This is a genomic window from Rubrobacter aplysinae, from assembly GCF_001029505.1.
Taxonomy (GTDB): domain Bacteria; phylum Actinomycetota; class Rubrobacteria; order Rubrobacterales; family Rubrobacteraceae; genus Rubrobacter_A; species Rubrobacter_A aplysinae.
The window spans coordinates 57,672-115,342 of the sequence record NZ_LEKH01000009.1; the positions used below are offsets into that span (position 1 = coordinate 57,672).

53 protein-coding genes (1 of these 53 only partly in view) are annotated in these 57,671 nt (G+C 63.7%); 39 read left to right on the forward strand and 14 right to left on the reverse strand.

The annotated features are described in order from the left end of the window. The first annotated feature begins 591 nt into the window (after window positions 1–591). Together ABD53_RS10310 and ABD53_RS10320 are read left to right on the forward strand one after the other, a co-directional pair. Window positions 592–1,512, forward strand: a complete 921-nt coding sequence (locus ABD53_RS10310) for a ParA family protein (protein ID WP_047865697.1) — start codon at window positions 592–594, stop codon at window positions 1,510–1,512. A gap of 571 nt (window positions 1,513–2,083) precedes the next feature. Beyond that, on the forward strand, window positions 2,084–2,362 hold the full coding sequence (locus ABD53_RS10320; protein WP_047865699.1) for a hypothetical protein: 279 nt from the start codon (window positions 2,084–2,086) through the stop codon (window positions 2,360–2,362). Between the two features lie 793 nt (window positions 2,363–3,155). Here ABD53_RS10320 and ABD53_RS10325 read toward each other — a convergent pair. Beyond that, window positions 3,156–3,884: a maleate cis-trans isomerase family protein gene (locus ABD53_RS10325; protein ID WP_047865700.1), complete on the reverse strand. Its 729-nt coding sequence runs from the start codon at window positions 3,882–3,884 to the stop codon at window positions 3,156–3,158. A gap of 205 nt (window positions 3,885–4,089) precedes the next feature. On the opposite strand from ABD53_RS10325, the gene ABD53_RS10330 reads away from it, so the two are divergent. Next, a complete protein-coding gene (locus ABD53_RS10330; protein ID WP_235401533.1) occupies window positions 4,090–4,833 on the forward strand; it encodes a maleate cis-trans isomerase family protein in 744 nt (247 codons plus the stop codon). Between the two features lie 29 nt (window positions 4,834–4,862). Here the strand turns inward: ABD53_RS10330 and ABD53_RS10335 are convergent, their stop codons facing one another. Beyond that, window positions 4,863–5,540 carry a GntR family transcriptional regulator gene (locus ABD53_RS10335; protein WP_200900359.1) on the reverse strand — a complete coding sequence of 226 codons (678 nt, stop codon included), beginning with the start codon at window positions 5,538–5,540 and terminating at the stop codon, window positions 4,863–4,865. A gap of 283 nt (window positions 5,541–5,823) precedes the next feature. Here ABD53_RS10335 and ABD53_RS10340 point away from each other — a divergent pair, with 283 nt between their 5' ends. From ABD53_RS10340 to ABD53_RS10350, 3 genes are read left to right on the forward strand one after another with little or no spacing between them, the layout of a single operon-like run. After that, window positions 5,824–6,750 carry a D-2-hydroxyacid dehydrogenase gene (locus ABD53_RS10340; RefSeq protein ID WP_084709523.1) on the forward strand — a complete coding sequence of 309 codons (927 nt, stop codon included), beginning with the start codon at window positions 5,824–5,826 and terminating at the stop codon, window positions 6,748–6,750. After that, complete coding sequence (locus ABD53_RS10345; protein ID WP_047865701.1) at window positions 6,747–8,147, forward strand: amidase; 1,401 nt, start codon at window positions 6,747–6,749, stop codon at window positions 8,145–8,147. Before ABD53_RS10340 ends, ABD53_RS10345 begins: the two co-directional genes overlap by 4 nt. Window positions 8,148–8,194: 47 nt before the next feature. Next, a complete protein-coding gene (locus ABD53_RS10350) occupies window positions 8,195–8,698 on the forward strand; it encodes a DUF3830 family protein (RefSeq protein WP_047865702.1) in 504 nt (167 codons plus the stop codon). A gap of 8 nt (window positions 8,699–8,706) precedes the next feature. Here ABD53_RS10350 and ABD53_RS10355 read toward each other — a convergent pair whose 3' ends face one another. Beyond that, window positions 8,707–9,894, reverse strand: coding sequence for a Glu/Leu/Phe/Val dehydrogenase dimerization domain-containing protein (locus tag ABD53_RS10355; protein ID WP_047865703.1), 1,188 nt, complete (start codon window positions 9,892–9,894; stop codon window positions 8,707–8,709). 426 nt (window positions 9,895–10,320) lie between these two features. Here ABD53_RS10355 and ABD53_RS10360 point away from each other — a divergent pair, with 426 nt between their 5' ends. The 5 genes from ABD53_RS10360 to ABD53_RS10380 all read left to right on the forward strand — a co-directional run bounded on the left by ABD53_RS10360 (window position 10,321) and on the right by ABD53_RS10380 (window position 19,552). Then, window positions 10,321–11,979 carry a BCCT family transporter gene (locus ABD53_RS10360; protein ID WP_053057937.1) on the forward strand — a complete coding sequence of 553 codons (1,659 nt, stop codon included), beginning with the start codon at window positions 10,321–10,323 and terminating at the stop codon, window positions 11,977–11,979. A 365-nt stretch (window positions 11,980–12,344) separates the two neighbouring features. Beyond that, window positions 12,345–13,472: an alanine dehydrogenase gene (gene ald / locus ABD53_RS10365; protein WP_047865704.1), complete on the forward strand. Its 1,128-nt coding sequence runs from the start codon at window positions 12,345–12,347 to the stop codon at window positions 13,470–13,472. Window positions 13,473–13,573: 101 nt separating this feature from the next. After that, window positions 13,574–15,034: an aspartate aminotransferase family protein gene (locus ABD53_RS10370; RefSeq protein ID WP_084709512.1), complete on the forward strand. Its 1,461-nt coding sequence runs from the start codon at window positions 13,574–13,576 to the stop codon at window positions 15,032–15,034. Window positions 15,035–15,176: 142 nt separating this feature from the next. Next, window positions 15,177–16,634: an NAD-dependent succinate-semialdehyde dehydrogenase gene (locus ABD53_RS10375; RefSeq protein WP_047865705.1), complete on the forward strand. Its 1,458-nt coding sequence runs from the start codon at window positions 15,177–15,179 to the stop codon at window positions 16,632–16,634. Next, window positions 16,634–19,552 (forward strand): FAD-binding and (Fe-S)-binding domain-containing protein, encoded by a 2,919-nt coding sequence (locus ABD53_RS10380; protein WP_053057938.1) that lies wholly within the window; start codon window positions 16,634–16,636, stop codon window positions 19,550–19,552. Before ABD53_RS10375 ends, ABD53_RS10380 begins: the two co-directional genes overlap by 1 nt. Window positions 19,553–19,947: 395 nt before the next feature. Here the strand turns inward: ABD53_RS10380 and ABD53_RS10385 are convergent, their stop codons facing one another. Genes ABD53_RS10385 through ABD53_RS10395 form a run of 3 tightly spaced genes read right to left on the reverse strand, consistent with a single transcriptional unit; the run spans window position 19,948 to window position 21,182 of the window. Beyond that, window positions 19,948–20,394: a hemerythrin domain-containing protein gene (locus tag ABD53_RS10385; protein WP_047865706.1), complete on the reverse strand. Its 447-nt coding sequence runs from the start codon at window positions 20,392–20,394 to the stop codon at window positions 19,948–19,950. Beyond that, window positions 20,391–20,717 (reverse strand): cupin domain-containing protein, encoded by a 327-nt coding sequence (locus ABD53_RS10390; protein ID WP_160309674.1) that lies wholly within the window; start codon window positions 20,715–20,717, stop codon window positions 20,391–20,393. Before ABD53_RS10390 ends, ABD53_RS10385 begins: the two co-directional genes overlap by 4 nt. A 60-nt stretch (window positions 20,718–20,777) precedes the next feature. Next, window positions 20,778–21,182 (reverse strand): cupin domain-containing protein, encoded by a 405-nt coding sequence (locus ABD53_RS10395; RefSeq protein WP_047865707.1) that lies wholly within the window; start codon window positions 21,180–21,182, stop codon window positions 20,778–20,780. 445 nt (window positions 21,183–21,627) lie between these two features. Here ABD53_RS10395 and ABD53_RS10400 point away from each other — a divergent pair, with 445 nt between their 5' ends. The 18 genes from ABD53_RS10400 (at window position 21,628) to ABD53_RS10480 (ending at window position 40,004) form a co-directional block, all read left to right on the forward strand. After that, a complete protein-coding gene (locus tag ABD53_RS10400; RefSeq protein ID WP_047865708.1) occupies window positions 21,628–21,894 on the forward strand; it encodes a hypothetical protein in 267 nt (88 codons plus the stop codon). Window positions 21,895–22,036: 142 nt separating this feature from the next. Further along, a complete protein-coding gene (locus tag ABD53_RS10405; RefSeq protein ID WP_047865709.1) occupies window positions 22,037–22,471 on the forward strand; it encodes an RrF2 family transcriptional regulator in 435 nt (144 codons plus the stop codon). Between the two features lie 724 nt (window positions 22,472–23,195). Continuing rightward, entirely contained in the window at window positions 23,196–24,512 is a 1,317-nt protein-coding gene (locus ABD53_RS10410; protein WP_047865710.1) for an MFS transporter, read from the forward strand. A gap of 32 nt (window positions 24,513–24,544) precedes the next feature. Next, a complete protein-coding gene (locus ABD53_RS10415; RefSeq protein WP_047865773.1) occupies window positions 24,545–28,186 on the forward strand; it encodes a nitrate reductase subunit alpha in 3,642 nt (1,213 codons plus the stop codon). Continuing rightward, entirely contained in the window at window positions 28,186–29,823 is a 1,638-nt protein-coding gene (gene narH / locus ABD53_RS10420) for a nitrate reductase subunit beta (RefSeq protein ID WP_047865711.1), read from the forward strand. Before ABD53_RS10415 ends, narH begins: the two co-directional genes overlap by 1 nt. After that, the gene (narJ, locus tag ABD53_RS10425; protein ID WP_053057940.1) at window positions 29,820–30,437 is read left to right on the forward strand and encodes a nitrate reductase molybdenum cofactor assembly chaperone; all 618 of its coding nucleotides are present in this window, start codon (window positions 29,820–29,822) and stop codon (window positions 30,435–30,437) included. Before narH ends, narJ begins: the two co-directional genes overlap by 4 nt. Continuing rightward, window positions 30,434–31,273 (forward strand): respiratory nitrate reductase subunit gamma, encoded by an 840-nt coding sequence (gene narI, locus ABD53_RS10430; RefSeq protein WP_235401527.1) that lies wholly within the window; start codon window positions 30,434–30,436, stop codon window positions 31,271–31,273. The genes narJ and narI overlap by 4 nt, the downstream gene beginning before the upstream one ends. Before the next feature lie 19 nt (window positions 31,274–31,292). Then, window positions 31,293–31,808 (forward strand): hypothetical protein, encoded by a 516-nt coding sequence (locus tag ABD53_RS10435; RefSeq protein WP_047865712.1) that lies wholly within the window; start codon window positions 31,293–31,295, stop codon window positions 31,806–31,808. A 3-nt stretch (window positions 31,809–31,811) separates the two neighbouring features. Next, complete coding sequence (locus tag ABD53_RS16010; protein ID WP_084709513.1) at window positions 31,812–32,453, forward strand: SDR family NAD(P)-dependent oxidoreductase; 642 nt, start codon at window positions 31,812–31,814, stop codon at window positions 32,451–32,453. Between the two features lie 488 nt (window positions 32,454–32,941). Then, window positions 32,942–34,279 (forward strand): NADP-specific glutamate dehydrogenase, encoded by a 1,338-nt coding sequence (gene gdhA, locus ABD53_RS10445; RefSeq protein ID WP_047865777.1) that lies wholly within the window; start codon window positions 32,942–32,944, stop codon window positions 34,277–34,279. A gap of 230 nt (window positions 34,280–34,509) precedes the next feature. Beyond that, the gene (locus ABD53_RS16015) at window positions 34,510–34,980 is read left to right on the forward strand and encodes a DUF4149 domain-containing protein (RefSeq protein WP_152670726.1); all 471 of its coding nucleotides are present in this window, start codon (window positions 34,510–34,512) and stop codon (window positions 34,978–34,980) included. A gap of 12 nt (window positions 34,981–34,992) precedes the next feature. Continuing rightward, entirely contained in the window at window positions 34,993–35,151 is a 159-nt protein-coding gene (locus ABD53_RS17295; protein ID WP_160309675.1) for a hypothetical protein, read from the forward strand. A 103-nt stretch (window positions 35,152–35,254) separates the two neighbouring features. Further along, entirely contained in the window at window positions 35,255–35,824 is a 570-nt protein-coding gene (locus tag ABD53_RS10455; protein ID WP_047865713.1) for a TetR/AcrR family transcriptional regulator, read from the forward strand. A gap of 37 nt (window positions 35,825–35,861) precedes the next feature. Next, window positions 35,862–36,449 (forward strand): hypothetical protein, encoded by a 588-nt coding sequence (locus tag ABD53_RS10460; protein ID WP_152670727.1) that lies wholly within the window; start codon window positions 35,862–35,864, stop codon window positions 36,447–36,449. Between the two features lie 30 nt (window positions 36,450–36,479). Beyond that, window positions 36,480–36,704 carry a hypothetical protein gene (locus ABD53_RS10465; protein WP_047865715.1) on the forward strand — a complete coding sequence of 75 codons (225 nt, stop codon included), beginning with the start codon at window positions 36,480–36,482 and terminating at the stop codon, window positions 36,702–36,704. Between the two features lie 119 nt (window positions 36,705–36,823). Next, entirely contained in the window at window positions 36,824–37,687 is an 864-nt protein-coding gene (locus ABD53_RS10470; protein ID WP_053057943.1) for a sigma-70 family RNA polymerase sigma factor, read from the forward strand. Window positions 37,688–38,495: 808 nt separating this feature from the next. Further along, the gene (locus ABD53_RS10475) at window positions 38,496–39,485 is read left to right on the forward strand and encodes a hypothetical protein (RefSeq protein WP_047865716.1); all 990 of its coding nucleotides are present in this window, start codon (window positions 38,496–38,498) and stop codon (window positions 39,483–39,485) included. Window positions 39,486–39,632: 147 nt separating this feature from the next. After that, window positions 39,633–40,004 carry a DUF488 domain-containing protein gene (locus ABD53_RS10480; RefSeq protein WP_047865717.1) on the forward strand — a complete coding sequence of 124 codons (372 nt, stop codon included), beginning with the start codon at window positions 39,633–39,635 and terminating at the stop codon, window positions 40,002–40,004. 248 nt (window positions 40,005–40,252) lie between these two features. On the opposite strand, the gene ABD53_RS18015 is transcribed toward ABD53_RS10480, so the two are convergent. The 5 genes from ABD53_RS18015 to ABD53_RS16020 all read right to left on the reverse strand — a co-directional run bounded on the left by ABD53_RS18015 (window position 40,253) and on the right by ABD53_RS16020 (window position 45,394). After that, window positions 40,253–40,387, reverse strand: coding sequence for a universal stress protein (locus tag ABD53_RS18015; protein ID WP_160309676.1), 135 nt, complete (start codon window positions 40,385–40,387; stop codon window positions 40,253–40,255). Between the two features lie 134 nt (window positions 40,388–40,521). Beyond that, complete coding sequence (locus ABD53_RS17720) at window positions 40,522–41,460, reverse strand: universal stress protein (RefSeq protein WP_047865718.1); 939 nt, start codon at window positions 41,458–41,460, stop codon at window positions 40,522–40,524. 71 nt (window positions 41,461–41,531) lie between these two features. Next, the gene (locus ABD53_RS10490; RefSeq protein WP_047865719.1) at window positions 41,532–42,515 is read right to left on the reverse strand and encodes a universal stress protein; all 984 of its coding nucleotides are present in this window, start codon (window positions 42,513–42,515) and stop codon (window positions 41,532–41,534) included. A gap of 23 nt (window positions 42,516–42,538) precedes the next feature. Beyond that, window positions 42,539–43,678, reverse strand: a complete 1,140-nt coding sequence (locus tag ABD53_RS10495; protein WP_047865720.1) for an FAD-binding oxidoreductase — start codon at window positions 43,676–43,678, stop codon at window positions 42,539–42,541. A gap of 267 nt (window positions 43,679–43,945) precedes the next feature. Then, window positions 43,946–45,394 (reverse strand): GAF domain-containing protein, encoded by a 1,449-nt coding sequence (locus ABD53_RS16020; RefSeq protein WP_053057944.1) that lies wholly within the window; start codon window positions 45,392–45,394, stop codon window positions 43,946–43,948. Between the two features lie 302 nt (window positions 45,395–45,696). Here ABD53_RS16020 and ABD53_RS10505 point away from each other — a divergent pair, with 302 nt between their 5' ends. The 5 genes from ABD53_RS10505 to ABD53_RS10525 all read left to right on the forward strand — a co-directional run bounded on the left by ABD53_RS10505 (window position 45,697) and on the right by ABD53_RS10525 (window position 49,701). After that, on the forward strand, window positions 45,697–46,011 hold the full coding sequence (locus ABD53_RS10505; protein WP_047865721.1) for a hypothetical protein: 315 nt from the start codon (window positions 45,697–45,699) through the stop codon (window positions 46,009–46,011). Window positions 46,012–46,034: 23 nt separating this feature from the next. Beyond that, complete coding sequence (locus ABD53_RS10510; RefSeq protein ID WP_047865722.1) at window positions 46,035–46,934, forward strand: universal stress protein; 900 nt, start codon at window positions 46,035–46,037, stop codon at window positions 46,932–46,934. 73 nt (window positions 46,935–47,007) lie between these two features. Further along, window positions 47,008–47,739, forward strand: coding sequence for a ZIP family metal transporter (locus ABD53_RS10515; RefSeq protein WP_047865723.1), 732 nt, complete (start codon window positions 47,008–47,010; stop codon window positions 47,737–47,739). A gap of 216 nt (window positions 47,740–47,955) precedes the next feature. Continuing rightward, on the forward strand, window positions 47,956–48,747 hold the full coding sequence (locus ABD53_RS10520) for an SDR family NAD(P)-dependent oxidoreductase (protein ID WP_047865724.1): 792 nt from the start codon (window positions 47,956–47,958) through the stop codon (window positions 48,745–48,747). Between the two features lie 15 nt (window positions 48,748–48,762). Next, window positions 48,763–49,701, forward strand: a complete 939-nt coding sequence (locus ABD53_RS10525; protein ID WP_047865725.1) for an alpha/beta fold hydrolase — start codon at window positions 48,763–48,765, stop codon at window positions 49,699–49,701. Window positions 49,702–49,728: 27 nt separating this feature from the next. Here the strand turns inward: ABD53_RS10525 and accC are convergent, their stop codons facing one another. Further along, window positions 49,729–51,081, reverse strand: coding sequence for an acetyl-CoA carboxylase biotin carboxylase subunit (gene accC, locus ABD53_RS10530; RefSeq protein WP_047865726.1), 1,353 nt, complete (start codon window positions 51,079–51,081; stop codon window positions 49,729–49,731). A 112-nt stretch (window positions 51,082–51,193) separates the two neighbouring features. Between accC and ABD53_RS10535 the strand changes: the two genes are divergently transcribed. The 5 genes from ABD53_RS10535 to ABD53_RS10555 are packed head-to-tail and all read left to right on the forward strand — an operon-like array spanning window position 51,194 to window position 56,514. Beyond that, complete coding sequence (locus tag ABD53_RS10535; protein WP_047865727.1) at window positions 51,194–52,072, forward strand: 5-oxoprolinase subunit B family protein; 879 nt, start codon at window positions 51,194–51,196, stop codon at window positions 52,070–52,072. Further along, window positions 52,062–53,036, forward strand: coding sequence for a 5-oxoprolinase subunit C family protein (locus ABD53_RS10540; RefSeq protein WP_047865728.1), 975 nt, complete (start codon window positions 52,062–52,064; stop codon window positions 53,034–53,036). The genes ABD53_RS10535 and ABD53_RS10540 overlap by 11 nt, the downstream gene beginning before the upstream one ends. A gap of 36 nt (window positions 53,037–53,072) precedes the next feature. Next, window positions 53,073–53,846 carry a LamB/YcsF family protein gene (locus ABD53_RS10545; RefSeq protein ID WP_047865729.1) on the forward strand — a complete coding sequence of 258 codons (774 nt, stop codon included), beginning with the start codon at window positions 53,073–53,075 and terminating at the stop codon, window positions 53,844–53,846. Between the two features lie 40 nt (window positions 53,847–53,886). Further along, window positions 53,887–54,135: an acetyl-CoA carboxylase gene (locus ABD53_RS10550; protein ID WP_084709516.1), complete on the forward strand. Its 249-nt coding sequence runs from the start codon at window positions 53,887–53,889 to the stop codon at window positions 54,133–54,135. 15 nt (window positions 54,136–54,150) lie between these two features. After that, complete coding sequence (locus ABD53_RS10555; RefSeq protein WP_047865730.1) at window positions 54,151–56,514, forward strand: xanthine dehydrogenase family protein molybdopterin-binding subunit; 2,364 nt, start codon at window positions 54,151–54,153, stop codon at window positions 56,512–56,514. Window positions 56,515–56,629: 115 nt separating this feature from the next. Here ABD53_RS10555 and ABD53_RS10560 read toward each other — a convergent pair whose 3' ends face one another. Next, complete coding sequence (locus tag ABD53_RS10560) at window positions 56,630–57,064, reverse strand: acyl-CoA thioesterase (RefSeq protein ID WP_047865731.1); 435 nt, start codon at window positions 57,062–57,064, stop codon at window positions 56,630–56,632. Between the two features lie 4 nt (window positions 57,065–57,068). Then, a protein-coding gene (locus ABD53_RS10565) for a GntR family transcriptional regulator (RefSeq protein ID WP_152670729.1) crosses the window boundary here: on the reverse strand, window positions 57,069–57,671 show its 3' portion. 78 nt of this gene lie beyond the right edge of the window; the window shows 603 of its 681 coding nt (coding positions 79–681); its start codon lies off the right edge, out of view; its stop codon occupies window positions 57,069–57,071.

The window sequence follows — 57,671 nt, forward strand, 5'->3', positions numbered from 1 at the left end:
CCTCTTATGTGAGCCATACGTTTCCGAGTGGAGTTGGAACCCTAATTTAATTCTGTCCACAATTTCGCTCGGACTTTTATGTGGTGTGATGTGTGCTAGCTCTTCCCTATTAATTTGCGCCTTACAATTCGTCTGTGTCTCGTACCAGCTAAATGTAAGCCACTGCAAACATTTGTCGTTAGCTAGTTTGAAGGTGAAATTTTTGAAACAGCTCCCGATCGCGCACTTCGACTGCATTCAAGCTGGTCTCGAAGCGCAGCAACTGAACTTACTGAAAAATATAATTACAGAAAAAAGTAATCACAGAAAAGTTTGCCCATCTGTAGAAACATCTGTAGAAAATACCCGAATCCGAGATCTTTCGAACTTTTACAGAAATACATAGCCACATATATACAAGTAAACGTAATATAATAAAAACATAATTATATTTTTATGTAAATTACTACCGACTACTGTTTAGAGGAAAAGACTCGCAGAATATATAATTCCGTAAAATTATATGTACGTTTTACTGTAATTACGTATTCACGTGTATCTGTTATTCTGTAAGTGGCTTGGCGGCTAGATTGTACATAGCGGAGGAGGCTTATGGCCATCACGATAGCTCTTACCAACCAGAAGGGCGGGGTGAGCAAGACCACTACGGTTCTCAACTTGGGACATGCGTTGGCCCGGAAGGGTAGAAGGGTATTGTTGGTGGATCTCGATCCCCAGGCATCCCTGACCCTGGGGCTTAACGTCTCGATAGAGGAGGCGGCCTTCTCGCTGTTTGGTGTCATCGAGGCGGGGGACAACATCCGAGAGATCGTACTCGACCTTGGAGGCGCGGATGGTGTTGCCGAAGATGAGAACGGGGGGGAGTTCCACGAGCCGGCATCAGAGAGGCTGGGGGCTGTCGATCAGGCTACGCCGGGCGGGTTGGAATCAGAGACATCTGTGGCGTCCGAGGCCGGCGGTCAAGAGGAGGAGGGCGAAGTTAAGGGGTACGTACATCTCGCTCCGGCTCACATTTCGATGTCGGCATTGGATACGAGGCTGAAGGAGGAGATGGGATATCATACCTTTCTCGCCGAGGCTCTTGAGGCCGTAGCGGAAGACTATGACTTTGTGCTAATAGACTGCCGCCCGGCGCTGGACGCCCTCGAAACGAATGCGATGTACGCGGCCGATTACCTGATAATCCCCGTGGAGACCAACAAATACTCGCTGTACGCCACGAAGGACCTCGGGGAGTTCTACCAGAAGGTCCGGGACCGGTTGAACCCCGGGCTGCGCATCCTCGGGGTGCTGTTTACCCGGGTAGAGAGCCGTACACGGCTCTCAAAAGAGGTGATAGAGCGGGTAAGCACGGTTTTCGGAGATAGCATACTAAATACACAGATACGCAAGAATGTTCGCCTGGCGGAGGTGCCGGGGAGCAGTGACTCTATCTTCGACTATGCGCCAGCCAGCCACGGCGCCCAGGATTACATGAGCCTCGCCGAGGAGGTGATCGAGCGTGTCGGATAACCCGTCAGATAAGTCCCGGAAAGCGGACGAGCTAGATTTCACGGGCCTACTCCCCGGGGACGATCAGCCCCGGCGTGCCCGCGGCTCCCGCCGGAGCCGGCAGGCGTCCGGTGTCAAAGAGGCCGCGAAGCCGGAGACCTCTACGGTAACCCGATCCACCGAAGAGGAGACCGTCGTGGATCGCGAACCTCCGGAGGCAGAAGCTCCCGAAGACGGGGGAGAGAAAGGTATCACTCGGGAAGAGACTGGAGAAGCAGAGACCTCTCCCGAAGAGGCGACCGAGGGGCAACCCTGGGAGTCGGAGCAGGCGAGCGGACGCGGGGATGCCGCCCGTACCCCGGTCTCTAGCCCGACGTACGGGTCTGTGGAGAGCGGCGCCCGAGGGGAAGGTGGGAGAGAAGAAACCCTCACGAACCTCACGAGCCTCACGTCACCGGCAACCCAGCCTCCTGGAAGTGGCAAACCTGGGACTGGACCCAGGCCCCAGGACGAGGAAGCGGGAAGCGACGGCGGGCCCTTAGACTCCGCCCCTGAAGCTTCCTCCGGTTGGGTCGCCCGTGGAGCCTTGCGGGTGGGTGACGCGCACGACCGGCAGGCTATCGTACTCGAGGGGCACGAGCTGGACACGAGGCTCCGGCAGGTGTCCCGGATGTCCCCCGAACAACGGAGTAGTTACAAGTCAACCATCCTCCTGTCAGAGGAACACTACGATCTGCTCACGGATCTGTGCCGGGACTTCCGCAAACGAGGCTTCAAGGGGCACGACGCAACGATATCCAACGTAATGTCTGTCGGACTGGAGATCATGCGTGAGGCCCTGGAGGCGGAGAAGAATCTGCCAAAACCCTGACCTCGCCAAAACCCGACCGGTAGCCGGGAAGCCCGGAGTCTATCCCCGCCACTCTGGATAACCGTGGCTCTCCCCGGCGACGAAGCCCGGCCCGAGGAGGTGGCGCTGCTGCGCCACCGCGGGTAGGCAAAGCGCTCGCGAGAACATAGCCGAACCCCGGTCCACGCTGGCTTCGCGGAGTCGTCCCAGAGAGCCGCCTCCGAGCCTAAGCCGTCCGCAGGTTTATAGAAGTCACGGCCGACACCGGCTCCGGACCTCGCCACCTTGCTGGCCCACGCCGAGGGCGGGCTAGTGGATGCTATCGCGAATAACTCGCGTAACCTCGGCGGCGTGATCGACTCCGAGTGTGACAAGGCCGCCTGCCTCCGTCAACGACATGGTGGGTGAGAGAACCTGCAAGCTTCTCGGCCTGGGCAAAAAAGTAACGTTCATCGATCTACTGAAGGCGCTCTACCGGGCCGCCTGTGAGAGCGCCACTTGACTGTGTAAAAGCCCGCTTCGGCGCCAGCGTAGGGCTCACTTTGTATCATCCTATGCAGGCGACGGACGCAGGCCGCAAATGGGGTGAATGGGGTTAGGTTGGTCTGGTGGAAGCTCGTGGACTCGGGACGTAAGCGGCCAGAGGGGAGCCGACATGCCCGTAACGAATATTTAACGATGAAGTCGTAAAGCCTGCCCGCTCTTCGGAGACACCTATCTCTTCGGAGACACCTATCTCTAGAGCAGACTTACGTCCCTAATAATCCTATTTTCGTACCTCCTCCAGGGCCAATTAGCGGATATACATCGGCGCCTATCCTCTAAAGAGCTTGCCGAGACCACTTCGTGTTTCGAGAGCACCGGCTAGCCGGAGTGCTTCCCAGAAGGTAACCTGGTTGGCCGTAAGCACCGGCTTCCCGACCGTCTCCTCTAGCTTCTGTATCCAGGCTGCGGTGTGCAATGCGGTGTCGGGGATCAACAGCGCCTCGGCCTCTGGATGATCGTTCTCTGAGGCGAGCCGCAGCACCTCCCGTTCTTCGAGCGTCCCGACCTCGGCGGCGGTAATGATTCCTCTGCTGGCGATCCGCGGCACCCCGATGCCGGCCGTCCCGAGAAACTCCGCAAACAAGCCGGCTATATCCTCGGGGTAGGTGGCGGCGACCGCGACCCGTGTAACCCTCAGGGCCCTCACGGCCTCGATGTACGCCAACGCCGTCGTGGAGGCCGGGACTCCCAGAGCTTCCGCTAACTGGCGGGCCTGATGTTCCGCGCCGTCTCGTCCGAGCACGAAGCTCGCGCTCGTCGAGCTCCACACCACGGCCCGTGGGGGCAGGTCTGCTATCTCTCTCGCGCCCTCCAAAAGCCGCGGTATGGAGCCCATCTCCGAGAGCGCCTCCACGGTGTGGGCGTCTTTCCAGATGGAGGTGTGGACCACGGCGGCCTCCACCGATGAGCCGAACTTCTCGGCCAGCCGCGGGTAGTCGTCCTCCGCGGCGTGCCCGGGATACAGAAATCCCAGCTTGGTAGCCCTTGATTCATTCATCCACAATCCCCGTCCCGCTACGCGTCTCGTGAGCCCGTGAGCCACGCCCTAAAGGGTATTAAGGGGGCACTATACCTCTCTCTAGCGGAGGCTTGCAGCAGGGGGGTTGCCGTCCCAGAATAGAGGAGCGGGACGGAGACGGCCGATACCGGGGTGCTCGTAAGCATATACCCGTGTTTTCCGGGAGCGGAGGCACTTGATCAACGTGGACCTAACCGGACAGGCTCTACTCGACCAGGAGAGGCAGACGGGTATTGGCCTGATCGTGCCGTTCGACCTCATGATCGACCGCGAGTACTGGCGTTGGGTCCCGGAGTCGACCACGCTTTATCTCACGCGTACTCCCTCACTCGAGCTGCCGATGAACGTGGATTTCGCCTCCGCAGTGGGCGACCTGGGCATGATTTCCAGAGCCACGCGCGACCTCGCGGCCGCACGTCCGGACGTTACGGTCTACGCCTGCACCTCCGGGAGCTTCGTCGACGGTCTCGTTGGCGAGGCCAGGATCAGGGAGGCCATGCGAGAGGCCGGCGCCCGGCGGGCGCTCACGACCAGTGGCGCGCTTCTCGAGGCGCTCCAGGCTCTGGGTGTACGGCGGCTCGCGGTCGGCACGCCCTATGACGCCACGGTCACCGAAAGGCTCTCACGCTTTCTGGCGGAGGCCGGGTACGAGATCGTCTCCAGCGCCTTTCTCGGCCTCACCGGGAACATATTCCGGGTCAGCCGCCGGAGCGTCCGCGCCCTCGCGCTCGCCGCCGACGGCCCGGAGGCCGACGCGATCTTTCTGTCCTGTACGAACCTCCGGACCTTCGACGTACTCGAAGGGGTCGAGGAGGAGCTAGGCAAGCCCGTGCTATCGGCGAACCAGGTAACGATGTGGGCCGCCCTGCGCGCCGCGGGGCTGGCGGAGGCATATCATCGGCCGCCGCCGTCCCCGCTCTGGCTGTAACCGGCTGGCCTTAACCGGCTCGGGAGCGTCTATGGCTCGCGGTCGCTCTTACCAGTGAGGTCGTTCATCGCGTCCCGCAGGTGGGCTTCGAGGAGCCCCAGGGCCTTTGTTTCGTCGCCCCGGCGCATGGACTGGAGTATGCTTCTGTGCTCGGTGGCGAGGCGTTGATGTACCGGATAGGCGAACTCGAGCGCCGACAGGCACATTCTCGTCTCGACGAGCAGGGTGTCGAACATCTTTCGCAGACGTTTGCTCTGCGAAGCGCGCACCAGGTGCTCGTGAAAGCACAGGTCGCAGTCCGCGATTCTGGGCCATTCGCCGCTCTCCGCGGCCTCTAGCATACCTTCCACGCATTCTTCGAGCCGGTCGAAAGGCTCGGCCTCACCCCGGCGGATAACTACCTTCGCGGCCTCACGCTCGATCGCCCTCCGGGCGAGATACACGTCTACTATATCTTCCTCGTCGAGCGAGACGACGAAGACGCCCCGGTTGCGCCGGTATACGAGCAGGCCTTCCTGTACGAGCCTCTGCAGCGCCTCACGCACGGGACCCCGGCTAACCTCTAGCTGGGATGCGAGAGACGACTCACCGAGCCGCTCGCCGGGCGAAAACGTCCCATCTTTTACCCGCTCCCTGATCTGGCTGGCTATGGCTCCGGCCGCCGTCTCCCGGCTAACGGGCTCGAGACCCTCTAAACCGTGCATCATTCGCCCCCATGCCTCCTGTAAAGCATCACCCGAGCAAGAACCAGTTTACCCGGCTCCAGAGGATTGGTACCCTCCCGACCAATGAGTCAACTGTTTACAATTATACAATAGGGACCTACCTTAGGGTGATGTTAGGGGGGAGCACGGTGCGTAACGAAGGGAGGTTAGCGTGGAGGCGAGCACTTCCAACGTGACCGGGGAGGATAGGGGAGACGGCCGTCTGCCAAGGGTCCTGGTTCTCGGTGCGGGGGCTTCAAACCCGCCCCGGGGCATCGAGCCGGTGATGGAGAATGCCCGGGTAAGCTTCGCCGGAGACGTGGAGGAGTTGAGGCGCGAGCTGCCGGGTACGGAGGCTCTCTTCGTGTGGGATTTCAGGTCCGACGAGCTACAGCAAGCCTGGGAGCGGGCGGACAGCCTGGAGTGGGCCCACGTCGCCGGCGCGGGGGTCGACGCGGTGCTTTTCCCGGCTCTGGTGGAGAGCAGCGTGACCCTCACCAACTCCCGAGGCGTCTTCGACCGCCCGATAGGGGAGTACGTGATCGGGCTGATGCTGATGTTCGCCAAGGGCTTTGCGGAGACCATGGAGCAGCAGCGGAGCAAGCGTTGGGCCCACCGTGAGACCGAGACGCTCTCCGGCAAACGTCTCCTGGTGGTCGGGGTGGGGCCGATCGGGCGCGAGGTCGCGCGTCTGGCGAAGGCCCTGGACATGCACACAGAGGGGGTGGCGCGAACTGGACGAGAGGGCGACGAGGATTTCGATCGCTTGCTCTCCGACGAGCGGCTGGACGAGGCCCTGCCGGAGGCGGACTATGTCGTGGTCGCCGCCCCGCTCACCGGGCGCACGCGCGGCATGTTCGACCGGAGCAGGTTTAGTCGGATGAAGCCCGGGGCGCGCTTCATCAACGTCGGCCGGGGTCCGATCGTGGAGGAGGGCGCGCTGCTCGAGGCGCTGCGCGAGGGCGGTATCTCCAGTGCGGCGCTCGACGTGTTCCAGAACGAGCCGTTGCCGCCGGAGAGCCCTCTGTGGGAGGCTGAGGGGATGTTCGTATCGCCGCACATGTCCGGCGACTTCACGGGCTGGCTCGACGCTCTCGGGGAGCTATTCGCGGAGAACTTCGGACGTTGGACCCGCGGGGAGCCGCTGCTGAACGTCGTGGACAAACAGAGGGGCTACGCCGGAACGGGCGCGCCTCAGGAGGGTAAGGGTTGACCGAAACCGCATTTCTTACGGCCGCGGAGCTTGGACGGCTGTACCGGGACCGGGAGCTATCCCCCGTGGAGGCGACGCGGGCGGCGCTGGATCAGATCGAAGAGCACAACCCCCGCGTGAATGCCTTCTGCCTCGTAGACGAGGAGGCGGCGCTCGCCTCGGCCCGGGAGTCGGAGAAGCGTTACTCGGACGGCGGGCCGCTCGGGAAGCTGGACGGGGTGCCGGCCTCCATAAAGGATCTCGTCCTGACCCGCGGCTGGCCTACGCTACGCGGCTCGCGGCTGGTGGACCCCGATCAAGCGTGGGAGGAAGACGCTCCCTCGACCGCCCGTCTGCGGGAGGGCGGCGCCGTCCTGCTCGGGAAGACCACCACCCCGGAGTATGGCTGGAAAGGGGTCACCGATAGCCCGCTTACCGGCGTGACGACGAACCCGTGGGATACGACCCGGACCTCGGGCGGGTCGAGCGGCGGCGCGGCGGCGGCGATAAGCCTCGGGATGGGGAGGATCGCTATCGGCACCGACGGCGGCGGCTCTGTACGCATACCGGGGGCCTTTTGCGGCATCTTCGGCTTCAAGGCGACCTTCGGCCGGGTCCCGGCCTGGCCTATCAGCCCGTTCGGCACTCTCGCTAACGTCGGCCCGATGACGAGTACGGTAGAGGACGCGGCGTTGATGATGGACGTGATCTCAGCCCCGGATTACCGGGACCCGCTTACCTTGCCGCCGGCCGGATACGACTTCGCCGACCATCTCGAAGGCGGTGTGGAGGGTCTGCGCGTGGCGTTTAGTCCGGATCTCGGCTACGCGGAGCTGCACCCGGAGGTGCGCGATGCTGTAGAGCAGGCCGCCCGGGCCTTCGAGGAGCTGGGGGCGACCGTGGTGCGCGAGGACCCGGGCTTCGACGACCCGGTGGAGTGCTTCAAGGCTCACTGGTACCCCGGCGCCGCGAAGGCGCTCGCAGCCTACGGTAGAGAGGCGCGCGCGCTCATGGACCCCGGCCTCGTGGAGATAGTCGAGGAGGGTGAGCGATACTCGGCCGTGGAGCATCTGGAGGCGGTCGCAAAGCGCGGCGAGCTGGGCATCCTGATGGGCGAGTTCCACCGCCGATACGACCTCCTGCTGACCCCCACGATGCCCATACCGGCCTTCGAGGCCGGGGTGGAGACGCCGGGTTCTCGGGGCTCGGGCGGGCGCTGGACGAGCTGGGCGTCGTTCTCACACCCGTTCAACCTGACCCAGCAACCGGCGGCCACCGTGCCGTGCGGCTTCGCGGAAGGCCTGCCGGTCGGCCTGCAGATCGTGGGCGCCAGGCACGCCGATGCGCTCGTGCTGAGGGCCGCCCGCGCCTACGAGGCGGCGCATCCGATGAGTAGCCGGCCGCCGCTGGCGGCGTAGCCTCCGTCTACGCCGGAATACGGAAATACCGAGAGAGGGAGGAAGAGTTGGCACGATACATGCAGATCAGGCTGGAGAAGCGGGACGTCTCTTGCGTGGCGCGGCTCCTGGACGACAAGGCTCCGCGCACCTGCGAGGAGGTGTGGAACGCGCTGCCGCTCACCGGTGACGCGTACCACGCCAAGTACGCGCGGAACGAGATCTACAGTCTGGTGCCCGGCTTCGCCGAGACAGAGCCCGGCCGGGAGAACCCCACGATTACGCCCATACCCGGCGACGTGGTCTACTTCTCGTTCGAGCCGTGGCAGCTTATAACGGGCTCGCACGGCTACGACGAGTCGGACGACCTCGCGGGTCTGGACCGGATCGTGGACCTCGCCCTGTTCTACGAGCGCAACAACCTGCTCTTGAACCCCGACTACGGCTTCGTGCCGGCCAACGTCTTCGCCACGATAGAGGAAGGCCTCGAAGACATCGCCGCCGCCTCCCAGGACCTCTGGAAGCGCGGCGTCGAGGGCGAACGCCTGAGCTACAGCCGTCTGGACAGATAAGTAAGTACCTAGAGGACGGTGCGGGTCGCGCTCGCCTCTCCGTAGAGGCGGGCGAACTCGTCCAGGTTGCGCTGGGAGAGCTCCCTGGCGGCCTCGCGCGGGCTGTCTGTCCCGGCCTCCCAGGCCTCCAAGATCTGGCCCACCGCCCGCCGCATCTCTACCGACAGCTTCTCGAAGGCGTCCATGGGCTCGGGGGTTATGTCCCCGAAGAGCGTCCACCACGCCCAGCCCACGGCTCCGGCGTTCGCGATAAAGTCCGGTATTACCGGAATGCCGCGTTCGAGCAGGCGCTGCTCGGCGTCGGCGGTCACGGGGACGTTTGCGGCCTCGGCTATGAGGCGGGCGTTTACCTTCTCGCAGTTGTCGGCGTCTATGGCGTAGGAGATCGCGGCCGGGACGAGCACCTCGGCCTCGACCGAGAGCCACTCCTCGACGGGGAGCTCCCGGTCTCCGGGGCCCAGCGCCGAGCGGTCGATCTCGCCGTACGCGCTGCGGGCTTTGAGCAGCCTCTCCACGTCTACGCCTCCAGGATTGAAGATAACTCCTTTGGCGTCAACCGCTCCGACCACCCGGATGCCGCCCCGGGCGAGATATCGGGCGGTGGAGCCTCCCATGGAGCCGAAGCCCTGGACCACGGCCCGGGTCTCCCCGGGCACGAGCCCGAGCCGCTCCGCCGCCGCGCCCACGGCCTCGGCGACCCCGTAGCCGCCGATCATGTCCGGCATCGGCACGCCTTCGACGTCCACGGCAAAGGCTTCCCGCACCCGCGTTAGCGTGCGGTCCGGATCCGCGCTCCGCACGAGCGCGGCGTGCAGCGACATCCCGAGCCCAGCCTCGTCGAAGACCTCATCCAAAAGGTCTTGCGGAATACCGAGATCCTCCGCCGTTACCCAGTAGTCGTCCAGGATCGGCCGCACCGCCCGCACGAACCGTTCGAGCACGCCCCGCGCCTGCGGGTCGAACGGATCGAAGTCTATGCCGCCCTTGGCCCCGCCCACGGGCAGGTTCAGCGCCCCGGTCTTGTACGACATGCCGCTCGCAAGGTCCTCGACCTCCCCGAGGGTGCACCCGGCCCGCATCCTGGTACCGCCGGTCGCTATGCCGCCGACGAGCCGATCCACGACGACGTACCCCTTCGCCCTGGTCTCGGTATCGGTCCAGTTCAGCCTCAGAAATGGCTCGCGCCAAGCGGACATACAGACTCCTCCTATTCACCGGACACCGTGAAGGCGATCCTCTAAAATACTCTAAGTTTGACGCTATATTGTCAACAGTTTACACTTTGCACGAGCTGTATGTGGCGAGGAAAGGAGCGCTCATCTACTACGCTCATCTACTAATTCCGGGGCCGGTATGATCGTGGGCTCTGCTTTTTTGAGCGTACCGGGACGCTAGTATAGTGGCGAGCTTTCTGTGTACTTCCGTGTGTATGCCCGATTTCGGCTTGAGAGTACAGGAAAGCCGATAGGGTTAGGGTCCGGGTAAGTGTCGGAGCCGGGGTATTCAGAGTTTTTAGATAGCCGCGGGAGAGTGCGGGGAAGTATGGGGAAGTGCGTACGTGCCGTGGGGATCCCGCTAAACGCGCATAGGTATGCGGGGGTGGGGAAGGAGGAAACGCAGATATGATGGAGCAGGTAGGACGTGCCTTGGGTCTTAGGACGAATCCGGTGGTGTTCTTTACTTCGGCGCTCTTTATCGTCTTGTTCGTCGCTTTTGGGGTCTTCTTTTCGGGGGCCATGACCGCGGTTTTCGGTGCCACCGCGGGGTGGCTATCTGCGAACCTCGGCTGGCTGTACATATTGACGGTGACCTTGATAGTGCTCTTCGTGCTCATACTGGGCTTTAGCCGCTACGGGAAGCTGCGGCTCGGGCCCGACGGAGCCCGGCCCCAGTTCGGGAACTATGCCTGGTTCGCGATGCTCTTTACCGCCGGGATCGGCAGCGTGCTCATGTTCTACGGCGTGGCGGGGCCGGTATCCCACTACGCGGCCAACCCGATGGAGATTGGCAACAACGCCGACAAGGCTCAGGCCGCCCTTAACTTCTCGCTGTATCACTACGGGCTCCACGCCTGGGGCGTATTCGGGCTGGCGGGGCTGTCTCTGGGCTATTTCGCCTACCGGCGCGGGATGCCCCTGAGGCTGCGCTCGGCCTTCTATCCGATTTTCGGTAACAGGATCCACGGCCCCATAGGTCACGTAATAGACATCTTCACCGTTCTGGGTACCGTGTTCGGCGTGGCCGTTACGCTCGGCCTGGCGGGATCTCAGGTCAACATCGGCGTCAGCCGGACGCTGGGCATCAGCGAGTCTACCCTGTTGCAGGTCTTGATCATCGCCGGGATCACGGCGGTCGCGGTGGTCTCGGTTGCCCTTGGTCTCGAACGCGGCATTAGCAGGCTCGGCCAGACGAACATGGCGCTGGCGATCCTGCTTTTGGCGTTCGTGATCGTGGCCGGACCCACCGTCTTCTTGTTGCAGAACTTCGTCCAGAGCATCGGCTACTATTTCCAGAACTTCGTCCAGTTCTCCTTCTGGAACCAGGCGTACAACGACGACGGTTGGCAGGGTAGCTGGACGGTCTTCATCTGGGCCTGGCAGATCTCCTGGGCCCCGTTCGTGGGCATGTTCATCGCGAGGATCTCCTACGGACGTACGATCCGGGAGTTCGTACTGGGGGTGCTATTCGCACCGCTGCTCTTCACGATCTTCTGGTTCAGCACGTTTGGCGGGACCGCGCTCAACTCCGTGCTCGGTGGTAACGGTAACCTCACGCAGGTCGTCACCGCGGAGGGCGGGATACGCGCCGCCCTCTTCGCCATGCTGGAGACCCTGCCCCTGGCCACCCTGAGCTCGATACTGGCCCTCGCTGTTATCTGCATATTCTTCGTCACCTCTGCCGACTCGGCCTCGTTGGTCCTGGACACATTGACCTCGGGCGATAGCGAGAACTCGCTAACCCGCCAACGTGTCTTCTGGGCGGTCTCTCTGGGCGCCATCGCCATCGTGCTACTGCTGGCGGGGGGCCTCGACGCCCTCTCAAACGTGGTCACCACCACCGGGCTTCCCTTCCTGGTCATCCTGGCCGTTATGTGCTTCAGCCTGCTGCGGGGCCTGCGCAGCGAGGAAGAGTCCTCCCCCGAGACGGACGGAGAGCCCGGAGCGGCGCAGCCGGCCGGCGAGACGGGAGGAGCGGCCGTGCACAGCGGTGCCCAGGAGCGGTCGCTGCTGGCAGAGGGTCAGTCGTCGCAGGCGCAAACCAGAACCAACGATCCTCGATAAACGAGGCTCCGCGGGCTCATTCGCGGGCCGGGGGAAGCTGTATCATTGGACTCTCCCGGCCCGCGAGATTCGCCCGGGCTATGCAGTATCCGCGGATCAGCAAGGTTGGACCAGCAAGGTTGGACCAGCAAGGTTAGAAGGGGTGCTTACGGGAGGTGTTTGCCGATAACGCACAAGACACCGTAGACGTAGCGCATGCGGTGGGTGTGAGTTTTTCTCCGGTAGAGGGGACACAATCGGCCAGAGTCACATCCCGGCACTCTGGCTCTTGTCAGCCCGGGCGCCACTCTTCAGTGGCCTTGTTCGGTAGTGAGACGAGATAATGGTTCACGAGTCGTAGTACCCTATTCGATAGGAGGAGAGATTTGGCCAGGGTCATAGGCATACCGTCGGAGGTAAAGGACAGCGAGCGGCGGGTCGGGCTGCAGCCCGACGGGGCCGCGGAGCTAGTCCATCAGGGCCACGAGGTACTGGTCCAGGAAGGCGCCGGGGTGGGGGCGGGCTTCTCCGACTCCGAGTACGAAAAAGCCGGGGCCAAGCTAGTCTCCACCCCCGGAGAGGTCTTCGAGGCGGCGGGCCTCATAGTAAAGGTCAAAGAGCCCGTACCTTCCGAGTACGACCTCTTCAAGGAGGGCCAGGAGCTCTTCACCTACCTGCATCTGGCCGCGGACAAGGGCCTCACCGAGTTTCTAATGCAGCGAAAGATAGCCTCAATAGCCTACGAGACTGTAGAGCTAGATGACGGCTCCCTGCCGCTACTCACCCCGATGAGCGAGGTCGCCGGGAGAATGGCCACCCAGGCCGCGGCCCACTCTTTGGAGAACACCTCCGGAGGCGCGGGGCTCCTGCTCGGAGGGGTGCCCGGCACCCCGGCGGCAAGGGTCACGATCATAGGCGGGGGCGTATCTGGTACGGAGGCGGCGAAGATAGCCGTGGGTATGCGGGCCGTGGTGAGGGTAATGGACATAAACCCAAAGAGGCTCGCCTACCTCTCTGACATCTTCGAGGGCAGGGTGGACCTCGTAACCCCGAACAGGGCCAGGACCGCCGCCTACGTCGCCGAGAGTGACGTGGTAATAGGAGCCGTGCTGGTAGCCGGAGCCAAGGCCCCTAAGCTGGTATCCAGAGAGATGGTCGCCTCGATGAGGCCCGGAAGTGTGGTGGCCGACATCGCAATAGATCAGGGCGGGTGCATAGAGACCTCCCGCCCGACCACACACTCAGAGCCGACCTACATAGAGGAAGGCGTGGTCCACTACTGCGTGGCGAACATCCCGGGAGCGGTGGCGAGGACCTCCACGCTGGCGCTAACCAGCGCGACCTTGCCGTATCTGGCCAGGGTGGCGGAGAGTGGCATAGAGGGAGCGGCGGCGGCAGACCCGGTGCTCGCAAAGGGGCTCTCCACTCTTGGAGGCGAGCTGGTCTCGGAGCCCGTGGCCGAGGCCCACGGCCTGGAGTATAGTCGGTACGAGGCTAACGAGGTCAGCGGGTAGCTTACCTAGAATCATCTAAAGTCACCCGGATGCACCTAAAATCACCTGATCCCGCTTGAACGGAACTTGAACGGAACTTGAACGGAGGTAGGAGGATTCAGATGGATACTCGGCAGACCGAAGAGGCCACCACCCAGGAGCACGGCCAGCATAACAACCAGCACAACCAACACAATCAGGAGTTGGCGGAGAAGGACCGGCGGTACGTGTGGCACGCGATGGCCCGCCACACCGAAGATGGTCCCCCGGCCCCGATGATGGTAGAGAGCGGACAGGGCGCCTGGGTCACCGACACGGCGGGAAACCGCTATCTGGACGGCATGAGCGGGCTGTGGTGCGTGAACGCCGGCTACGGCAGGGAAGAGCTCGCAAAGGCAGCCTACGATCAGCTCGTGAAGCTGCCGTACTACCCGCTCACCGGCTCGCACGAGCCGGCGGTAGAGCTCGGAGAGAAGCTGAACCGGTGGCTGGACCCTTCAGGGCAGTCTGAATACGTAATCTTCTACTCGAATTCGGGCTCCGAGGCAAACGAGACGGCGTTCAAGATAGCCCGTCAGTACCACGAGCAGAACGGACAGACGGACCGCTGGAAGTTCGTCTCTCGGTACCGGGCCTACCACGGCAACGGCTTCGGCTCTCTGGCGGCCACCGGCCAGGCCCAGCGCAAGTACCGCTACGAGCCCCTGGCGCCGGGATTCTTGCACGTACAGCCACCGGACACCTACCGCTGCGAGTACTGTGGTGGCCGGGCGGCGGGTAACGAGTGCGGTAAGGATTGCGCCGTGAGGTACGCCCGCCAGATCGAGCGCGTGATCCTCTACGAGCTGCCAGAGACCGTCGCGGCCGTGATCATGGAGCCGATCATCACCGGCGGCGGCGTCATAACCCCGCCGCAAGACTACATGGCCGAGGTAAGGCGCATCTGCGACGAGACCGGGGTGCTACTCATCTCGGACGAGGTCATCTGCGGCTTCGGCCGAACCGGCGAGAACTTCGGCTTCCAGAACTATCTAGGTTCAGGCAACAAAGAAAACGCCCCGGACATCGTGACGATGGCCAAGGGCATCACGAGCGGCTACCTCCCACTGTCGGCCACGGCGGTAAAGCGTGAGATCTACGAGGCTTTCGCCGGAACCGGCCTCTACGACAACCTCCGCCACGTAAACACCTTCGGCGGCAACCCGGCGGCCTGCGCGCTGGCCGTAAAGAACCTCGAGGTAATGGAAAAAGAAGAGCTGCCAAAACGTTCAAAGGAGATGGGCGAGAAGCTCTACGAAGAGCTAGAGGAGATAAAGGACCATCCAAACGTAGGTGACCTCCGCCACCGGGGACTCCTGTTCGGCATAGAGATGGTAGAGGACAAACAGAGCGGAGCCCCCTCCCAGGAGAAGACCGCCGCCTTGCTAGCGGCCTGCAAAAAGCGCGGGCTCATAGCCGGCAAGAACGGAGACACCGTGGCCGGCTACAACAACATCGTCGCCCTCTCACCGCCGCTGTCTTTGACCGGCGAAGACCTGGAGTTTATCTCCGGCACGCTCAAGGAGACGGTCGCGGACTTATAGGCTTCTCGTGTTTTTGAACAGGTAAGACGCGCCGGGTCCGGAGGGTGGGCGGGATCAGCGGGCTCGAGAGTGGGCCCCGGAGCCGGGACCGGGACGGCCGCACCCCGGCCCCGCTGATCCGCCAGATAAGCGAGAGGAGACGATGATACAAACCGCAGAGAAGCTGTTCGTGGGCGGCGAGTGGCATGGGGCGCGCTCCGGGCGGACCTTCGAGGTCGCCAACCCTGCAAACGGGGAGACCATAGCCACCCTGCCCGATGCGGACCGGGAGGACATGCAGCGCGCCATAGACGCCGCGGCCGCCGTACAGGCAGAGTGGTCGGAGCGACCGGCGCAAGACCGGGCCGCCATCCTCGAGCGCGCCGCGGCCCTGATGCACGAGCGCAAGGAGCACCTCGCAAGGACGATGACCCTGGAGCAGGGCAAGCCCATAGCGGAATCCCGGGGCGAGATCGTCTACGCCGCCTCCTTCCTGGAGTGGTTCGCGGGAGAGGCGCGTAGGGTCTACGGAGATACCATCCCCGCCTCCTCTTCCGGCAAGCGCATACTCGTCATAAAGCGTCCCGTGGGGGTGAGTGCTGCGATAACGCCCTGGAACTTCCCGGCGGCGATGATCACGCGCAAGCTCGCTCCGGCGATAGCCGCCGGCTGCACGATGGTCATAAAGCCCTCCGAGCTCACCCCGCTCTCCGCCCTGGAGCTGGCGAAGATCTTCGAGGAGGCCGGGCTACCCAAAGGCGTGCTCTCGGTGGCTACCGGCCTCGACGCCGCCGCCGTCACGAGCGCCATCATGGAGGAGTGGCGGGTGCGCAAGCTCTCCTTTACCGGCTCCACCCCGACCGGGAAACTTCTCATGAAGCAGGCCGCGGACACCATGAAGCGTCTCTCCCTGGAGCTCGGCGGACACGCCCCGTTCATAGTCTTCGACGATGCCGACCTCGAATCCGCCGTGCAGGGTGCCATAGCCTCCAAGATGCGCAATGCCGGCCAGACCTGTGTGTGCGCCAACCGCATCTACGTCCAGAGCGGTATCGTGGAAGAGTTCACCTGCAGGCTCACCGAGGAGATGGCCGCGATGAAGGTCGGCAACGGCCTCGAAGAAGGCGTCGGCGTTGGGCCCCTGATCGGTCCCGGAGCGGTAGAGAAGGTCGAGCGTCACGTCGCCGACGCCAAGGAGAAGGGCGCCCGGGTAATACTGGGAGGCGAGCGGGCCGAGGTGGGTGGCGGCGGATACTTCTACGAGCCGACCGTGATCACGGGCGTGACGGACGACATGCTCGTCTCAGACGAAGAGACCTTTGGCCCTGTGGCGGCGCTGATGAGCTTTGACACCGAAGAGGAGGTCATCGGCCGCGCAAACGACACGCGGTACGGCCTCTCGGGCTACTACTACACCCGTGATGTGGGCCGCGTGATGCGCCTCGCAGAAAGCCTGGAGTACGGCATCCTCGGGGCCAACGACGGCATGCCCTCCGTCGCCCAGGCCCCGTTTGGCGGAATAAAGGAGTCCGGCTTCGGACGTGAGGGCGGCAGCCAGGGCATAGAGGAGTACCTGGACATAAAGTACGTCTCTATGGGCGGCATCGAGAGTAGTAGCTAATGACGAGCTCCGTAAACTCCGTGGTGCACGACGACCTCCAGGGCGACCTCCAGGACTTGCAAGGCCGCCTGCACGCCGCACTCGACGGCAGGCTGGACGGCGGCCTGTACACGGACGATGCCTCGCGCTCTTTGTGGTCCACGGACGCCTCTATCTACCTCCGCCGGCCCGAGGGGGTGGTCGTGGCCCGCTCGGAGGAGGACGTGCGGCTGGCGCTCGCGGCTGCTAGAGAGCTCGGGCTCGCCATCACGCCCCGGGGCACCGGCACCTCCCTGGCCGGGCAGGCGACGGCTCCGGGTCTGGCCCTGGACGTGTCGGGGATGTGCGACATCCTTGAGGTGGACGTCGAGAACCGGCGCTGCGTCGTGGAGCCCGGCGTCATACAGGGCGAGCTCAACGCCCGGGTGGCGTCCGACGGGCTCGTGTTCGGGGCGGACACCTCTACCTCGGACGTCGCGACCCTGGGGGGCATGGTCGGCAACGACTCCGCTGGGATGCGCTCGGTGGTCTACGGCACGACCGCGGACCAGATCCTCTCCCTGCGCTGCATCCTGGCGAACGGCGAGACGGCCGAGCTCCGGCCTATGGCCCGCGAGGAGGCCGAACGCAGAGCCCGGGAGAACGAGGACGCCGAAGCGGTCCTGCTCCGGGGCGCCCTGGAGATAGGAGAGCGCCACCACGAAGAGATTCGGCGCCGGTTCCCCGAGATGATCCGGCGCGTCTCCGGCTACGGCCTCGACGCCCTGGTAGAGGAAGATACCGTGGATCTCACGCGGCTCGTGTGCGGGTCTGAGGGCACCCTGGCCCTCGTTACCCGGGCCGAGCTCAGGCTGCACCCGCTGCCGGCGCATAGAGCCCTCGCCTCCTTCCAGTTCGACTCTCTGGCCCTCTCCGCCCGCGCAACCGTCGAGCTGTTAGAGGAAGAACCTTCGGCCATAGAGCTCCTGGACGAGGTGGCGATACGCGCCGCCCGCGAGGCCCCGGCCTACCGCGAGTCCACGAGCTTCGTCCGCGGCGAGCCTCGGGCGCTGCTCCTGGTGGAGTGGAGCGGAGACAAGAGGGATCTCGACCGGCGCTTCGAGGGCCTGGAGGAGCTCGGCAACCGCGTCGGGGCGACCGAGGTCGTGCCCCTCAGAGGCTCCGCCGAGATGGCCCAGACGGTCAAGCTGCGCAAGTCCACCCTGCCTCTCTTGCTCGGCACCAACAACAAGGAGAAGCCGGTCGCCTTCGTCGAGGACGCCGCCGTGCCGCCCGACAGGCTTGAGGAGTTCATTACCCGCTTCGAGGAGATAGTCCACCGTAACGGCACCTGGGCCTGCTTCTACGGCCACGCGAGCGTGGGCACCCTGCACGTCAGGCCCGCGCTGGATACCCGCGAGCCCGAGGGCGTCGCGAGGATGCGACGTATCGGGGAGGAGGTAGCCGCTCTAGTGCGGGAGCTTGGGGGTTCGATCTCCGGCGAGCACGGCGACGGCCTCTCGCGCTCGGAGTTTCTCACCATGCTCTACGGCGAGGAGATCGTCACGGCTTTCGGGGAGGTAAAGCGGCTCTTCGATCTCGGTGGCGTGCTGAACCCGGGCGTGATCGTGGACGTTCCTCCGGTCGCTAGACTCCAGAAGATGGACGAGAACCTGCGCATCGGGCCCGGGCACAAACGGCTGCCACTAAAGACCGGCCTGGACTTCTCCGCCCAGGGCGGCTTCCATCACGCCGTGGAGCTGTGTAACGGGTCCGGCTTCTGCCGCAAGAAGAGTGGCGGCACCATGTGCCCCTCCTACATGGCCACCCTTCAAGAGGAGGACACGACCCGCGCCCGGGCAAACATGCTCCGCTCCGTCCTCGACGGCACCTTGCCCCCCGAGGAGCTCACCGGGGACAGGATGAAGGAGGTGATGGACCTCTGCGTGGGCTGCAAGGCATGCAAGAGCGAGTGCCCCTCGCAGGTAGACGTCGCCTCGATGAAGACCGAGGTTCTGTACCAGACCGGCAAAGAGCACGGTTTCAGCCTCCGCCAGAAAGGCGCCGGTCACGTCCGACGCAGCCTGGCCCTGGCCTCGAAGACGCCACGCCTGTACAACGCCCTCGCCTCCACCGGCCTCGCCCGCCGCGCCGCCTCACTCGCCGGCATAGACTCCCGGCGCAACCTGCCCAAAGTCACGGAGAAGGTGTTCTCAAGGCGCTTCCCACGGCTTCCCCAGGGAGCCGGCGCCGAGGTCGCGCTGTTCAACGATACCTGGAACGAGTACCAGAGACCCGAGATCGGGGAAGGGGCCGTGCGGGTGCTCGCCGCCGCCGGTGCACGGGTCAGCCTGCCCGAGGTGGTCTGCTGCGGACGCCCGATGCTTTCGGAGGGTCTTATAGACGAGGCCCGTAAAAACGCCCGACGCAACCTGGGTCTCCTTACGCCGCTCATAGACGCCGGCACCCCGCTGGTGGGGCTGGAGCCGAGCTGTATCCTGACCATGCGCGACGACTACGCCAAGCTCCTGCCCGGCGACGAGCGGGTGGCGAAGCTAGCCGGCCTCACCCGCCTGTTCGAGGAAGCCTTACTAGAGCTGACCGACGCCGGAGCCGCCCCGGACTTCAAGGAAGGGCCGCCGGTCCTGCTACACGGCCACTGCCACCAGAAGGCCCTGGTCGGGACCGGCCCGATGGAGCGCGCCCTGGCCCTTAGCGGGGCCGAGGTTGAGACGGTGGACTCCGGATGCTGCGGCATGGCCGGGCTCTTTGGCTACGAGAAGGGCCACTACGAGGCCTCGATGCAGATGGGCGAAAGAAAGCTCCTGCCCGCGGTGCGGGAGAGTGAGGACCGCGAGGTCGTGGCCCCGGGCACCTCCTGCCGGGAGCAGATCTCCGACGGCGCCGGACGCCGGGCCCTGCACCCGGCGGAGTACCTGGGGAACAGGCTACCCCGCTAGGACCATAGGCCCTCAAAGGCTCCGTCGCCACCGGTCGCCGCGGACTGGGAGTTCTTCATGAAATGCCGCGCTCCGGGTTGGCGTGTACCTGCTTATATCGGGAAGCGCCGGTGATCGCCGCCGCAGGCTCCGTCCGGCGCAAGCCAGTACCTCGTAAGCCCGGCGCTCCCGGCTATCGGGGGCAGCCGCTACATGGCTTCCAAGACTCCGTCGTCCACTGCTTCCAAGACTCCGTCGTCCACTACGTGATCCCCATCCCGGTTTACCGGATCGTTTGCCGCCCGGGAGTTCTGGTCTCCCGGTTTTCTCCACCTCGTGCCGCCCTCACATACCGTTCTATGCTTATACGCAGCGATTCGCCGGGGATTCTCTTCCTCGGTGAGAGAGGGCAGGATCTACTCACCAGCGAGCCTGTCCGCGACCTCTTTTAGCGCCTCTTCGGTAAGGGCTTCTTCTATCATCGGGAAGACTTCACGCTCCTCGAGGCGGATGTGTTTATCGAGTAGCTCACCTAGCTCCCCGAGGGTTTCGTGCTTAACGTCTTGCCGCGTGAGATCCAACTCCAGCCGCGCCGCGAGAGTACGAATATAGTGATGCTGGACGAACATGCTCACCAGCGACTCGTTGTCGAGCCTCATACCGGAGCGTGCCAGCACCGGCAAAAGCGCGTTCTCTTCCTTGACGAAGTGGGGCTCTGTCTCTTCCTTCCAGAACTCCAGGAAGGTACCCGCAACCTGCCCCGGCTGCTCTTCTCCGGACGCAGCCTTTCTCAGTCGCCGGGCCATGACCAGCCCCTGATGATGGTCGTCCGAGAACTCCCGAAGATACGGGTGACGCTTCATTCCCCACCCCCGTCAGACTCGCCCGCCCGCACCTCTCGTACCCTCCTGTGTGCTTTATCTCCGAGCCTTATCGGGCCTCGGCGACGATGGATGCTCAGGTAGGCGAAATCTTCCGAGGCGCTCTGGATCTCCCTGCTCACACCCTTGGGCACAAAAACCAGCTCTCCCGCCGCAAGACCGTGCTTCTCACCGTCAATCACCACGCTCCCGAGACCGGATACCCCGACCAGGATTACATCCACCTCTTCATTCGTGTGTTTACCGATACCTCCCGTGGAAGAAAACCGTACGAGGTTGGCGTTGAGGTCCTCACCCTCCTCCAACGTCCAGACCGTACCCTCCCGCCTCCCGGCTGCGGCCGCGACCTCCGCTAGATCCACGCCTTACTCAGAGGACTCTGCCCCGGGGCTCCCCCCGGCGCCTGCCACGGTGAGCAGACACACCGCCTCCTCCAGGGCCTCTACCGTGTGCCGCACTTCGGCGTCGCATGTTAAGAGAGTCCCGGCGGCGGCCTCTGTAGTCTCCTCCGTAGTAGCGAAACGAATGCGCCCCTGCCGCACGCTCAGGCTGAAGGGGCCGGGCGCGGAATGCTCCTCAAGCCTGTCACCGGCCTTCATGACCAGGAGCACCACGTTCATCCCCTCGCCCTTGCGCAGGGTAATGGAGTTGCGCTTGCCCTCCCGCCAGGCTTCCTCCCTACGCAGCCGAGACGCCTCGGCCTCCAGGTCGAAACTTTGCAGCGGCCCGTGCAGGGGCCGCTCCGAGCCGGGATGTGGCCTACTCGACATATACTCTCCTCCTGTCGCTGCTCCGTGAATCAGGCGCGAGCCTACCATTACAATAATAGTGATAGTATTGGGAATGTGCAATACGAGTTTTCGCGGTGGAGTGTACGGGACGGGGCGACATCCTATGAGGGCCCTAAGGAGTCCCGGCAACTGCTTGAACGCCTGCGTGAAACGGGACTGTCGCCGCCGGTTCGGAGCCTCGCCGCGGGGGAGATGATCGAGCGGGAGGGGGGGAGGACGACGGGTCTGTGAATAAGGGCCGAGAGGATTGTAAGTCTACACGGAGTACGCCGGATACAAGGGCCGTAAACGGCCTACACCCGGACTTCCCATTCCACGGGTCATTTCGGTTGCCTGGCCTCCGCCGCGGGTCCCCGCATCCCCTGCGTGGGCGGCACGGTCACGTCCCGAGTTTTCACTTGTATTGTCTAACCTTCCGGATGAGGTGATCGGTTTCCGGGAGGAGATGGTGTGGGTCCTCTGCTCCCGCCGGACCGGAGTACGCCTGGGCCGCTCTTTGCTGGTCTCCACCGGATGTTTATGGAGGGGTGCCGGTGGAGCTTATCCGGAGACCGTGCTGGAGCTGGACCAGCAACAAACCATCAACGAACCAGCAGCATACCCGCAACACCTGGCGGACCTGATCGCGGCGTCTTGGGGTACGATGGGTCCTATATTGTGGAGGCTGGGTGAGGGCGGGTTCCGGAGGTAGGAGGCTCGTGTATCACCGTAGTAGACTCCGGGTTCTTGGTCGGTATCGTCGAGGAAACCGGACCCGTACGCATAGACACCTATAGTAGGAAGCCACGGCTAGAAGCGGGAGAGCACCAGCCCAAGCTTATAGAAGGGTAGATATGAGACTCGAACTGAGTAGTGAGGGACGCTACGCCATGCGGGCGTTGGTATATCTGGCCCGGTTCGGAGAGCGGGTCAACGCGGACACCATAGCGGCCGAGGCCAAAATACCGCGGCGGCTCTTGGCGCGCATCCTGGCCCGGCTCTCTCACGCCGGCCTCGTACAGAGCCACGCCGGACGCGGTGGCGGCTCCACACTCGCCAGGCCGCCGGAGGAGATTACGCTCCGCGACGCCGTCGAGGCCGCAGAAGGACCGTTCAAGGTTACGAGGTGCATTATGAAGGACCGCAACTGTGGCGAGGGCAGGCCGTGCGCAATGCACGACGCCTGGGAGGAGGGACAGGGTGCCATCCTGGAGTACCTGGGCTCTCAGACCCTGGATGAGTTCGTCTCCGAAACGGCAGCCGGAGCCTTCCCGCTGGAGACCAGCTAGAGACCAGCTAGAAAAACCAGGAGCCTCCGCCCATCTCTCACGAGACAGGGAATGGCTGACGTGGCTGCCGGTGCCAACCCGGATCTCCTACAAGTCCCGTTCCGCGGCGCGGATAACTCGGCCGGGCGCGGGGCGCCTCTAAGAGCCGCGGGAGCGCGGAGAATACGAGCATGGTCAGCACGGTCCTCCTGGTAGCCGCCTCGCGTCCAGAGAGCTTTTCCAGGCTGATCCCGGGCCTCCTCGGCCTACCCTCACGAGCGCGAACCCGTACATCCTGAAAGGGCATTAGCTCCTCCGCCCTACCTTGCCCGGAGGCGCCGTCCCGGCCGAGTTATCCGCGCCGCGGAACCCACCCTCTTTACATTCCCCTGATCACTCGCAAAAGAGCCCGGACGACCATCCCGCCAACAAACGCTGGAGGCCGTACCTCGCCGGCGTCGCTTCGTGCTTCCCTTCACTCGCTTCCACCGGGACCGCTAGATTTACTATTACGTTAATAGTAATATTTCAACTGGTTATACAGGCGGCGTGCGGAGGAGGCGGCATCCTTGGGTTTGGTCTTTGCGAAGGTCCATACCTCCCGCGTGATTGTTGCCGGTGAGCGTTACTCGTTACCGGGCGTCCTACCCAAGGTTGGCGTCAGGTGGGGTGTCGGAATCGGGTCGGTCCAGGAGGCGGTCCTGGAGATCAGGGACGTTGTATCCAGCTGGAGAGGAGGGCGAGGATGAGTGAGGGAGCGGAGGCTACGATACAGGGTAGTCGGCGGGGAGCACTCTGGCTGGCGACTTTGGGGTTCTTCGGCGGGTTTGCCGGAGTGGCCGTGTTCGGGCCCATGGTGCCCCGCTTCGTGGAGATACTCGGCCTGACGCCGCTACAGGCCGGTCTCATGGCCGGCATACCGAACCTCACGGGCTCCCTGCTACGAATACCCTTCGGCGCCTGGGTGGACCGGGCCGGCGGCAAGAAGCCTTTCCTGTGGCTCCTGAGCCTCACGCTCGTCGGAATGGCGGGCCTGCTAGTGGTGCTCGGGACCTCTTACCCGGACAACATGGACGGGCTGTTCCCGGTTCTCATGGGGCTGGGGGTCTTGATCGGCTGCGGTATCGCGACCTTCTCGGTTGGCATATCGCAGGTCTCCTACTGGTATCCCCAACGTCAGCAGGGCGGGCCGCTCGGGATCTACGCCGGACTCGGTAACACGGGACCCGGAATCTTCTCGTGGCTACTGCCCGCGGTCGTCGCCTCGCTCGGTATTCTCACCGCCTACGGGCTGTGGTTCGTCGGGCTCGCGATCATCGTCGTCGTGTACGCGATATTCATAAAAGACGCCCCATCGTTCCAGCTCCAGAAGCAGGGAGCCGAGGCGGGCCGGGAAGAGCTGCAGCGCCACGGGCAGGATCTCATCCCGACCGGCTCGACCTGGGCGGGGCTGAGGAGCGCCGCCGGGGTGCCCGCGACCTGGGCGCTGGTGTACTTCTACTTCATATCTTTCGGCGGATTTCTGGCCCTGACGGCCTGGCTGCCGACCTACTGGACCCAGACACACACCGTCGCGGCAACCACCGCCGGGCTTCTGACGTTGATGTTTAGCCTCATCACCGCCCTGATCCGGGTCCCTGGCGGCATGCTCTCGGATCACGTCTCGATCCGCTACGCCCTTACGGGCAACTTCCTGCTCATTATCCTCGGAGCCGGGTGGATAGCCCTCTCGGCGAGCTTCTCTGCCGCGGTGGTGGCGACCATAGTGATCGCGGCCGGCATGGGGCTCCAGAACGCAATAGTCTTCAAGCTGGTCGCGTTCTACGTCCCGAACGCCGTCGGCGGAGCGTCCGGCTGGGTCGGTGGCCTCGGTGCCCTGAGTGGTTTTCTGCTGCCTCCGATCATGGGTGCCATAGCGGGCTCTGCGGCCGGGGATCTAGCCTACGCCCGCGGCTTTCTGGTGGTCGCCGGGCTGGCCGTTATAGGCATACTCGGCGTCGGCTGGCTGACCAACTGGACCTGGCAATCCCGACCCGAACAATCGAAAGGAGACTCCCGGTGAGCGATTCTTATAACCACCCGCTGCTCCGTGGGATGCAGTACTTCCGGCGGGGTGGCGGCGACCGGGACGGCTGGAGCGAGGTCAACAACCGTGGCCGCGAGTGGGAGGACGTGTACCGCGAGCGCTGGCAGCACGACAAGGTCGTCCGCTCCACCCACGGCGTCAACTGCACCGGTTCGTGCTCGTGGAAGATCTACGTAAAAAACGGCATCATCACCTGGGAGACCCAGCAGACCGACTACCCCTCAAACGGCCCAGACACCCCCGAGTACGAGCCCCGCGGCTGTCCGCGTGGAGCCTCCTTCTCCTGGTACACGTACTCTCCGAGCCGCGTGAAGTACCCCTACGTACGCGGCGAGCTGCTAAAGATGTACCGCGAGGAGCTCTCGCGCACCGGAGACCCGGTACACGCCTGGGCCGCCGTCGTAGAGGACCCGGAGAAGGCGCGAGCGTACAAGTCCCGGCGCGGCAAAGGCGGCTTCGTGCGCGCCTCGTGGGACGAGGTCTCGGACATGATGGCCGCCGCCCACGTGCACACCATCAAGAGGTACGGTCCCGACAGGGTCGTAGGGTTTTCCCCGATACCGGCGATGAGCATGGTGTCCTACTCTAGCGGTACGCGTTTCCTTTCGCTGATCGGCGGCGTCATCCCGAGCTTCTACGACTGGTACGCCGACCTCCCGCCGTCCTCGCCCCAGGTCTGGGGGGATCAGACCGACGTGCCCGAGTCCGCCGACTGGTTCAACGCCTCCTACCTCATAATGTGGGGCTCGAACATCCCCATTACCCGCACCCCCGACGCCCACTTCATGACCGAGGCCCGCTACAAGGGCCAGAAGACCGTCGTCGTCAGCCCGGACTACTCAGACCACACCAAGTTCGCCGACCACTGGCTCCCGGCCCAGCCCGGCACCGACGGGGCACTCGCGATGGCGATGGGCCACGTCGTCCTCAAGGAGTTCTTCGTAGATAGGCAGGTGCCGTACTTCCAGAGCTACGTCCGCAAGAACACCGACCTCCCGATGCTCGTCACCCTCACCGAGCGCGACGGGGAGGGCGCCTACGTGCCGGATCGCCTCCTGCACGCAGCGGACCTCGGAGACGAGGGTGAGAACGCCGAGTGGAAGACGGTCCTCATAGACGAGAACACGGGCGAGCCCGTCGTGCCGAACGGATCTCTGGGCTTCCGCTACGGCGACGAGGGTGTTGGAAAGTGGAACCTGGAGCTCGGCGAGACCGAGCCGCGCCTGTCGCTGCTCGATGCTCACGACGAGTTGGTCGCGCTGGACCTGCCGCGCTTCGACGTCGGCGAGACGGAGGGGGGAGGTGTGATCCGTCGCGGCGTCCCCGCCCGACGCGTCGGCGAACACCTCGTAACCACCGTGTACGACCTCCTGCTGGCGCAGTATGGCGTCGGGCGCGAGGGGCTGCCGGGCGAGTGGCCGCGGGACTACGATGACCCCGAGCCATACACTCCGGCGTGGCAGGAGGAGGTCACCGGCGTGGACGCCGGGCGGGCGGCCAGGATCGGGCGCGAGTTCGCCCGCAACGCCGAGAGGACGAACGGACGGTCCATGATCGTTATGGGCGCGGGCACGAACCACTGGTATCACTCGGACCAGATCTACCGCTCGATGCTCACCCTGATCCTGCTCTGCGGCTGCCAGGGCGTGAACGGCGGCGGCTGGGCGCACTACGTCGGCCAGGAGAAGGTACGCCCCATAACCGGCTGGTCCACCGTCGCCTTCGCCTTCGACTGGAACCGCCCAACCCGCCACCAGGCCGGCACGCCACTCTGGTATCTGGCGACAGACCAGTGGCGCTACGAGTCCTTCACCGCCGACGAGCTCGCCTCGCCAACCGGCAAAGGGACGTTCCAGGGCAAACACTTCGCCGACTGCAACGCCCAGGCCGCCCGCCTCGGCTGGCTGCCCTCCTACCCGAGCTTCGACCGCAACCCCTTGCAGATCACGGCCGAGGCCGAGCAGGAGGGCCTGAGCGTTCAGGACTACGTCGTGCAGGAGCTCAAGGCGGAGCGCCTGCGCTTCGCCGCCGAGGACCCGGACGCGCCGGAGAACTTCCCGCGCGTTCTGACTCTGTGGCGCTCGAACCTGCTCGGCTCCTCCTCAAAGGGCCACGAGTTCTTCCTAAAGCACCTGCTCGGCGTCCCGGACGCGGCGGTGCGCTCCGAGGAGATGCCCGAGGGTATGCGCCCCGAGGAGCTGGAGTGGCACGAGGAGGCGCCGGAGGGCAAGCTGGATCTCCTGACCACCATAGACTTCCGCAAGAACGGCTCCTCGCTGTACTCCGACGTGGTGCTGCCGACGGCGACCTGGTACGAGAAGAACGATATCTCCTCCACCGACCTGCACCCCTTCGTCCACCCCTTCAACCCGGCGATAGCGCCGCCGTGGGAGGCGAAGAGCGACTGGGACATCTGGAACCGCGTCGCCGAAACCTTCTCCACTCTGGCGAAGAAGCACCTCGGCGTGCGGAAGGATCTCATCGCCGCGCCTTTGCAGCACGATACACCGGACGAGCTCTCCCAGCCGAACGGGCGCGTGCTCGACTGGAAAAAGGGCGAGTGCGAGCCGGTGCCCGGCAAGACCATGCCCAAGCTAATAGAGATAGAGCGCGACTACGGCCTCGTCGCCGAGAAGATGAAGGCTCTCGGCCCGGCGGTCGAGAACGTCGGCATCGGGGCGAAGGGCGTTACCTGGAAGCCCGAGGAAGAGGTCGAGCACCTAAAGCGCAAGAACGGCACAGCGCGCGGCGTCGCCGCCGACGGTCGGCCGTCGCTTGCGAGGGCGGATCAGGTCTGCGAAGCCATCCTCGCCCTCTCCGGCACCACCAACGGCCGCCTCTCGGTCGAGGGCTTCAAGCAGCTGGAGACCCGCACCGGCCGCGAGCTCGCCGACCTCGCAAAAGACCGCGAGGAGGAGCGCATCACCTTCGCCGACGTACAGTCACAGCCGCGCAAGGTCATCGTCTCGCCCGAGTGGTCTGGCACCGAGGGCCGTGAGCGCCGCTACTCGCCGTTCACCATAAACGTCGACCGCTCCATCCCGTGGCGTACCTTGTCTGGCCGGCAGAGCTTCTACGTCGACCACGAGTGGATGCTGGAGTACGGCGAGGGACTGCCGACCTACCGGCCGCCGCTCAACCTGGGCAAGCACCTGGGCGCGCTCACCGGCACCGACGCGTCGGGCGGCGCGGCGGAGGTGGTGCTCAAGTACCTCACGCCGCATTCGAAGTGGTCCATCCACTCCGAGTTCCAGGACAACCTGAGGATGCTCACGCTTTTCCGGGGCGGCCCCGTGATCTGGATCAGCGACCGCGACGCCGAAAAGATAGGTGTCTCGGACAACGACTGGCTGGAGGCGTACAACCAGAACGGCGTCGTGGCGGCGAGGGCCGTCGTCTCGCCCCGCATCCAGGAGGGGACCTCGATCATGTACCACGCCCAGGATAGGCACCTGAACGTGCCAATCAGCGAGGTCTCGGGCACCCGCGGCGGCACGGAGAACTCGCTGACCAAGATCTACGTAAAGCCCACGCACATGATCGGGGGCTACGCCCAGCTCTCGTACTTCTTCAACTACTACGGCCCGACGGGCTCCCAGCGCGACGAGCTGACCGTAATCCGCAAGCGGCAGGGAAAGGTGGAGTACTAGTGCGCGTCAAAGCCCAGATAGCGATGGTGATGAACCTGGACAAGTGTCTGGGTTGCCACACCTGCTCGGTAACCTGCAAGAACGTCTGGACCAACCGCGACGGCGCCGACTACATGTGGTGGAACGACGTCGAGACCAAGCCCGGCGTCGGCTACCCCAAGCAGTGGGAGGACCAGGACCGCTGGCGCGGCGGCTGGGAAACGAAGAACGGCAAGCTCAAGCTCAAGGCGGGCGGCAAGCTCAACAAGCTCGTCAACATCTTCTACAACCCCGACCTGCCCGCCATAGACGACTACTACGAGCCCTGGACCTACGACTACGACACGCTCACCAAGGCCGGACCCTCCAAGCACCAGCCGGTCGCCCAGCCTATCTCCAAGCTCACCGGCGACCCGCTGGAGCTGGAGTGGGGGCCGAACTGGGAGGACGACCTGGCCGGTGCGAAGGAGACCGGCCCGCTCGACCCAAACATCCGCGACGGGCTCGAAGAGAGGATCACGCACGAGTACGAGAGCGTGTTCATGATGTACCTGCCGCGCATCTGCGAGCACTGCCTCAACCCCTCCTGTGTCGCCTCCTGCCCCTCGGGCGCGATGTACAAGCGCGAGGAGGACGGCATCGTGCTGGTGGACCAGGAGCAGTGCCGCGGCTGGCGCTACTGCGTCTCCGGCTGCCCCTACAAGAAGGTCTACTTCAACCACAACACCGGCAAGGCCGAGAAGTGCACCCTCTGCTACCCGCGCATCGAGGCCGGACAGCCCACCATCTGCTCCGAGACCTGCGTCGGACGCCTGCGTTACATTGGATTGATATTTTACGACGCCGACATGGTCGAGGAGGCGGCTTCGGTCCCCGAGGACGAGCTGCTCGAAGCCCAGAAGCGGGTGTTCCTGGATCCCGAGGACTCGGAGGTTAGGGAGCAGGCCCGGTTCGACGGCATCCCTGAGGACTGGATCGAGTCCGCCCGCCGGTCCCCCATCTACCCGCTGGCGATAGAGTGGGGCGTGGCGCTGCCGCTGCACCCGGAGTTCCGCACGATGCCAATGGTGTGGTACGTGCCGCCGCTCTCGCCGGTCATGGGCCTCGTCGAGGACGGCGAGCCTGACCCCGACGACGTCTTCCCGGCCATAGACGAGATGCGCATCCCGGCCCAGTACCTGGCGAACATACTCTCCGCCGGCGACGAGGAGGTGATCCGGGACGTGCTAAAACGCCTGGCCGCGATGCGCTCCTACAAGCGGGAGGAGAACCTGACCGGCCAGCCCGACCACGCCGCCGCCGAGGCCGTCGGCATGACGCCTCAGCAGGTGGACGACATGTACCGGCTGCTCGCGATAGCCAAGTACGAGGACCGCTACGTCATCCCGCAGGCCCACAAGGAGCTCGCGGCCAAGCTGGACGAGCAGCAGGGAACCTGCGGGTTGGACTTCGAGGGCGGCCCCGGGAGCTGCGCCGAGCCCTCCGGCGGCGCCAGCCCCGGCAAGTCCGTGCGCAGCGAGGAGTTCTACGCCATGAAGGAAGAGCTTGAGCGCCGGGCCGGCGGCAACACGCAGGCCCCGAACGTGCAGCTCTTCACCAAGAAGGCCGACTTCGAGGCGTTCCACCTCAAGGGAGAGCCGGGAGGCGCGGGCGCATGATGGTCTTCAAGCTGCTCTCCATACTGCTGCGCTACCCCGACGACGTGGTCCTCGCCCACCGCGAGGAGGTGGCCGAGGCCGTGCACGAGCTGCCGGACTCCGCCGAGAAGCGGGCGATGCAAGACTTCCTGGACTACTGGCTGGGCGCAGAGACGCACCGGTTGCAGGCTGAGTACACCGCTACCTTCGACTTCCGCGGCCGCGGCAATTTGTATCTCTCCTACTACACCTACGGAGATCAGCGGCTGCGGGGTCAGGCTCTGGCGGAGATCAAGCAGGTGTACGAGGCCGCCGGATACGAGCTGGACTCTACCGAGCTGCCGGATCACCTGCCGCTCGTGCTGGAGTTCGCCGCCGCCGAGCCCGAGGCCGGCGGGCGGCTGCTCGCCGAGTTCCGGGGCGCTATAGAGCTCATACACCGCTCGCTGGGGCGTGACGAGAGCCCGTACGCGCCGCTGGTCGAGACGCTGGCCGGGATGCTGCCAGAGCTGGACGAGGAGGAGATCGGCAACCTGCGGAAGCTCATCGCGCAGGGGCCGCCGCAGGAGACCGTGGGGCTGGAGCCCTACGGCGCGGAGACCCCGCCCGGCGGGGCGCTTGGAGGTGTGAGTTGAGTGAGTTGACTCTGTGGGAGCAGTTTCTGTGGGTGATCTTCCCGTACCTCTCGTTGGTCACGTTCGTGATCGGGCATTTATATCGCTACCGCTACGACCAGTACGGCTGGACGCCGAAGTCCAGCCAGATCCTGGAGCGGCGGATGCTGATGTGGGGCGTGTTGCTGTTCCACTGGGGCCTGCTGTTCGTGATCGGTGGTCACGTCATGGGGCTGCTGGTGCCGATAGGCGTCTATCGGGCGATCGGCGTCACCGATCACAACTACCATCTGCTCGCTCTGTGGGTCGGGGTCCTAGTCGGGTTCGTGGCGCTGGTTGGCATACTAATCCTGAACCTTAGGCGCTGGTTCAACCCCCGCATCCGTCGCAGCACGGACACTATAAAGTTCGTAACAGATGCCCTGCTCTTGCTGGTCATAGTGCTCGGCATGGCCGCGACCATCGGCTACCGGGTCTACTCAGCGCAGTACGAGCTACAGTCCGAGTTCGAGTACCGGGAGACCATCGGGCCCTGGTTCAGGAGCCTGTTCATATTCCGTCCCGAGGGCGGGCTGATGCTCGGGGTGCCCGTGATCTTCCAGCTACATACCCTGGCGGCGTTCGTGTTGTTCGGGTTGTGGCCGTTCTCCAGCCTGGTCCACGCCTGGAGCGTGCCGCTGGGCTACGCCCGCCGCCGCTACGTGCAGTACCGTAGCCGCGACCCGCGGGCCGCCCTGGCCCGCGAGCGCGCCAATCGCGACGCCCGGCGTAAGGCGCCCCGCAAAACCGGGAAGGAGACCGCCTCCCCCCGGGAAGAGGAGCGGGTCGAGTCCGGGCGTGGCCGGGGGTCCGAATGAGAGTGAGGGAGGTGCGCGCGTGATCCAGAGCTTGAAGACGAGCGTGTCGTGGAAGGCCGTGCTCTTGGGGTGGGCGGCGGCGATCGTCACGGGCATAGTGCTGAACCTGACCTTCCGGGCCGCAAACTACTGGATCTTCAACGCCGGCCCGCTCGGGCTAAGGGACACCGCGGCCCTGGTGACCATATCCCTGATCGTCGGCTTCCTCGCGCACGGGGTTGGCGGCTATCTCGCCGGCAGGGTAGCCCACTACCGGGGAGGCCTGAACGGGGCAATGGTCGCGGTACTTGGTACCGTGGCCGTGATCGCCGCCATTATCCTGGTGGCCGCGATCTTGCTCGCGACCGCCGGGGCGTTATTCTCGGGCGGTGTCCCATTGACCATGCCGCGGGGCGGGATCGGCGGCATCCTGATAGCGCTCGTGTCCCTCTTTCTCGCCAACCTCCTCGGCGGCTACCTCGGCGGCAAGCTCGGAGAGTTCGAGGTCGGTCTGGGCCGTCCTTCCGGTAAACCACCGCCCGCAGAGAGAAGGTAGATCATGCAAACCTTGAACGGCAAGACGGCGATAGTCCTCGGGGCCTCTTCCGCCTACGGGGCCGCGACGGCCAGGATGCTCGCCCGCGAGGGGGCGGCCGTGGTGCTCGGCGGCCGCAGCCGCGAGACGCTAGAGGCGCTTGAAGAGGAGATAACGGGCTCCGGCGGGCGGGCGGTCTCACTCGGGGTGCATCTGGCAAAGCGCCACCACCTGGAGCATCTGGTTCAAGCGGCGACGGAGACGTTCGGCGGCCTCGACATCCTCGTGTTCGCCGCGAGGTGCTCCTCTCCGCCGCTGCAGAGCCTGGACATCGAGGCCTTCGAGCGATCCGTGGACGTAAACGTGAAGGGGCTTCTATACACTCTGACGTCCATGCTCCCGGCCATGCAGGAGAGTGGCGGCGGGCACGTGATCTACCTCGGACCCGAGGAGCCCGAGGAGGACGACCCGCTGTACGAGGCGGGGCTGGCCGCCGCGGACGTATTGCTCCAGGAGTCGTGCCGGGCCTTCGGCGAGGATCAGATCGTGGCGAGCGAGCTACTTATCCCGGCGACCATGAACGCCGGACGTTGCGCCGAGACGGTCCTCGGGGCGCTAACCGCCCCGGATAGGGAGGCCGTCAGGTTCTCGACCCTCAGGATCTGAGCCTGTGCCCCAGATAGCCGGGCCCTCCAGAACGCTCCGTGGCCCCGCTAGAGCGGAGTCCCGGAAAGAGCTCGGGGCGCTCCGTCCAGGTCTACAGAAGCACACTGCAACCAGAGACGTAGCATCCGGCTCCGGGCTGCCGGAGCCCGGAGATATTAAGCGCCCCGCTGATAAATGCTAGAGACACGCTAGAGGTACGATAATAACTTGTTCGACTCCCCGGCTATGACGAATCCTGCCGGCTGGCCGCCGCGGGCGCGGGGTTTGGCAGGCCGGCGTCTCGCGGTTAAGCTCCGTCTAGGGAGCGCTCCTCCCGGCACTGCTTCCGGGCGCTCGCCTACGACGGCCACCTACGAGAATACTTACGAGAAGATGTATCGGCCCTCACACGGTAGGATACCCCGGTGGACAAGGAGGGAGAAAGTTTTTGAGCCTTCCACGAAGCAGTTATTGCGAGCAACCGGAAGAGAGACCTTGAGTTGAGCAAGATGGGAGCGTGGGTCGAGGACATCCACGAGGAGGTGGTGGACCGGAACCCGCACGAGCCGGAGTTTCATCAAGCCGTGGGTGAGGTGCTGGCGTGCATAGGGCCGGTACTTGAGCGGTATCCCGAGCTGGTCCGGTACAAGGTCGTGCAGAGGCTGTGCGAGCCGGACCGGCAGATAATGTTCCGCGTGCCGTGGCAGGATGATCAGGGCGAGTTCCAGATCAACCGCGGCTTCAGGGTGGAGTTCAACAATGCTCTGGGACCCTACAAGGGCGGCCTGCGGTTTCATCCTTCGGTGTATCTCGGGATCGTGAAGTTCCTGGGCTTCGAGCAGATCTTCAAGAACAGCCTGACGGACCTCGGTATCGGGGGCGGCAAGGGAGGATCGGACTTCGACTCCAAGGGCAAGTCGGAGGGTGAGATCATGCGCTTTTGCCAGAGCTACATGACCGAGCTCTACCTGCATCTGGGGGAGAGGACCGACGTCCCAGCGGGCGACATCAGCGTGGGCCCGCGGGAGATCGGGTACCTGTTCGGCCAGTACAAGAGGATCACCAACCGCTACGAGACGGGCGTTATCACCGGTAAGGACGCGGCTATCGGCGGTACGCTGGGCCGCGTCGAGGCCACCGGCTACGGCTGCGTGTACTTTATCGAGGAGATGCTGGGCGCCCGCGGGCAGGTCGTGGAGGGCAAGACCTGCACGGTGTCCGGCTCGGGCAACGTCGCCATCTACGCCATAGAGAAGCTCCAGGAGCTCGGCGCGAAGGTGGTCGCCTGCTCCGACTCCAGAGGCGTTATCCACGATGAGCAGGGCATAGACGTACAGTTGCTCAAGCAGATCAAGGAGGAGAAGAGGGCCCGCATCTCCGAGTACGCGGCCGCCTTGGACCGTGCGCAGTACACCGGGAGCGGCAACATCTGGGAGACCCCCTGCGACCTGGCGCTACCCTGCGCCACCCAGAACGAGCTCCACGAGACCGACGCGAACAAGCTCGCGGAGAATGGCTGTATCGCCGTGGCCGAGGGGGCGAACATGCCAACCACCCCGGAGGCCGTGCAAGCCCTGGGCAGAGCCGGGGTGATCTTCGCGCCGGGTAAAGCGGCGAACGCCGGAGGGGTGGCGGTCTCGGCCCTCGAAATGCGCCAGAACGCCGGACGGGAGCCCTGGAGCTTCGGGGCCGTGGACAAGGCCCTCAGGGCCACCATGAAAGACATCCACCGCGTATGCCACACGACCGCCGGGGAGTACGGCCTCGCCGACGATTACGTCTACGGGGCGAACATCGCCGGGTTCCTCAAGGTCTCCAGAGCAATGGTCTCGCAGGGGCTGGTTTGAAGCCGGGCGCTAATTTCACAGGATAAATCGGCCGTCCCTCTCGCCGGCTCTTCGGCATAGCCAGGGACCGGCGAGGGCCAGGATAGTCTAACTCCGTACTTACCAAACGCGCCCCGAATTTAACAGTGGACGAGCCGGTATAAACGCGGATGTTGCAATAATATGACTAATTTAGTAATATATTGGGTGCTATAAGGCTCTGGCTGCCGAGGTTCGGGGAGGTGTTTCTTATGGAGACGCTCGTACACACGCTGCACGTGATGCTGGCCGGGGCTTGGCTCGGGGGGGTGGTCTTCACCACCTTCGTGGTCTCTCCGGCGTTCAAGGCCATGAAATGGAGCGAGCCCGAGCGGGTCGGGGTGCGCTCGATGGTAGGCCGATACTACGCCAGGGTGGCGAACGCGAACCTTGGGCTACTATTGCTCTTTGCCGTTCTGGATGGACTGGTCCTCGGGTTTGGCGTGCTCTTCGTTATCGAGTACGTACTGCTTGTGGTGTTGCTCGGTCTGGTCGGGGCCCACGGGGCGTACTTCGGGCGTAGGATCGCGGAGCTTGCCGCCGCCGAAGCGGAGGCGGGGAGCCCCGAAGAGGCCAGGTCCTTTGCCGGACAACGGAGAAAGCTGGGTGCGTTCTCCTCCCGCCTCTCCCAGGTGAACCTGCTTGTCAGCGTGGCGATCGTGGTCCTCGCGATAAACGGATAGGGGGCTGGTACCGTGCCCATCGGCGACCTGAACGTGCCCGTAATCGGCAAGAACGTGGTTATCGGCGCTCTCGTCCAGTCTCACATATTCTTTGCAACCTTCATCATCGGGGCGGTGTTTATCGCCGACACCGCGGCCAGGAAACGAGCCCGCGGCCAACTCCCGGTTTGATCTCCCTGTTCTTTGATAGTAATATACGTACAGAATGAATGTTAATGAGGAAAGCACCGGACGGCGTACACAGGCACAGAGGCGGGCGGTCACCAGGCGGGCCTTGCTGGACGCGGCCCGTTCCCTGTTCTCCGAGAGGGGTTATCACGGGACGGCCGCGGAGGAGATCGTGAGGCGCGCCGGGCTAACACGGGGTGCGCTCTACCATCACTTCGAGGACAAGCGGGACCTGTTCCGGGAGGTGGTAGACGAGATGGAAGGGGAGATAGACGAGGAGATCGAGGCGGCCGAGCACGCGGAGGGCACGCTCCCGGAGTCTGTAATGGCCGGGTACCGGGCATTCGTGGACGCCGTGTTCGATCCCGAGGTGAGGCGTACGTTCTTTCTGGACGGGCCCTCGGTGCTGGGCTGGCAGTGGCGTGAGATAGACGCGCGGCACGCGGTCGGCAAGATCGAGGCCGGGCTCGAAGCCCTTATAGCGGAGGGCTTCATGGAGCCACGGCCGGTCGGGCCGATGGCGCGACTGATCAACGGTGCATTAGTGGAAGGAGCGTTTTTCGTGGCTGCCTCGGACACGCCGGAGACGGCGAGAGACGAGGTATGCGACGGGATGGAGCGCCTTCTATACGGCCTTATGAAACGCAGTCCCGACTCTCAAGCGTCTCGAAGTTAGAGCGTGCAGGGTCCTTAGCCAAGGAGGAGGCCTCGTGATGAGCGGCCACCCGAAAACGTTCTGGCTTATAGTCAGGCCCCGGGTCTCCGTTACAGACGGTATAGAGGTTACGGAGGCGTGGAGGAGCACTCTGGCTGCGGGTAAGAAGGCGCTGGTGGTGTTTAGCCTCGAGTCCGAGGCCGGGACATTTCTCGGAGAGGCTCTGAGAGGTAATGCCGATGATACAGATGATGCCGAAGAGGTCGAGAGTGGCTGGGCGCTCAGGGAGGTCGGCGCCGGGGAGCTAGTCTCGTTGCTGCACTGCCTGTATGCAGGCACCGAGCGGGTGGTGTTGGATCCTTCGCCGCCCGAGTTGGCCGAGTTGGCCGAGTTGGCCGAGTTGTACGGGTTGGATGGCTGGAGCGAGGCCCAGAGCCTGGACCGGGAGGCGTTCGTAAGGCTCGCCCTCGAACGAGGTAGCGGCCTTCCTGCCACCTACGGCTGCGAGCCTCCCTCCACAGGACAAACGGTCAAGACCGGCAAGCCAGAGACGACCAGTCCCTTCTGCTCGGACTCCGGGAAAGGAAGGGTTCGGTCTGCGAGCCGGTACAAACCGCGGGACGGTAAGCCGGTGCGGCCACGCTAGACCGCAAGGCTGAGAGAGGAGAGGAGCATAATGCTGAACAAGTGGTTTGGTAATAGTGACCATCTGCCTCGCCAGAAGGTGGAGGCCGTCGTCAAGGTCATAGACCGCTATCTTTCCGAGGAGGCCGAGCTACACGGGCTGCAGACCGACAAGCAGACCATGCACCCGAGAGACCTCCCCCCGGAGAAACGCGAGGCGCTCATAAGCGAGGTGTTCTCCATTTTAGAAGAGGCCAGGGAGAAGCAAGAGAGGTAGTTCCCGTAGCCTGGTAATACAAGCGCCGTGGAGGTCTAAGCATGCGCCCACCAGAAGGAGCCATTCGTGTCGGCTACGATTGTGGTTACAGCGAGTGCCGGGCCCTGTAGAGGGTACGGATGAAGGAAGAGAATAGCCGGGTAGAAGAGGCCCCGGAGCTCGTGCAGGGGTATCTGGAGCGCATAGGCCAGGGTAAGCTCCTGAGTCCCCGACAGGAGGTTAACCTCGCCAGACGCGCTCACTCTGGTGATGAGCTGGCCCGCAGGACGCTCATCGAGAGGAACCTGAGGCTGGTGGTCAGCGTGGCGAAGAAGTACCGGGGCATGGGCTTGCCCTTCGCGGACCTCATCCAGGAAGGCAACCTGGGCTTGATCAGGGCCGTGGAAAGGTTCGATCCCGAAAGAGGATACCGCTTCTCCACCTACGCCACCTGGTGGATCCGGCAGTCCGTGGGCCGGGCTCTATCCGATAAGGGGCGCACCATAAGGCTACCGGTGCATGCCGGAGATAGGGTGAGGAAGGTCGGAGGCGCTGTAGCGGCTCTTTCGCTGGAGCTTGGCCGCGAGCCGACCGATGAAGAGCTGGCACGGCGGCTCGGTTGGAGCGCCGAGCAGGTGCAGGAAACAAAGAACATCACCCCCGAGCCGGGCAGCCTGGATAAGACGGTCCTTTCGCAGGACGAATCCTCCAGGCTGGGGGACTTCATAGTGGATGAGTCGTCATCCGAAGGCGTAGAGGAGGTGATGGCGCGGATGGAAAAAGAGCGGCTACGGGAAGCCATCGGTTGCCTGCCACACAAGAGCCGCTACGTGTTGGTAAGACGCTATGGCCTCGACGAGCAGGATCCGGTAACGCTCGCCGAACTCGCCAACGAGCTACAGCTATCGAGAGAGCGGGTGCGGCAGTTGCAGCGCGAAGCGGAGAAATTGCTGAGATCCGACGCCAAGCGGACGTCCAGAGGCTCCGCCCGTACCGTTGCGTAACATGCTTTTGTGAGACCCACGAGTTTAGGTTTCGTCAAGAGGACAAATAAGGTCGATATAAGAGCAACATAAGGGCAATCGACATGGGCAACAGGGAGTAGCGCAGATGGGTGGACGTACTGACCGTACTGACCGGGTCCGCGGCGGCCCGGGTCACATGGCTCGGAGAAGCCGTGCTGGCGCCGCTGCAGTCCTTCTTTTACCTTATGTCCCGGATGCAGGGTTGGCGACAAGCGTGTTGGCCGTACCGCAAGGTCCACAGGGCCTCTCCACAGCGCATAATTCGCCGCGAGGGAAATACACCAGACCGTTTGCCCGGGAGAGTTGGCCGGCGCGCCGCCGAACGCTCGTAACAGATCCTCCAGAGCCTGAGCAACCAGCCCTCCGAGATAGACGTCGAGATGTGCATCCTGGGTTACCGGGTCTGCGTGAGAGACCGGATCACACTCCGCCGTATGATCATTGCGGAACCCGCGGAACGCCCCATGCTCAGCCCGCCCCGGAGATTGGGGCTCGGGTTAGCCCGGCGCCGTTACCCGGGCTTGATAACATTATCACAATACTATGACTATAAAAGTAATAGTATTTGTGGAAGGTCAGGTTAACGGAGGGTCTATGGACCTATAAAACCTATAAAAGGGTACGAGGGTTGGTTGGAGCGGCACGGGGCGGGGTTCGGGCTCCCGGTGCCGGGACTTCTGTAGGCATTCGCGAGCATGCCCGTCGTCGTCCGCCGCCAACAAGCGTCACCAATAAGCGGTGATAGCTACAAAGCAAAAATCAGGAGGCGACAGGAGGATGCTCTGCGATGGACTGCAACTGGTTACAGTGGCGTTATTACGAGAGGCTCTGGGAAGAGTTCGAGTATAGGGGGTGGGAGCTAGGGCCGGTACGGTACGTGAACCTCCCGTCGGCCTTTGCGGAGTTTGGGCCCTACCGCATCATGTTTCGGTACCGGGAGCCGGCCACGGACGAGGGGCTGTTCGAGGTGCGCCGGATACACGAGGGCTACGAGCGGGAGGTCATACTGGTATGGGGCGTACCCACGCCGCACGAGGCGCAGAGCCTGCTCCAGCGGTACGGCGTCGAGCAGCTGGGTGAGACCTCCGAAGAGACCCTTAACGAAGCCCTGGCTTGCGGAGCATCCCGCTGCTCAGAGGGATCATGGGAGAGTCTGCTGCCACCCGTGGTCTACGCCGAGAGCTTCTCCGGGGCTCCAGGAGGCGATAGCCAAAAGATGGATGAAACAGCGGCGGACGGCGGCGGATCGCAGCGAACCGCAACGAAGCTCGGAAGAGCGCATGAAGGAGCTTATATGAGACAGGAGGTAGGGTGGGGTACACGGGACACCAGACCCCGGTCCGTGTCCGCGAAGCGTGGCCTGATCCGGACCCTGGAGCGGGGCATCGGGAAGAATATCGAGAGGGTCCGGCAGCATATCGAGCGCTCGCACCGGGCAGCCTTTGCCCGCGAGATGGCGGCGGAGACCGAGCGGGATGAAGCGTGGTTGGAGGCCGTCGAACGGGAGCGGTCGCAAGCGCGGGAGATCGAGAGCGTGCAGGGCGAGGGACTACGAAATGCCGCCGTGAGCAAGAGCGGGGCCGTCCTCGTCGCGCACTCCGGGGGCTCCGGCGAAACTCTGGAGCGGCTCGCGCGAGAGGGGGCATACCTTGCGGACGTGGTCTCGGACGGCGGTAGTGGCGGAATCGACAAGTCCTGGCTGGTCTTCAAGGAATCTACAATGGCGCCGCGGCAGAGGGTGGCCATGACGGCATCCGGAGAGCAGGCCCGGAGGTAAGTCACCCGGTCGGCCACGCCCGGATTATCCAGCTAGAGGCCCTGAGATTCGGCATCCGGGGCACCGAGAGCCTGTGTGCCGGGAGCTGACCTACGGACTTACAGACACTACTGAAGCGTGTACCGAATCCCGTGAGAGGTGACGATTATGGCGGATAAGCAAATAAGCACCAAGCGCATCTACGAGAAATCCCAGGACTCGGACGGGGAGCGTATCCTGGTCGACGGGGTATGGCCCAGAGGCGTATCAAAACAAGATGCCAACCTATCGGAATGGCGCAAGGATCTTGCCCCGAGCAGCGCCTTGCGCAAGTGGTTCGGCCACGACCCCTCTTTGTGGGAGGAGTTTCTGGAGCACTACTACAAGGAGCTAGAGGAGGCGGGCAAGCTAGACGACTTGGAAGAGCTTGCCCGCCGGGCCCGGAACGAAAAGGTAACCTTGCTCTTCGCCGCCAAGGACACCGAATACAACAACGCCCGGGCGCTTGCCCTGTACGCGGAAGACATGGGAGGCCGGTAGCCACGAGGACAGAGGTTACCAGTCTGCACGTCCCGGTTTGATCCGGTTACGATGAGAGGCCCCTAGGCTACCCAGGATCAGAAGAGCCGAGTAGATTTCCTCGGCGAGCGCAACAATCTCCTCTGCTGGCCATCCTCTTCTCAGGCGCGCCCCTGAGACTCCCACCTCCCTCTGGGCAAGTTCATCCAACTGCCCTGCCAAAAGCTCCTGAGCCTGTTGCTCTTAGTACTCCGAGTCCCTGGCGAGCTCTAGGGCCGGATGCGCGTAGACGGGTGCGGCGCGCAGATGTGGACGAGATGTAGCCTGGAGCCCGTTCTCCGGGAGATGTCTACGGCGGCGCGGCAGGGCAGGGTGGCATCTTCAGAGCCGTCTGTGGCGAGCAATATGCGGGTGGGGAGTGTCCCGTCAACAGATCCTTTTCACGCTACCTATATCGAACTGCTTGGTAGATGCGGATATAGTAGCCGGACTTACACTCCCGGCTGCTGTACGCATAGGATATGGTAGAGGGCACCCGTTACGCTTCGTCGTGCTCCGTTCTTACGACCAGCACCGGGCAGTGGGCGTGGCGGACCACGGAGTCGGAGACCCCACCCATAAGGGCGCGCCGGACGCCCCCAAGTCCCCGGCTGCCGATAATCACCAGACCGGCGTCTACCTCTTCGGCTAGCTCCACGATCTCCTTCTTCGGATCACCGCGCCTCAGGTGAGTGTGTACCCGAGCCCCGGTCTGGCCATTCGCCTGGTCCTTGATCTGCTCGACCCGATTTTCGAGGAACTCGCGGGCCTCCTTTTCCGCCCGCTCGGCGAACGATTCGACGTTTTCGGCCATGTACGGGTGGGCGTACGGCAAGTAGGCGGTAAAACCCGCATGCACGACGTACAGTTCAGAGCCGGTGCGCTTGACCAGGTCGATAGCGGTATCGGTGGCAGCCTTGGACTCTTCCGAGCCATCCACTGCAAGAACGATCCTCGCCGGAAATAGCGACCGTCTCCCGTCTCCGCGCACGACGAGTACCGGGCAATGGGCATACAGTACGACATTCTCTGAGACGCTTCCCATGAGTGCCCGCCGGATGCCGCCCCGGCCACGGCTGCCCATGATTATTGCGCTGGCCCCGATCTCCTCCGCGAGATGCACGATTTCGGCCGCCGGGTTCTCTTCGGTCCTCAGGTAGGCCTCCGCAACGCTGCCACCAGCCTCCGTGACAGCCTGCACCTGCTCGTCGAGAAGTTCTTGGGAGGCCTGGTCGAGCCTGTCCTGAGCTTTCCCCGATACCTGGGGGTCGAAGATCACCGGACCAAGATCTCCGGGGCGGGCCACGTGGGGCCCGACGTAGACGAGGTGCAGCTCCGAGCCGGCCTTCTCGCACAGCTCGGCGGCTATGCGTGCCGCGGAACCGGCTTCCTCGGAGCCGTCGGTTGCGAGCAGTATCTTTCCGGACAGTGTACTCACGATGTCTCTCCTCTCATTGGCGTTTTCATAGCTCGTCACGGATCAACCTTGGTCAACGCCGATCAAAACTTTTATCGGTCTCCAGCCGTTGCCTCTGCGTCGACGGGCCTGAATACGAGTACCGAACCACCCGCGTGCAGGGCCACGCTTTTCGAGACACTCCCCATAAGAGCCCTCTTGATGCCTCCCCGGCCACGGCTGCCGACGAGGGTGAGACCGGCGCCGAGCTCGTCGCCAAGCCGTACCATCTCAGCCGAGGGCTGGCCGTTGAGCACGTGTAGAGTGGGCTGGATGCTGCTCGCGGCTTCTATGCGGTCTGAGGCCTTCTCTAGCCGTTTATAGGTTTCCTCTTCTGCCTGCTCGATCTCCTCTTCCCATCCAATCCGGGCGTAGGCTGGCGCGTATGGGATGACCTGGGACATGTCCACCACGCTTGCCAGATGGAGCTCCGTTTCGAAAGCGCCGGCAAGTTCTGCTCCGGCCCCGGCGGCGCGCTCGGACTCGGCAGAGCCGTCGTAGGCTGCGAGTATCGCCCCGGTAGAGAGACCCGAGTGGCGCTCATCTCCAGATTCGCCGCCCTCCTGGCTACTCTTTTCACGGTTCCTCACGACCAGCACCGGGCGGTGGGCGTGGTAGATCAGAGACAGGGAGGCACTACCCATGAGGGCCCTCCTGAGCGCCCCGTAACCCCGGCTACCGACAACGAGGAGCCCCGCATCGAGCTCTTCGGCCAGGTCGTCGACGCCCGCGTCGACCCGGCCCACCTTCAGGTGAGAGCCTGCCACGGTCGCGCCCGAACCGCTTATCTTACCTAGCTGCTCGTCGAGGAGTGTCTGGCCCTGGCGTAAATTGTGTTCCTCAAGCTCGTCCACGTACTTTCCGCCCTCACTCTGCCAGGCCAGTGCCTCCGCCCCGGTCCAGGCGCTGACCGCCGGGACCACGTGGACCACGTGAAGCTCCGACCCGGTCATCCGGCATAGCTTCGAGGCTTCGATTGCAGCGTGCTCCGCAGCCTCGGAACCATCCACGGCCACTAGCACCTTCGTCGGAAACATGACCTATCTCCTTCCTGCCCTCGCTAATCGTTTGCCTGGTCTCTGGGGTGGGTTTCCTCCGGGCTGGCTGCTTTCAGGTCCCCTGGGCCACCATCTTGGAGGGTGAGGATCAAGACCTGACCCGAGCGTGACAGGGTCCCCTGTACCGGAGCGTCCCACAGGCCGGTGCGTGCTGGAGAAAGTGAGGCGGAGGGAGCCAGGAGATCCTCGATGTTCGTAAAATCGCGGCTCACCGTGGGAGTCGGGCTTGAGGGGGTTATGGGCGCGAACCTCCCGCCCCACACCCGGTAGGCTTCGGCTGCTCCCAGGCTCTCGCCGGAGTTCTCGGCCACGGCGGGCCAGAACACGTCTTCTAGCTCCTCGGCCCGGTGACCTGGATACGCTCCAAACATCAGGTGACTCTGCGGCAGGCCTCTTAGCCGGGCCATTGCGGGGCTTAGAAAGCCGGCGTGCCAGAGCGGGGTCGAGACGGGATCCAGCACGAGCTCAGAGAGGGTCCTCAGCAGAGCCTCTCCATCCTCGAAGGCTATTGCAAACGGCCTGTCCGTATCCGCCCGGCGTGTCCTAAGCTTGGCTGACACTACTATGCCGGAGTGGCTTCCGGGGTCAACGAAAGCTGGCACCTCGCTGCCGGTCACCTCACACAGCTCGCCGCCCGGCAGCACAACGTCCGCTGCAAGCACGTTCTCCCGTAGCCAGCCGTGACCGAAGGAGCCGATACCGAGACCGTCGGTGGCGAGCCATCCCCCGACGGTGGCCCTGGGGGCGCTCGTCGGGTACACGGCGAGCCCCTTACCGCGCTGGCGCAGCTCATTGTCAAGGGCGAGCCAGAGCGTACCGGGCTCTGCTTCGGCCCAGCCGCCACCGTCGTGACGAAGCTTGATGCTCTGCATGAACCCGAGGTTCACCACGATGCTATCGGTCGGGTATTCGGGAGACTCTGGAGAGGTGCCGCCACCGGACGCGACCACGGGAACTCCGTGCCGCGCGGCGTCCCGCGACAGGCGGCTGACCTCTTCGGCGTGCAAGGGGTGGAACTCGCCCAGAGGAAAGCTCCCTCCTCCCTCTGAACCCGTCTTCTTGAAACGCTCTCCCAGGAGCTCTACGAATATCCTCTGAAGCTCCTCGCGCTCTTTGCTCCCGGCTTCTCGCCCCTCTGTCATCGTCCCTGGCTCCCCCGATCTACGCTACGGATACTAAAGGCTTCTAGTAGCTCGGTTCTGAAATCATTTCGCATGGTAGCCAGGAGAATAAAGCAGAGGGTCTTGGGGCAACTGATGCACTTTGATCCTTTGTCCGCACACATTGCCTATCTTGATGAAGTTAATGCAGTTGATGGAGTTGATGGAGTTTTCGCCCAGATACAGCAGCGTAGATGACGTGGAGGGGTGACAACGCTCAGGTCTGTCTCAGCCACCATGAAGGATGCCCTAGGGGATCAGGCCGAACTTGCGCGCCCGGGCGACGGCTTCGAGCTGAGAATGCGCCCCGAGCGCCTGCAAGAGCGCCCGGACGTGGTTGCGTACCGTCGCTCTGGAGAGATACAGCCTCTGGCTGATCTCGTTTACCCCATTACCCTCTGCCAGCAGCGTCAGTATCTCCGTCTGTCTCGTAGTGAGGCTCGTGGTGAACTCTGACGTCTCCGGGCAGTTTTCCCCTGAGGAGGATACGGAGTGCTTCTCCGGGGTGACGAGCTCGTACAGCCTCCTGAGGAACCCCTCCTCGTCCTCGTGCTGACGGGCGTTGTCCAGGGCTATAGCCGTGGTGTGGGCAAGACCCTCCGCGAGTAGGAGGTCGTCTTCTCCGTAACTCGGTCTGTCTCGGCGGGTAGCGATACCTATGGACCCAAGCACCCGTCCGCCGACCCGGAGCGGCACACAGAGGTATGATGCGAGGTCCAGACTGCTCAGGGTCCTGAGCTCCCCTTGTGAGCCGGCTAGATCGTGGAGTAGCGCATTGCTCACTTCCGGTAAGAGCTCGGAGGTCCCACTCCGTAGCACCTTCGCGGTCCCGTGGGTTGCCTCGGGGATAAACGTGTAGCTGCTCTTTGGCTCTAGCATAAGCTTCTCGCCAGCATGGTCCGCAACACCCACAAGATTTGCGTGAGCCGTCGCCAGACGCTCTACGGTTGCGTGCCTCTCCGAGACGACGTCCACGAAGCACCAGTCAGCCACGTCCGGCACCGTAAGGCGCAGGGTCGTTTCGATTATCGCCCTGGGATCCGTGGAGGCCGAGAGCGCGGCGCTGGCTTGGGAGAGAAACTCGAAGCGCCTCTCAGCTTTCTCGGCCTTTATGGTCCTCTCGGCAAGCAGGCTTTCTATCCTTCCTTCGTTTGCCCGCCGCTCGATGGCGGCTCCGAGCAGGTTCGCGACGTCCTGCACGAACCCCGTCTCGTATGTGTCGAAGCGCCGCCTGGCTTTCGTGTGAGCTCCGAGTACCCCGTAAGTTCTGCCTCCGGCGCGGATGACGGCACTCACACCGCTGGTTACGCCATGATCCCGCAAGAGCCTGGGGCCGGAGAAGCTTCGCTCCCGGGAGAGGTCCTCCACGACTACCGGCTGCCTGGAGATCAGGGTATATCCCGCCTGCGACTCCAGACCCGAGCCGACCGTGGCCTTTCCGACAAGCCCCTCCGACCAGCCAACCCCGGCTCGTAGTAGCAGGCGGTCTCCGTCCGCCATCAGCTCGAGAACCTTGCAGAGTTCTACCCCGAGTACCTCGGAAACCTCTGACAGCGCCTGATCGAAGAGCTCTCCAAGCTCGATGCCCGCGAGTGCGCTAAAGGCCAGTCTCCCAACAGATTCCTGTTGCCGGAGACGTTTTTCCAGGGCGGTTTCCTTCTGCCCCTCTGCTACGTTCGCCGTACTCGCGAGCCTCATGCGTCCAATCCCCTGACCGTCGTAAACCGTCTCGAGAACCTACCGATAGGCTATTGCAGTAAGTTGCAGTCAGCAATACCAGAACAACGTAGCTGGAGTGACGTTCCTCCCGCAATAATTTCCATGTTTTGTAATTATAAGCACCACCTGATTTTCAGGTCAATCCCAGGTCGTTCCACAGCGTAAGGGAGCCGACGACTACATGGACTACAGAAAGTCGCGGAATGGGCAGCCTGGGTCACTACTATGGGTAGTTCTGCTCAGGTCGCTACGGAGTAAGAGACATATCCTACTAGAGCAGGATGGCTAGAGAAGTCAGAGAACTGCTCGAGGCTCTGGAGGCGGATGTGGCTGGTGGCAGTGAGGGTGAGCGCGTGGTCTGGAAACACGTACAAAGGGCACGCAGCGAGTTCAGTGGCGAGCACCAGTTGGCCGAGTACGTCGCCCGGCTCTCTCCGGAAGAGCTTGCGGAGATCCTGGCTTCGAGCCCTCACACGCTTCCGCGCCTGGCGGCCAGCCACGCCGAATGTCGGGTGGAGGCGGGAGAGGAGCGCGGTTTCGTAGAGGTTATGCGCGCTTGGGCGCTGTATACGTTGTCCGGGCTTGAAGGCGGTTAGAGGATGTTAACTCGGAGGAAGATATGAACAGAGCCCTTGAAAGGGTACTGCTGGCGACAGACAGTTCGCGGGATGCGGCGCTGGCGGCTCGCGCGGCCGCGGACATCTGTCAGAAAAGCGGGGCGAAACTGTCCGTCGTGCACGTCTGGCAGGCTACTCCGTCTGCCCACATGAGATCGTTCGTGCGCTCGAGTTTCAAACGCCTGGCTCAGGAGAAGCTAGACGCCGAGGTACAGAATCTGCGGAATATCGGGGTAAGCAGCGTCGAGCCCCACCTCGTAGAAGGCAAGCCGGCGGACGGGGTTCTGGATCTCGCCGAAGAGCTGGATGCGGACCTGATCGTGCTCGGCAGCCGGGGGCTGGGGCCGGTCGGACGTCTAGCCCTGGGTAGCGTCGCCGAAGGTGTGACGTATCATGCCCCGTGCCCGGTGCTGGTCTCGCGCGGCGGTGAGTCATCGTGGCCGCCCGGCAGGGTGGTCTTCGCCTACGACGGATCGCAGACGTCGTGGGAAGCGGCTGAGGCGGCCGCAAGCCTCTGCGCGGATAACGGTGAAAATGGTGTCGAAGGGCTGATCGTACAAGCCTATCCACGACTGCCCGAGGTGGACAAAGAGGGCAGGGAATCAGATGCCAGGATGGTTGAGGATGACATGAGGCTCCAGGAGAAGGCTCTCATGCAGCGTGCCGGAGAGCTCGAAGCCATTCTCGGCGTCCGGCCCAAGCCCAGGCTAGCCGTGGGCGACGCCGCGTCCCGTATTCTCGAGGTAGCCGCAGAGGAGAGCCCGGAGAGGACGCTCGTGGCGCTTGGTAGCCGGGGCCTCGGGACAGTCGGGCGGATGACGCTCGGCAGCGTCTCGGCCAAGACGCTGCGCGCCGCGCAGGGACCCGTGCTCGTACACCCGACGAGCGAGAGACCTGCCTGACCTATACGCATACCCGAGATACCCGCCTGAAAAGGCTATGAAGAGGCTATGAAGAGGCTATGAAGATTTTGACGTGACGCTCCTGGTGTTCCTCCTGGCGCTCTTCACCGCCCTGGCCACCGGCCTCGGTGCGGTGCCCTTCGCCTTTACCCACGACCCTGCCCGCAGGTGGATCGGCGCGTCGAACGCGGCAGCCGCGGGGCTCATGCTGGCGGCCAGCGTTTGGCTCGCCTACGAGGGGCTCGGGCGCGGGATGCTCGGGGTGCTCGTGGGAGCGGCGGTAGGCGCCATATCCATCTTGGCCGTGCGGCGGTATCTCGGCCTAGATGAGCACCCGGCAGTCTTCGCGGGGATGTCCGGGCTGGATGCCCGCAAGGGGCTCCTGATCGTGGCCATAATGACCGCGCACTCCCTGGCCGAAGGCGTGGGGGTTGGGGTCGCCTTCGGCGGCGGCGAAGATCTCGGTGTCATCATAGCCTTGGCTATCGCCGTACATAATATCCCGGAGGGCCTCGCCATAAGCCTCGTGCTGGTGCCCCGGGGGGTCAGCCCTGGCAAGGCTGCCTTCTGGAGTATCTTTTCGAGCCTGCCGCAGCCCCTTATGGCCGTGCCAGCCTTCATGTTCGTCGAGGCGTTCGAGACACTGCTGCCCTATGGTCTCGGGTTTGCCGCCGGGGCGATGGTCTGGATGGTCTTCGCCGAGCTATTGCCGGACGCCAGAAAAGACGCTCCAGACCGTACCATCTTAGTAGTCCTCGCCGTGTCCGCCGCCTCCATGATGGCTTTCCAGCTCTTGCTGAGTTGAGTTACTTTGACCTCTAGTATGTAGCCCGCGTGGCTACTCGATGCCATGGCCAGCCAAGGCCACCTGTCTGGATCTCTACGGTCAGTGAGCGTGCAAGCACACGAATAGGCATATTGCGGAGACGAGCAGTAAGACGAAACGCCCTATATAACTCTCTACAATTACCCGCAAAATATAATACGTGTACCGCTGGGAGCTAGCGAATGGAGAAGCCAGATGGGCGTACTCGATCAGTTCAAGCTCGATGGCAAGGTAGCCTTGGTTACGGGCGCGGGGAGCGGTATCGGACGGGCATACGCCCAAGCGCTCTCCGAAGCCGGAGCGGCGGTGGCCTGCGCGGATCTCGACCACGATACCGCGCAACAGACGGCTTCTTCACTGGAAGGCAAAGCGTTCGCCCTGGAGGCTGACGTCTCCGATGAGGCGCAGGTCCAGAGTATGGTGCAAGAGACGGTCTCAGAGCTTGGTAGGCTCGACGCCGTCTTCGCCAATGCCGGGATAGGCGGAGCTCAAGAGCAGGTTTTCCCCGAAGCGTCCCTCGAGAACTGGCAGCAGGTGATAAACATCAACCTCACCGGGGTATGGCTGACCGCCCGGGAGGCGGCAAAGGCCATGATCTCCCAGGGTGAAGGCGGCAAGATAGTGGCTACCGCATCGATCTACGGCTTCGTCGGTGGCTTCGCACCTTCCCCGGGCGCGTACAACTCCGCGAAGGGTGGGGTGGTTAACCTGGTGCGTGATCTTGCGCCGACACTCGCCCCTCACCGGATAAACGTCTCCGGCATAGCTCCGGGTTTCTTCCGGACCAACATAGGCGGAGGGCTCTTGATGGACCTTGAGAATGAGACGACACAGCAGTTCGTCGCGGAGATAGAGCGCCGGACGCCCATGGGCAAGATGGGAGATGTCGAGGATCTCAAGGGTACAGCGGTCTACCTCGCCTCTCCGGCCTCCGACTATCTAACCGGGCACACGGTAGCGGTGGATGGTGGCTGGCTCGCCTGGTAGTGAAAGGGGAAGAGAATGACACAGGGTCGGGAGCCGTGGTACTTACCCGGCTCCGAGAAACCCTGGCCGCCATGGCCCGGGGATCTTGTAAAGGGGCATAGACACGAGCTATTCGTACGGTCGGTTGGCGATCCAGACTCCCCGACGGGTCTGTTCGTGCATGGTCTTGGAGGAAGCTCCGGCAACTGGACCGACGTCATGGGCCTGCTTTCGGATGACGTCTATGCTCGCGCGGTAGACCTTCCTGGGTTCGGGCAGTCCGAGCCGCCTCGGGATTTCGGCTATACGCTCGACGAGCATAGCGAGGCCATAGTGGATCTGCTCTCGTCTTTCGAATGTGGACCGGTACACCTATTCGGCAACTCCATGGGCGGCGTTATCGCGATCAGGGTGGCTGCACGACACCCGGAACTGGTGCGAACCCTTACGCTAATAAGTCCGGCCCTGCCCACTGTACGCCCCCACGGCGACAACGCCTTGGTGGGAATTCTAGCCGTTCCAGGCCTGGGTGAACGCCTGATGTCTTGGTTGTGGCGTCAGCCCACGGAGGAAGTGGTGAGTCTATTGAACCGTGTTGCGTACGATGCAAGCCGGGCGCCCCCCCAACGCGTCGAGGCCGCGGTTGAGGAACTAGAGTACATGAAGGGCCGTAGCTGGAGTGAGGAGGCGCTTATCAAGAGCACGCGAGGCCTGATCTCCTCGTACCTCCTCTACGGCTCGCGCTCCCTGTGGCGGCAGGCGGCTTCTGTGCAAGCGCCAACGCTTTTGATTTGGGGCCTCAATGATGCACTGGTCAGTCCGGCGCTGGCCGAGACGGCGGAAGCAACGTTTCCCAAAAGCCGACTCCTCGTTTTGGGCGAAGCGGGGCACATGGTCCAGATCGAGAATCCTGTAGCGGTCGCCCGGGCATTCACCAATCTGCTCGACGACCTCGAAAATGGTCGTCGACTTTGACGGCATAGTTCAGGCCTCGCGCTGCAATTACATCGTTCCAGGTTTCTCTAGCAGGTCTCCCAGATACTCCGTGTCATACTTTCCCGAAAGGAAAGCTTCTTCGTCCAAGAGCCGGAGGTGTAGTGGGATGGTGGTATTCACTCCTTCCAGACGATATTCACCCAGGGCGCGCCGGGAGCGCTGTATAGTCTCCTCGCGTGTCAGGCCCCAGACGGCGAGCTTGCCGATCATGGAGTCGTAGAAGGGAGGGATGACGTAGCCGTTATAGACGGCGGAGTCCACTCGCACACCAGGGCCGCCGGGGACTTCCAGTGCTGACACCTCGCCCGGGGAAGGCATGAAATCGTTGTCCGGGTCCTCGGCGTTGACCCGGAACTCCATCGCCCAGCCGTTCACCGTCACTTCGTCTTGGCGGATGCTCAGAGGCTCACCCGAGGCCACCCTGAGCTGCTCTTTGATCAGGTCCACGCCCGTGATCATCTCGGTTATCGGGTGCTCGACCTGTATGCGCGTGTTCATCTCGATAAAGTAGAACTCGCCGCTCTCGTCTGCCAGAAACTCCACGGTGCCCGCGTTGACGTACTCCGCTTCCCGGGCCAGCCGCACGGCGGCCTCGAGCATGCGCTCTCTGGTCTGGGGGGTTATGCCCGGCGACGGGGCCTCCTCCAGCACCTTTTGTCTGTGACGCTGCATGGAGCACTCGCGCTCGTAGAGGTGGATCACGTCGCCATTGTGGTCGCCGATTATCTGTACCTCGACGTGCCGGGGGGAAGTGAGGAACCTCTCCAGGTACAGGGAGCCATCTCCGAAGGCCGCCTCGGCCTCCTGGCGGGCGACCCGCACGGCCTGCTTCAGTTCCTCCTCGTCTTGCGCTATACGGATGCCCCGCCCTCCGCCGCCGGCCGCGGCTTTGATCATCAGAGGGTAGCCAATCTCCTGTGCAACGCTGATCGCTTCCTCCGGTGAGACGCCTCCCTCACTGCCGGGGACCACGGGTACCCCGGCGGTACTGGCCAGTGCACGAGCCGCGGACTTGTCGCCCATCTTCTCTATGGACTCGGGCGAGGGGCCGACGAAGATCAGGCCCGCATCCCGACAAGCCCTCGCGAACGCGGCATTCTCCGCGAGAAAACCGTAACCGGGATGTACCGAGTCAGCGCCCGACTCTCTCGCAGCATTTAGCAGAGCCTCAGCATTCAGGTAGCTCTTTGCGGCCGGCGGGGGGCCGACGTGAAACTTCTCGTCTGCCTGACGTACGTGCAGCGCCTCGGCGTCAGCGTCGGAGTACACGGCCACCGTGGATATGCCAAGCTCCTGACAGGCCCGGATCACGCGCAGCGCGATCTCACCCCTGTTTGCAACGAGTACCTTCTCGAGCATCTTCCCGCCTCCTTTGACTCTTTAACTGACTCTTTGACTAGCATATCTCGTGACCCTATTATGGACGTGTTGCTCACATGGGTTTTGGGGAGGGAACGTGCAGGGACAGCGGATGGAACCCCGCTACAGCTACGGCGGCGACGAGTACGTCTTCGTGGAGCTCGACGAGGCGATGAGCCTCCAGGTCAACTTCCGGGCGCTCGGCATTACCAATCGTCTCAGGGAAGAGGAGCTCCCGGGCGTAACGGACATCTGCCCGTCTAACGCCTCCTACATGGTTCGCGTAAACCCGGACGAGATTCATCCCGACGAGCTGATCTCACGCCTCAAGGAGCTTGACGAGGAGGTGGGGGAGGCTCGGGGAATCGAGCTCGACACGAGGGTGGTCGACGTGCCGGTTCTGATCGAGGACCCCTGGACCTACGAGACGATGATGCGCTTCCGGGATAGGCACCAGGACCCGGACTCCACGGACCTCGAGTACGGCGCCCGCATTAACGGCTACGACTCCAGAGATGACTTCATAGACGCCCTGCTCGGATCGCCGTGGCTGGTCACCATGCTCGGGTTCGTGCCGGGTCTGCCGTGGTGCTACCAGCTCGTCCCGCCGGAGGAGCAGATCGAGGTGCCAAAGTACGTCAGGCCCCGCACGTACACTTCCGAGCGGGCCTTCGGCTACGGTGGCGGCTTCGCCGTGATCTACCCGGTACAGGGAGCCGGAGGCTACCAGCTATTCGGTACCGCCCCCGGACCGGTCTTCGACCCGAAAGAAGAGCTGCCCGACTTCCGGGACTCCATTATCTTTCCCCGGCCGACCGACATCTTCAAGTTCCGCCGCATAGAACGCGAGGAGTACGACCGTATAAGGGGCGAGGTCGAGAGCGGCACCTTCGAGTACCACAAGCGGCCCTTCACGTTCCAGGGCGACCGGGCGCTCGCGGACCCGAAGTCGTACAACGAGGAGATACTGGGGGTGCTTTATGGGGATTAGGGTCGAGAGCCCGGGGCTCCTCACGACGGTCCAGGATGCGGGCCGCTTCGGCAAGTACGACATAGGTATGCCGCCCTCCGGCGCGATGGATCTCTTCTCCTACGAAGTCGGGAATTATCTGGTCGGCAACGCCCCGGACGCGGCGGCCCTGGAGATGACCTATCTCGGTCCCAGCCTGGAGTTCACATCTCCTGCCGTGATCGCCGTAACCGGTGCGGACATGCCGCCCAGGATAAACGGGGAAGAGGCCGCGACCTGGGAAGTGCTGTCGGTAGAGGAGGGCGACGTGCTCTCCTTCGACTACCTGAAGGCCGGCGCCCGTTCCTACCTGGCTGTTGCAGGAGGGATAGACGTGCCACCGTTCCTCGGCAGCCGCTCGACCTACACCCTGATCGGCCTCGGCGGCCACGAGGGCCGCGCCCTCGCAGAGGGTGACGAGCTACCCGTCGGCGACTCTGTGGATGGTGCCGACCGCGTCGGGAAGTCCGTCGAGGCGGGACATATTCCGGCCTTCTCCGGCGCGGAGGAGATCCGGGTGATCGTCGGCCTGTGTAGCTACCGGCTTACCGGCGAGAGCCTCGAAGGCTTTCTGAATACCGACTGGACGGTAACACCGGACGCGAACCGCACCGGCTACCGGATGCGCGGCGGTGAGATCGAGTTCGTCGAGCGCGAGCAGCCCGCCGGAGCCGGCAGCGACCCGGCGAACGTCGTGGATCTCGGCTATCCCGTGGGCTCTATACAGGTGCCCGGCGGTGTCGAGCCGATAGTCCTGATGAACGACGCCGTCACCGGAGGCGGCTACGCGACCATCGGAACCGTTATAAGCGTGGACCGCGACCGGCTCGCCCAGACCAAGACCAACGACACTACGCGTTTTAGGTCGGTAACGCTCGAAGAGGCGCTTGACGCCCGCCGCGCCCGTCAGCGGCAGCTACGTGAGATCCACGAGTCACTTGGCTAACCTAGAAGCCGACCGTTTACAGGAGGGCGGATCGCGATGCGCATAGACCTGAACTGTGACATGGGAGAGAGCTTCGGGGCCTGGAAGATGGGCAACGACGAGGAGATGATGGACTTTATCTCCTCGGCTAACGTAGCCGGTGGCTTCCACGCCGGAGACCCGCACGTGATGCGGAAGACCGTGGATCTCGCAAAGCAAAGCGGCGTCGCCGTCGGCATTCACTGCGGCTACGGGGATCTGGTCGGCTTCGGCCGTAGGGAGCTCGACGTAGCGCCCGGTGAGATCCGGGACGAGCTTACCTACCAGCTCGGAGCCTTGCGGGAGTTCGCCTGCCTCCAGGGTATGGAGGTCCAGCACGTAAAGCCCCACGGCGCACTGTACATGGCCGCCGCCCGGGACGAGGATCTCTCCCGTGCAATAGTCCAGGCGATACAGGAGGCGGATCCGGCACTCCTGCTCTACTGCATGCAGTCTTCGGTTACCTACGAGGTCGCCCAGGAGATGGGACAGCCGGTCGCCCGGGAGTTCTTCGCCGACCGTGGCTATGGAGACGACGGCCAGATCATCTTCACCCGCAACGTGGCGGAAAAGCTCGACCCCGGGGCGGTCGGGGACCGGGTCGTGAGGGCGGTTACCGAGGGCAAGGTCGAGTCAGAGACCGGGCGGGACATCGAGATGAGCGCGGACTCCGTATGCGTACACGGCGACACCCCGGGCGCGGTAGAGCTCGCCGAGGCCATTGCTCGTCGTCTGCGAGAAGGCGGCGTGGAGATTGCGCCTCCGGGAGGCGCCGGAAATAAGACACATTAAGCGATCCATACAGATCCATACAAATACAAGAGGAGATGATTTGAGCGAAGCTACCACCAACAACGTAAAGGCCCAGATCCCCGGCACCTTCTACCGCAAGCCCGGCCCGGAGAGCGAGCCGTATGCCACGGAGGGTGGCAAGGTCTCCGCCGGAGACGTCGTCGGCCTTATCGAGGTGATGAAGTCCTTCCACGAGGTAAAGGCCGAGCAAGACGGCACGGTGGCGAAGTTCTTGATCGAGGACGGCGACGCCGTGGCCCCCGGACAAGACCTCTTAGAGCTAGAGTAACCCGAAAGGCGGAGCATGGCCGAACAGGTCGGAAACTACGTAGGCACCAGCGTACCCCGGAAGGAGGATGCGGCGCTGCTCGCCGGGGAGGCACGCTGGACCGACAACATCAAGCTACCGGACATGCTGCACGTAGCGGTGCTCCGCAGCCCGCTGGCCCACGCGAAGATCGAGCACATCGACGTCTCCGGAGCGCTCTCCAAGAGCGGCGTAGTCGCAGCCTACACCGGAGAAGACCTGGCGGGGGAGTGGCCCTCGGGCATACCCTGTGCCTGGCAGGTCACGCAGGACATGAAGGCTCCGGTACACCGGCCCGTGGCCCGTGGCGAGGTCAACCACATGGGCGACGCCGTGGCCGTGGTGGTCGCCTCCGAGCGCAGCCTGGCCTACGACGCCCTGGAGGCGATAGACGTGGACTACGAGCCGCTCGAGCCCGTGGTGGACGTCGAGCGGGCCCTGGAGGAGGGCGCGCCGCTGGTACACGAGGATCTCGGCACCAACGAGTGCTACACGTGGCCCTTGGCCACGGGCGACATAGACGAGGCCTTCGGGCAGGCGGACGTGGTTGCCAGCGGACGCTATATCCAGCAACGTCTCATCCCGAGTCCCATAGAACCCCGGGCGGTGGTCGCCCAGCAGGACCCGGTCCACGATGGCTTTATACTGCACACCTCGACCCAGGTGCCGCATTTCGTGAAGGACGTGATCGCGGGCTCGTGCGGGGTGCCGGACAACAAGCTGCGGGTGGTCGCGCCGGACGTTGGCGGCGGCTTCGGGGGCAAGCTCAACGTCTACGCGGAGGAGGCGCTCGCGCTCGCACTTACGCGCCGGATCGGCGTGCCCGTCAAGTGGACCGAGGACCGCGGAGAGAGCCATCAGGCGAGCACCCACGGCCGGGGCCAGGTGCAGTACGTGGAGGTCGCAGCGCGCAGCGACGGCAAGATACTGGGCATGAAGGTAAAGCTCTACGCCGACATGGGGGCATACTTGCAGCTCCTCACACCCGGCGTCGCCGTCCTGGGCTCCTTTACCTACCCCGGGCTCTACACGTTCGACGCCTACTCCTTCGAGTGCACCGGGGTCTTCACCAACCTCACCCCGACCGACTCATATCGGGGCGCCGGACGCTCGGAGGCGGCGTACGCCTGCGAGCGTGCGATGGACGACCTCGCAAGGGAGCTCGGGATGGACCCGGCGGAGGTTCGGCTCAAGAACCTCATACCGCCTTTCGAGGAGCCCGTAACCAACCCCGCGGGCGTGCAGTACGACTCGGGCGACTACGAGACCTGCATGCGCAAAGCCCTGGATCTCGCCGGCTACGGAGACCTCCGGGAGGAGCAACGCCGCCGCAGAGAAGCCGGGGACCCCGTGCAGCTCGGCATCGGCATCGGCAACTTCACGGAGAGCGGCGGCCTCTCGCCGTCGAAAATCTCGGCCGCCGTAGGGCTCGGCGGCGCCGGCTGGGAGGCCGCCACGGTCAGGATGCTCCCGAGTGGCAGGGTCGAGGTCATCACCGGCACCTCGCCCCACGGCCAGGGGCACGCCACATCCTGGTCCCAGATAGTCGCCGACGACCTCGGCGTACACCCGGATGAGGTGGAGGTCCATCACGGCGATACCGCTATCGCTCCCTGGGGCCGCGACACCTACGGCTCCCGCAGCCTGTCGGTCGGAGGCGTTGCGGTGCATCTGGCCTGCGAGAAGGTCTCCGACAAGGCAAAGAAGATCGCCGCGCACATGCTGGAGGCGGCGGAGGCCGACGTGGAGCTCTCGGGCGGGAGGTTCAGCGTGGCGGGCTCGCAGGAGCCGGCCCTGACCATCCAGGAGGTGGCCGGAGCTGCCTTCGCGGCGTCGGACCTGCCAGAGGGGATGGAGCCCGGGCTCACGGCGGACTACTTCTTCGATCCTCCGAACTTTACCTGGCCTTTCGGCACGCACATCTGTGTGACGGAGGTGGATACGGAGACGGGTAAGGTGACCATCCCGAAGTACGTGGCCGTCGACGATTGTGGCCCCGTGGTCAACCCGCAGGTGGTCGAGGGTCAGCTACACGGCGGCATAGCCCAGGGGATAGCGCAGGCTCTGTACGAGGAGGCGACCTACGACGAGTCGGGCACGCTGACCAGCGCGAGCCTGATGGACTACATGATACCCGGCGCGCCCGAGATCCCGAACATGATCCTCGATAGCACCGTCACTCCTTCCTCGACCAACCCGATGGGGGTCAAGGGTATCGGAGAATCCGGCAGCATAGGAGCCTCTCCGGCCGTGATCAACTCGGTCATAGACGCCCTCTCCCCGCTCGGGGTGACCCACGTGGACATGCCAGCCTCGCCCGTGCGGGTGTGGGAGGCGATCCAGGCGGCCCGGAAAGGGTAACGGCCGCCGGCTACTCAACGAGATCCGTTAAACGAAAGGAGGCTCTGTTAGAGGTCCAGAGTTAGATACTACAAACAACATATAATTGGCCATGTGCGGTAGCCAATCCGCCGATTTACGTGGGGTTCTGGAATGACTCCACGCGATCCCTGATCCAATCGGGGATCGGCGCCGCACCGCCCGTTTCCTGGGAGTAGGAGACGTAGATTATCTCCGCTTCCAGATAAGGTTCCTGTTCTCCAGCGTCATTCGCGGGAGAGATTCTGAACCTCCCGGTGAAACTGGAGTTACCCAGTTTGGGTACGGAGACGTGGACGTCGAGCAGGTCGTCCAGACGGGCGGATCTCTTGAACTCCAGGGTCGCTTTTACCAGCGCGATCTCGAACGCCGGGGAATCCAGGGCCCCTGCGCCGAGGTTCCGGAAGTACTCGGTTATGGCTACGTCGATGTAGGTCAGGTAGTGCGAGTTGAACACGACCTTCTGGCCGTCGATCTCGGAGTAGCGCACGCGCAGGGTGTGGACGAACGGGAAGGACCCGGGCTGTATCATCTTCCTAAGATCCTCCGTCGCCGATCACGACCGCCATGTCTACTATGGCGTTCGAGCGGTGCTCGTTCATGGCCGAAACCAGGGCCTCCGCTTCCCGGGCCTTGCAGGCCTCGACGATCCTGCGGTGCTCTTCCTGGACTCGCCTGCGGGAGGCCGGCTTGTTGAAGAAGAGGCTCCGGTATGAGTCCGAGACCTGCCACAGGGTCTTTACCACGCGCATGAACTGCGGCATGCCGGCGTACTCCAGGAGGGCCATGTGAAACTCCCGGTTTACCTCGGTAAAGCGTAGCAGGTTCTCCGACTCGGAGATCTCGTCCATCTCTTGGATAAGATCCTCCAGGCGTTCGATCAGGCTCTCGTCCACTTGTGAGGCCGTGCTACGGAGCATCTCGCTCTCCAGCAGCTGGCGCATGCGGTAGATCTCCGACAACTCACTCATGGAGAACTTCGTGACCCTGTAGCCGTGATGCGGCTGGTAAGTTAGCTGTCCTTCGGCTTCCAACACCTTCAGGGCCTCGCGGATGGGCAGGCGGCTGACCTCTAGACGCTCGGAGATCTCGCCCGGCCGCAAGCGCTCGCCGGGCTTCAGCTCGCGGGACATGATCAT

Coding starts and splice junctions, on each gene's coding strand:
- ABD53_RS10310 (WP_047865697.1), top strand. CDS start 592: ATGGCCATCACGATAGCTCTTACCAACCAGAAGGGCGGGGTGAGCAAG.
- ABD53_RS10325 (WP_047865700.1), bottom strand. CDS start 3,884: ATGAATGAATCAAGGGCTACCAAGCTGGGATTTCTGTATCCCGGGCAC.
- ABD53_RS10335 (WP_200900359.1), bottom strand. CDS start 5,540: ATGATGCACGGTTTAGAGGGTCTCGAGCCCGTTAGCCGGGAGACGGCG.
- ABD53_RS10340 (WP_084709523.1), top strand. CDS start 5,824: ATGGAGAATGCCCGGGTAAGCTTCGCCGGAGACGTGGAGGAGTTGAGG.
- ABD53_RS10355 (WP_047865703.1), bottom strand. CDS start 9,894: ATGTCCGCTTGGCGCGAGCCATTTCTGAGGCTGAACTGGACCGATACC.
- ABD53_RS10360 (WP_053057937.1), top strand. CDS start 10,321: ATGATGGAGCAGGTAGGACGTGCCTTGGGTCTTAGGACGAATCCGGTG.
- ABD53_RS10370 (WP_084709512.1), top strand. CDS start 13,574: ATGGATACTCGGCAGACCGAAGAGGCCACCACCCAGGAGCACGGCCAG.
- ABD53_RS10375 (WP_047865705.1), top strand. CDS start 15,177: ATGATACAAACCGCAGAGAAGCTGTTCGTGGGCGGCGAGTGGCATGGG.
- ABD53_RS10380 (WP_053057938.1), top strand. CDS start 16,634: ATGACGAGCTCCGTAAACTCCGTGGTGCACGACGACCTCCAGGGCGAC.
- ABD53_RS10385 (WP_047865706.1), bottom strand. CDS start 20,394: ATGAAGCGTCACCCGTATCTTCGGGAGTTCTCGGACGACCATCATCAG.
- ABD53_RS10395 (WP_047865707.1), bottom strand. CDS start 21,182: ATGTCGAGTAGGCCACATCCCGGCTCGGAGCGGCCCCTGCACGGGCCG.
- ABD53_RS10405 (WP_047865709.1), top strand. CDS start 22,037: ATGAGACTCGAACTGAGTAGTGAGGGACGCTACGCCATGCGGGCGTTG.
- ABD53_RS10410 (WP_047865710.1), top strand. CDS start 23,196: ATGAGTGAGGGAGCGGAGGCTACGATACAGGGTAGTCGGCGGGGAGCA.
- ABD53_RS10415 (WP_047865773.1), top strand. CDS start 24,545: ATGCAGTACTTCCGGCGGGGTGGCGGCGACCGGGACGGCTGGAGCGAG.
- narJ (WP_053057940.1), top strand. CDS start 29,820: ATGATGGTCTTCAAGCTGCTCTCCATACTGCTGCGCTACCCCGACGAC.
- ABD53_RS16010 (WP_084709513.1), top strand. CDS start 31,812: ATGCAAACCTTGAACGGCAAGACGGCGATAGTCCTCGGGGCCTCTTCC.
- gdhA (WP_047865777.1), top strand. CDS start 32,942: ATGGGAGCGTGGGTCGAGGACATCCACGAGGAGGTGGTGGACCGGAAC.
- ABD53_RS16015 (WP_152670726.1), top strand. CDS start 34,510: ATGGAGACGCTCGTACACACGCTGCACGTGATGCTGGCCGGGGCTTGG.
- ABD53_RS10460 (WP_152670727.1), top strand. CDS start 35,862: ATGAGCGGCCACCCGAAAACGTTCTGGCTTATAGTCAGGCCCCGGGTC.
- ABD53_RS10465 (WP_047865715.1), top strand. CDS start 36,480: ATGCTGAACAAGTGGTTTGGTAATAGTGACCATCTGCCTCGCCAGAAG.
- ABD53_RS10470 (WP_053057943.1), top strand. CDS start 36,824: ATGAAGGAAGAGAATAGCCGGGTAGAAGAGGCCCCGGAGCTCGTGCAG.
- ABD53_RS10475 (WP_047865716.1), top strand. CDS start 38,496: ATGGACTGCAACTGGTTACAGTGGCGTTATTACGAGAGGCTCTGGGAA.
- ABD53_RS10480 (WP_047865717.1), top strand. CDS start 39,633: ATGGCGGATAAGCAAATAAGCACCAAGCGCATCTACGAGAAATCCCAG.
- ABD53_RS10490 (WP_047865719.1), bottom strand. CDS start 42,515: ATGTTTCCGACGAAGGTGCTAGTGGCCGTGGATGGTTCCGAGGCTGCG.
- ABD53_RS10495 (WP_047865720.1), bottom strand. CDS start 43,678: ATGACAGAGGGGCGAGAAGCCGGGAGCAAAGAGCGCGAGGAGCTTCAG.
- ABD53_RS16020 (WP_053057944.1), bottom strand. CDS start 45,394: ATGAGGCTCGCGAGTACGGCGAACGTAGCAGAGGGGCAGAAGGAAACC.
- ABD53_RS10505 (WP_047865721.1), top strand. CDS start 45,697: ATGGCTAGAGAAGTCAGAGAACTGCTCGAGGCTCTGGAGGCGGATGTG.
- ABD53_RS10510 (WP_047865722.1), top strand. CDS start 46,035: ATGAACAGAGCCCTTGAAAGGGTACTGCTGGCGACAGACAGTTCGCGG.
- ABD53_RS10520 (WP_047865724.1), top strand. CDS start 47,956: ATGGGCGTACTCGATCAGTTCAAGCTCGATGGCAAGGTAGCCTTGGTT.
- ABD53_RS10525 (WP_047865725.1), top strand. CDS start 48,763: ATGACACAGGGTCGGGAGCCGTGGTACTTACCCGGCTCCGAGAAACCC.
- accC (WP_047865726.1), bottom strand. CDS start 51,081: ATGCTCGAGAAGGTACTCGTTGCAAACAGGGGTGAGATCGCGCTGCGC.
- ABD53_RS10535 (WP_047865727.1), top strand. CDS start 51,194: ATGGAACCCCGCTACAGCTACGGCGGCGACGAGTACGTCTTCGTGGAG.
- ABD53_RS10540 (WP_047865728.1), top strand. CDS start 52,062: ATGGGGATTAGGGTCGAGAGCCCGGGGCTCCTCACGACGGTCCAGGAT.
- ABD53_RS10545 (WP_047865729.1), top strand. CDS start 53,073: ATGCGCATAGACCTGAACTGTGACATGGGAGAGAGCTTCGGGGCCTGG.
- ABD53_RS10555 (WP_047865730.1), top strand. CDS start 54,151: ATGGCCGAACAGGTCGGAAACTACGTAGGCACCAGCGTACCCCGGAAG.
- ABD53_RS10560 (WP_047865731.1), bottom strand. CDS start 57,064: ATGATACAGCCCGGGTCCTTCCCGTTCGTCCACACCCTGCGCGTGCGC.